This window comes from Chryseobacterium sp. Marseille-Q3244, from assembly GCF_940807095.1.
Taxonomy (GTDB): domain Bacteria; phylum Bacteroidota; class Bacteroidia; order Flavobacteriales; family Weeksellaceae; genus Chryseobacterium.
Window position 1 is genome coordinate 230686 of sequence record NZ_CALNWX010000007.1, and the last position, 57671, is coordinate 288356.

A 57671-nucleotide genomic window follows, 5' to 3' on the forward strand; every position below is an offset into this window, starting at 1 on the left:
GATAAGGTATGGTTTATTGCCCTATTTACAGGAAAAAGGCCCAAAAGGAATGTCAATACTAACTTGATGAAGGAATGGGCATTGGAAATTACAGAACTTCCTTTCTGGCTCTTTCAGGAAAGCTATTCCTCAGTCGGAGATCTTGGAGAAACAATTTCTTTGATTCTTCCACCACCGGAAGAAAAGATTGAACGAAGCCTTTCCCAATGGATGAAGGATATTATGGCGTTAAAGGAGAAAAATGAGGCAGAAAAGAAAGAATTTGTGCTCCATTCATGGAATGGTCTGGATTATACAGAACGTTTGATTTTCAATAAATTAATAGGCGGAAGTTTTAGAATCGGTGTATCAGATAAGACGCTGATTAATGCATTGAGTAAATTTTCAGGTCAGGAATCCAGTACATTGACCCACAGTTTAATGGGGAAATGGCAGCCTGATGAAGTTTCATTTAAAGAATTAATTTCCGCTGAAAATATAAATCCTGATAATTCCAAACCTTATCCTTTTTGTCTGGCTTATCCACTTGAAAAGCAATTGCAAGAATTAGGAAAACCTGATGAATGGCTGGTAGAATATAAATGGGACGGCATCCGTGGACAGATCATCCGGAGAAATGATGAAGTGTTTATATGGTCCAGAGGTGAAGAATTAGTCACTGAACAGTTTCCTGAAATTGCGGAAGTTGTAAAAGCAATGAAAGGTAATTTTGTTTTAGATGGAGAAATACTTGCGGTGAAGGAAGGTAAAGTTTTAAATTTTAATGAATTACAAAAAAGATTAAACAGAAAAACTTTAACTAAAAAAATGCTCTCGGAAATTCCAATTGAAGTATTTGCTTATGACTTATTGGAACTTGAAAATCACGATGTAAGAGATAAGCCAGTGTCAGCCAGAAGAGCTATGCTGGAAGAATTACTGTTGAATGAAAAGCCTGAAAACATCCTACTTTCCCAGAGCATAGATTTTGAAAAATGGGATGAATTGAATGAGATCAGGGAAAATTCAAGAAGTGTGAACAGTGAAGGGCTCATGTTAAAACAAAAAAACTCACCTTACCATGCAGGCCGGAAAAAAGGCGATTGGTGGAAATGGAAAATCAACCCTTTTACCATTGATGCCGTTCTGATCTATGCTCAAAAAGGCAGTGGAAGGCGAAGTGCTTATTATACAGATTATACTTTTGCTGTAAAAAATGAAGACAAATTGGTAACTATTGCCAAAGCTTATTCAGGATTAACAGACAAGGAAATTATGGAGGTCAGCAAATTTGTAACAAAGAATGCCATTGAGAAATTTGGTCCAGTACGAACTGTAAAAGCAGAGCTGGTTTTTGAAATTGCCTTTGAAGGCATCGGTTTCAGTAACCGGCACAAAAGTGGTGTAGCACTTCGGTTTCCAAGAATTGTAAGATGGCGGAAAGATAAGACGGTAGATGAAATTGATAACCTGGAAGAAATTAAAAAATTAATACAATAACGTGACAGCTTTTGAACATACCAACGGATTTACCATCATTCAGCAATGGATGAAGGATAAGGGCATCTCCCCTTTTAAATTTCAGACTGATACATGGCGGAAATTTGGAAGTGGGTATAGCGGTATGGTGGTAGCTCCTACAGGATTCGGAAAAACTTTTTCTGTTTTTTTAGCATTAATCTCGGACTTTTTAAACCATCCTGACAACTATAAAAAAGGATTGAAAATGATCTGGATCACTCCCCTTCGATCTTTATCCAAAGATATTGCTAAAGCAATGCAGGAAGCGATGGATGAGATTGGCATTGATTGGGTAGTTGGAGTAAGAAATGGAGATACAGATCCTAAAGTAAGACAGCAACAGGTCAGAAAAATGCCTGAAATTCTTGTTGTAACGCCTGAAAGCCTGCACCTTCTGTTGGCTCAGAAAAATCATGAAACTTTTTTCAGGGAGATGAAATGCATTGTTGTAGATGAATGGCATGAATTGTTAGGTTCAAAACGCGGGGTTATGGTAGAATTAGGAATATCACAACTCAGAAATTACGTACCGAAAATGCAGATTTGGGGAATTACGGCTACCATTGGAAACCTGGAGGAAGCAATGGACGTGTTGATTCCTTATGATATAAAAAAAACAAAAATAACGGCCAAAGAACAAAAAAAGATTGATATTATTCCTGTTTTTCCGGATGAAATTGAAATACTACCGTGGGCCGGGCATCTTGGACACAAGCTTGCAGATAAAGTAGTGCCTATTATTCTTGATTCAAAATCCACCATTGTTTTTACCAATACCAGAAGCCAGAGTGAGATGTGGTATCAGTTGCTTTTAGATGCTTATCCGGATTTTGCGGGTCAAATTGCCATTCATCACAGTTCCATCGATGCTCATTTAAGAATCTGGATTGAAGAAAATCTAAGTTCCGGAAAATTAAAAGCGGTTGTTTCCACTTCTTCATTAGATTTAGGAATAGATTTTAAACCCGTTGACACCGTCATTCAAGTTGGCTCAGCAAAAGGAGTCGCCAGGTTTCTTCAACGGGCAGGCCGTAGTGGTCACTCCCCTTTTGAAACCTCCAAAATATATTGTGTACCCACCCACTCTTTAGAATTAATCGAAGTTTCTGCTTTAAAAGAAGCCGTCAAACAAAAAGTAGTAGAACCCAGAGATCCACAGGTGCTGTGTTTTGATGTGCTGGTTCAGTTTCTCATGACTTTGGCCGTAGGAAATGGTTTTTATCCTGATGAGCTATATGAAAGGATTAAAAAAGTATATGCCTTTCAGGAAATAATGGATGAAGAATGGAAAAGTATTCTTGAATTTCTCACCACCGGTGGCAGTGTTTTAAAAAACTATGAAGAATTCCATAAAATTGAGATTATGGAAGATGGATTATATAAAGTGACCTCCCGAAAAATAGCCATGCTTCACCGGATGAATATGGGAGTGATTGTAAGTGATGCCATGCTCAAAGTTAAGTTTATTTCCGGTGGCTATATTGGAATGGTTGAAGAATATTTTATATCCAAACTGAAAAAAGAAGAGAAATTCATTCTGGCAGGAAGAACTCTTGAAGTGGCGATGATTAAAGACATGACTGTTTATGTGAGATCAGCTAAAGGAAAAGCTTTGGTTCCGAGTTATCTTGGTGGAAGGCTGCCTTTAAGTTCCGATCTTGGGCATTTTTTGAGAGAGAAACTTTCGCATGCTTTAAATCCAAAAGCTTCAGAAAAAGAATTAAAGTTCCTGCATCCGCTGCTGGTGAATCAGGAGGAGAATTCTCATATTCCAAAGGATGATGAATTTTTGGTCGAAATGATTAAAAACCGCGAAGGCTATCATCTGTTTATGTATCCTTTTGAAGGTCGTCTGGTCCATGAGGTAATGGCAGCTTTGATTGCCTTTCGAATCTCAAAACTGGTTCCTATTTCCTTTTCAATGGCGATGAATGATTACGGATTTGAATTATTCAGTGATAAGGAAATTCCGTTGAATGAAGAAAATATTCAGCAAATAGTAACCAGAGATAATCTCATGAATGATGTGATTGCCAGTATCAATTCTGCAGAAATGGCAAGGAGAAAATTCAGAGATATTGCCGTGATTTCAGGAATGGTGATTCAAAATTATGCAGGTAAGCAACGATCCAATAAATCATTACAGAGTTCGGCAGGGTTGATTTTTAAAGTGCTGGAAGATTACGATTCCAGTCATTTTTTAATCAAACAGGCCTATACAGAAGTTTTTAATATGCAACTTCAGGAACAGAGGCTCGTGGAAGCTTTTAAAAGAATTGAAAAATCCAGAATTATTTTAAAACATTCCCGTTCCTTTACCCCTTTAAGTTTCCCAATCAAGGTTGACAGTCTTAGACAGACCCTTTCCAGTGAAGGTTTGGATGCAAGAATTAAAAGAATGCTGAAGCTTTGAAACGAATTAATACATGATGATTATCAGGTCTCAACGATAAAAAAATGTCCTTTTTATAACTAAAAGCTTTTAATAAGTTCGTAACTTAGAGTATCTCTTATAAGAGTAAAATATTAAAATAATGGCAAAATTGTTTTTGGTCCGTCACGGACAGTCACTTTGGAATCTTGAAAACAGATTCACAGGTTGGCAGGATATCGATATTACAGAAACGGGAATTGAAGAAGCAAAAAATGCAGGAATTGCCTTAAAAAAAGAAAAAATAGACATTGCCTTCACCTCAGTCTTACTCAGAGCCAAACATACTCTTTCTATTATCCTGGATGAAATAGGAAAACCCAATATCCCTATTGTCATGGATAAAGCTTTGAATGAACGTTCTTATGGAAATCTTGAAGGGCTTAATAAAGCAGAAACCGCATTGAAATACGGAGAAGAGCAGGTTCATACCTGGCGTCGGTCTTTTGATGTAGTTCCACCAGGTGGCGAAAGCCTTAAAGATACTTATAACAGGGTGATTCCTTATTTTGAAAAAGAAATTACCCCTTTGTTGAAACAAGGTGAAAATGTATTGATTGTTGCCCACGGCAATAGCCTCCGCGCACTCATCATGTACCTGGAACACTTATCTCCTGACGAAATTCTGGAAAGAGAAATTGCAACGGGAGTTCCAATCACTTATATTTTTGATGAAAAATTTCATGTAAGCAGAAGAGAGAATAATTATTATTAGAGCAATCTTTTGTAAGAAAACTTAAACTTTAACCCCAACCTTTACTTGATTCACCGTGTTTATAGCCATTAAAGAAATTATCATTCAAAATGATATCTTTATCCTTACTAATCAGCGTGCTGTATTTTGGAAAAAAGAAAAAGCCTTAATTCTTTCTGATCTTCATATTGGTAAGACAGCCCATTTTCGTAAAAATGGTATTGCGGTGGCCAATCATATTATGAAAAGTGATCTGGAAAGATTATCTGCATTGATTGAATATTTCAATCCGGAAAAGTTTATCGTGGTAGGAGATTTGCTTCATGCCGGTGACAATTCTGATGTGGATGAGTTTTGCCGATGGAGAAATCAATATCCCAGCTTGCAATTTTTTCTTATTGAGGGAAATCATGACCGTCTTTCAAAATCTTTAGAGAAAAAACTCTGTCTGCATTTTAAAGCATCTTTATTAGAATTGAGCGTATTTACATTGATTCATGATTTTGATAAAGAAAGAACCGGCTTTCAGATTACAGGTCATATTCACCCTGGAATTGTTTTAAACTCGGCGGTAAAAAGGATCAGGCTTCCCTGCTTTGCACTGAGTGAAAACCAGTTATTACTTCCTGCGTTTAGTGAATTTACAGGCCTGGATACTAAAAATCTGCCTAAGAAAAGTAAGTTTTTTGTGTTTACAGATGCTGAGATCTATGAAGTTTGATTTTTCTTACAGTCAAAGAATTATCCGTTCATAAAAACGTAAAATAAATAGCAAAATATCATATAGTAATTAGTATTTTTACCCCTTAATATAAAACAATTACCATGAAAAAACTAGTTATTTTAGCGGCAAGTACTGCTATTATATTTACACTTAATTCCTGCACTTCTGAACGAGATGAAAATATTACTCCGAAAGAAGCAACCATGAAAACTGATGCTTTAAATCGACAAGGGATGAAAATAGAATCATCCACTTCTAAAACTACACCCCCCATCCAAGGTGATAATCCAGACGATACCATCGATCCAACAAAACCAGACAGACCTAGATAATAGAATCCTATCATTAGCTTAGTCAAATCAACTTGTTAATTTCTTCTTTGCCTCCGTAATATGAAATTATAAGATTAAGATTTTGCGTCTGATTACAATAAATCAGGGTAGATTTTCGATCTACTCTGATTCCTTTATTACATCTTTATTTTTCTATTATAAAATGATTGTTTAACTGTCTTTCTCATCTAGCCATACTACTTTTTGTACAGAAGAATGTTCTTTCCCTATAATATCCTTGTAAAGTTCCGGTCTTCTTGCTTTCAAATACCTGTATCCTCCTGCCTGGGTAAGTTTTTCAGGAGTAATGACAGCTGATTCAAAACTATCTTCAAATGAATGGCATTCCGCAATAATATCACCAAAAGGATCAATAATCACAGAACATCCATTTTTAAGCTGGTCATCATCCATCCCAATTGGATTTGAAAAAATGATATAAGCTCCATTATCGTAAGCCCGTGCCGGCAACCATTTCATAAGCCAATCTCTTCCTTTCATCCCCTTGAATTCAAGTCGTAAAGAAGTAGGATCTTCTACCCTGTTTTCCCAAAGCTGAGGATCTACAAAACCAGCTCCGGGTCTTGTTGAAGGAGTGCACATAGTAACATGAGGCATAAAAATAATATCGGCACCCAGAAGCTTGGTTGCTCTTACATTTTCAATAATATTGTTATCATAGCAAATCAGAATACCGCATTTCCATCCCAGAATTTCAAATACACAGTATTCATTACCTGGAGTAAGATGAGGATTGATAAACGGATGAAGTTTTCTGTATTTGGCTTTCAGTCCGGTTTGATCTACGCATACATAAGCTTTGAAGAGATTGTTATCCACATCTTTTTCAAAAAGCCCGGCTAGAATGACAATATTATATTTTTCAGCAATCTGCTGTAGCCTTTTAATGCTTTCTCCCTCAGGAATAAGTTCGGCAATATCCAGCAGCTGCTCTTTGGAAAGATTTCGGGCAAAAGTATATCCTGTAATGGAGCATTCGTGAAAAGCAATCACGTCAGAACCTTCAGCGGAAGCCTGCTGAGCCAGTTTTTCTATGACAGCAAGGTTATATTTTTTATCTCCGCTTTTATTTTCAAATTGGGCAGTTGAAATTTTAATATTCATTGTTTTTTTCAGCAAATCTATTGCAATCTGCCAGAGAGAAATTGTATAAAACCGACATGAGAATTATAACTCAATGAAGTTAACCGCCATTTTATTTTCCGTTTTTATATACTGTCGCGGAGTGAGTCCTATGCTTTTTTTAAATTCCCTGATCAGATGAGACTGATCCGAATAACCGGCATGATAAGAAAGTGAAGTCATATTTTCATCACTGATTCCTTGATTCATAAGGCTTAAAAAGTAATGAAGGCGAATGATATTCGTATATTTTTTGGGTGAAACTCCCATATAGTTTTCAAATTTTCGCTCCAGGTGCCGTTCAGAATATCCTGTAAAATATTCCAGATCTTTTGATGAAACAGACCCTTTATGTTGAAGAATATATTGCTGAATAGCTGCTATAAGTTGATAATCAGTTCCAGTTTCTTTCGATATAAATCGGGTAAAAAAAATATTCAGATCATCAATAATCGTTAATGGATTTATTTTATCAAAAAGTTGGTCCTGGAATCGGATGAGCTTATCTTTCAATACATCTTCAACAGAAACAATCTGATTCTTAACTTCTTTTGCAGAAGTATTCAGGATCATATTTAGAAAATAAGGTTGAAAAACCACTGCTATAAAAGAAAATTTACCTTTTGAGGAAAAATCTTTATAGCTGTTCAATGTTCCATAAAAAAATGAAGCAGGTATATGCTCCTCTGAAAAATCAGAATACAGATTCATATTAGCAGACAAGATCAATCCGGTACTTCCATCAGTAAATAATCTGACATTTTTTATATCTTTTTCATGGTTTTCCAGAAAGATATAATGTCGGATAAAAGGAGCCAGATGTTTTGGTGGGGAAATCTGCATATTCAAATGTACGCAAAATTTCATCACGCATGATTTTAACTGATGTTATTGCTTGCTATGAATGTATGAACCCTTTTTATTAGTGACGTTCATGGTGATAATTTGTGCCGGAATATTTTTCTTATTCTTAATAAATCTCACACCGAAAAAATACGGGCACTTTTACAACGGCCAATAAGTAAAAAAACTATAAAATTTAAAAAACTTAAGTAAAGATACCACACTTTTCTTTCATTTGGTCAGGTATTTGAATGTTTTAATAAATACAAAAGATTCTATTTTCTGTAATAGAATTTTCTTTTGATATTCAACCAATCACTTAAAATATAATATAATGTCAACACAAAATCTTACCCACCTCGAAGCGATCAAAAAAATCAAAGAACTGTCGGAAAATGCAAGAATATGTATGTTCTGTACAGAATTGGAAACGATACCTGTCAATTCAAGGCCTATGACCTTACAGGAAACAGATGACAGCGGGAACTTATGGTTTATCAGCAGCGGAACCAGTAATAAGAATTTTGAAATAAAAGATGACCGGAGAGTACAGTTATTTTTCATGAATAATAAAGATTCCCAATATCTTTCGGTGTATGGAACGGCTTCTGTTTATAAAGACAAAGCCACTATAGAAGAAAAATGGTCACCTCTTGCAAAAGCCTGGTTTGACGGAAAAGATGATCCCAATGTGACAATTATCCGTGTGGAACCTAAAGAAACCTATTATTGGGATACCAAAGCTGGGAAACTGGTCAGTCTCTTTAGTTTTGTTGCATCAGCAATAACAGGTCATAAAACTAATAATGCTGATGGTGTAGAAGGAAATGCTATCATTTAAAAGATAAAAAAACGGCTCAAGAAATTGAGCCGTTGATATAATATTAATAATCTAATTTTTCACATCTTCTATAGATGCTCCAAAGTTAATATGAAGAACGTTCCCGCCAGGTGTTACTAAAGCTGGTACAGACCTTACCCCTGCTTTTTCAGCTTCTTCAATTTTCTTTTTTTCATTACCCAAATGGATAATTTCAACGTTTTCTAACCCGATAAGGCTGACAATATCATGTTCTGCACTGATGCATACAGGGCATCCTGCATGATAAAAAATGGATTTTTTCATAAGATGGTATTAATGAATAAGGGTTTGAATAATATTTCTTAATTCTTCGGTTTCTTTTTCATGCAAAGGCTTTAAAGGACTTCTCAAATTTCCACCATCTTCACCCAGAATATTCAGACCTGATTTCACAGCTCTTGGTAATCCTTTGTTGACAATGAATTTTAAAAGATCAAACTGTTGATAGAAAATAGTTTTTGCTTTCTCAAGATCCCCTTTTTCAACCGCATTATAAAGACTGATATTGAGCTCAGGGATAAGATTGGGGGCAGCTGTACACCATCCTCTTGCTCCGGCAGAAAATGCAGCCAGAGCCAAAGGGTTTGAGCCGTTATAAAAAGCCACCTCTTCTCCCAGTTCTCGTCTCAAATAATGCATCCTCTGAATATCTCCCGTGCTTTCTTTAATCATGGTTACATTAGGAATTTCAAGCAGCCTTTTCAACAGAGATGGTGACATATCTACTCCACTCGTTGCCGGATTATTGTAAGCCATAATCGGTATAGAAATTTTACGGGCTACAGCATCATAGTGCGCAACAATTTCGTCATCTGTGAGTTTCCAGTAGCTCATCGGAATAATCATCACGGCATCTGCTCCTGCTTTCTCTGCAAATTGAGCATGGTGAATCGTTTTCTCTGTGGTCAGGTTGGAAACCCCTACAAGAGTTGGAATTCTTCCTTTTACCTGTTGTAATGTAGCTTCTGTAACGGCTTCCTTTTCTTCATCAGACAGATAAGGCATTACCCCTGTACTTCCCAATGGAGCGATACCATGATTTCCTGAAATGATAAGCCTTTCTACCAAGTATTTGAAAAGCGGAATATCTACTTTTTCATTTTCATCAAAAGGTGTTATGGGATAAGCTATAATCCCTTTAAATGGCACATTTTTCATGTTTTATTCATTTAAAAATTTAAAATAATTTTTAGCAAAAAAGTTTTAACCCCTAAGAGAGATTTCATTTTAAGTAAAATTTCATTTTGAAAAAGAAAATCATATCCATGATCAATAAAATCAACCAAAATCGTCTCTTAATGGTTAAAAGCATAGGTATTAAAGGTCTCTGCCCTCTTCTTCTCTCAGAGCAACACCTAAGTTTTGTAATTGAGGAGCATTTTCACAGGCAATGTATTTTGCAGGCTCGGTATCACTTAAGTTTTGGTGCTTATGCCATGCCCATGAAGGAATATATACTGCATCTCCTGCTTCCCAGTGTACTCTTTCATCCTCTACTTCCGTCCAGCCTTTTCCTTCAATGACAAATAATACGGTTTCATAAGTATGACGATGTCTGTTCGTTTGTTGTCCAGGAGTTAATCCTCCAATGGTCATACTGACATTCTTACTCGGAAGATCGACAAAGAAAACAGGATGTTTCCTTTCTGTTGAAAACTGATTGTGCTCTCCTGCATTTTCTACATTTTTATGAATTAAATGGCTTGGTTTTACATACTTTGGTCTTGCAAACGTTTCGTGAAAGTCTTTTGAACTGAACTGTTTTTTGTCCATAATTTCTAAAATTTTAAAGTTTTGTGCTTTATTGCATGACAAAATTATTTTATATTTGGACTGTTTAAATGATTCAGTTTTTATATAAATAGATAGTCCAGATGTTAAGGCCTTGGAAATTAGAATTTGAAATCGATAAAAAGCTTGATAAAGCCGTGTATTTACAAATAGCAGATACCATTATTGCTGATATCCGTTCAGGAAGGCTGAAGCCCGGGGATACCCTTCCGGGAAGCCGGAATCTGGCAAACATATTGAAAATCAATAGAAATACAGTCGTAGAAGCTTATCAGGTTTTAATCAATGAAGAATGGGTAATTTCTAAAGAAAGAAAAGGGATTTTTGTCTCAGATCAGCTTCCTGCTTTACATGAAAATAGAACAGAAAAAAGGTTTGCTGCGTTGGAGAACCCCACAATGGCTCATGGGGCTATCATCAATTTTGATGATGGTCATCCGGACAGTAAAATTGCTCCTGTCACTGAATTGGCAAGAGCTTATCGGCAGATTTTTGGAATAAAAGCAAAATGGCAGATGATGGGATATGGAAATGAACATGGAGATATAGAATTCCGGAAAATGATCTCTCAAATGTTGAATCATCAGCGCGGTATGCAAATTAATGAATATGAAATATCCATTACAAGAGGAAGCCAAATGGCGATGTTTCTGACTGCTCAAAGTCTTTTAAGTCCAGGAGACTGTGTCATTGTTGAAGATCCTGGCTACCAACCGGCATGGCAGGCATTTGAATATGCAGGAGCCGAGCTTTTCCCTGTTTCTGTAGATGAAGAAGGAATCAATGTACAGGCTATTGAAAAGCTTTTATCTCAACATAAGAATATTAAAGCCATCTATATTACTCCTCATAGACAATACCCAACAATGGTTACTTTAAGCTTATCAAGGCGTTTAAAATTGATAGAGCTAGCCAATCAACATACTATCACCATCATTGAAGATGATTACGATAATGAATTTCATTTTGGTTACCGTCCTATTCTGCCTATTTCCAGCTTTCCTGAACTCAACCATTATGTATATATCGGAACTTTAAGCAAAGTAGTAGCTCCAGCATTAAGGATTGGATATCTGGCAACGAAAAACCAGGAATTATTACAAAAGATTGGAAGTTTAAGAAAGATTATTGATGTACATGGAGATGTTATTATGGAACAGGCCGTTTTACAGCTTATTAAAGAAGGAGCAGTGAAAAAACATATCAGAAAAGCCACAGCACACTATAAACATAAAAGAGATTTTGTCTACAGCCTTTTGAATAAGTATATGAAAGATGTTGCTGATTTTGTTTTGCCTGAAGGAGGATTAGCTTTCTGGATTGTTCCAAAATTCACATTAGATTGGGACAAGGTGGCGTCAATACTCCTAGAGAAAAACATTAAGATCATTCATCCAAAACAATACAGTAGAAATCACATTAATGGATTCAGATTAAGCTATGGTTCAGTCTCAGAAGAGCAATTGGAACAAAGCATACAGATTATTGCAGGTGTCTTTTCTCAGCTTTCTCAATAGAAGGTATCGCAGGTTACAAATAATACAGATTTATATCCTATCCACAATCACCTGTGTCCATCTGCGAAAATCTGTGGTTGAAAAACCGTAAAAATTAAAAATAAGTTCCCACAGATCTCACAAATAACACAGATCTTTATCTGTTTTCCCTTCTGCAAAAATTGGTGATTAAAAAACTACTACATCCATAATATAGGCAAGAGATTAAATATCATTTCTAAAATTATACAAATAGCGCAAACAGGTGAATGTTTGCGCTATAATTTATCTGCTAATGATCCACATCGCCTGTGAATCAGTAAGATCTGCGAAAAAAGAACTATTCTACTTCAAAAACAGCCTGAATCTCAACAGAAGAATTCACAGGAATAGAAGAAGCTCCGAACGTTGCTCTTGCGTGCTTCCCTTTATCCCCAAAAACCTCAGCCGTAAGATCAGAAGCGATGTTCATCAGATCAGCATGCTTGGTATAATCATCTTTTGTGTTGAAAATTCCCGTAAGCTGTACACACTGTTTGACTCTGCCGAGGTCGCCGCCTACAGCTTCATTAAGAACAGACAAAACATTCAGCATCGTAACTTTGGTAGCTTCTTTTACCTGTTGCTCATTAAGATCCACTCCTAATTTTCCCGGATTAAAGATCTTTCCGTCTTTTAAGGCAACCTGATTGATGAAAACAAGGTTCCCTGAACGAACAAACGGCTGATAATTTCCTGCAGGTTTCGGAACTTGTGGAAGTACAATATTTTTCTGTTTTAAAACTTCATTAAAATTTTGATGGTTTTCAACGATGGAAGCAACTTTTTTCGGGTGTGTATCTTTTAGAGCCAATGATACTTTTGCAAAATTTCTCCCTTGAAGTTCTGCCAAAGATCTTTCTCCTTTCGTAGGACGTTCAACATCTTTCAGAGAGGCCATAGTAGTAATTCCTAGTACTGTATTTCCTTGTGGGATTGCTTTATTCAGTCCTTCGGTTCCGCGGATTCCATTAGATACCAGAACCATTCCGTGCACAGCAAGACTGTTCCAGAATGCCTGAAGAGCCAGTTCTTTTCCTGCTCCGCTTCCTGCAGACATAAAAACAGTTGCCGGAACTCCTTCCAGAGCATGATTGGTCCAAAGCTGAACAGTTTTAGATAAAAATTCACTCATTCCGGTACTGATATTTCCGAAATAAACAGGTGACCCGAAAGCAATTCCATCATAGCCGGAAAGCTCATCCACTGTTGCAACAGGAAGATTTTTCAAATTGGGATTCTCTGATGGTTTAACCAATTTGATATAAGAAGTAGCATTATTCTCACTCTCAATACCTTTAGCAATTTCCTTGGCCAATTCATAGGTTCCACCATTATCTGAATGTATAAGAACCAGTATTTTAGCTTTATTCTGTGCCATAATCTGTGTGGTGTTAAATAGTAAAATTAAAATAAAAAAAGAACATATTTTTTTCATTCTGAACAGGGTATAAATTAATAATACAAAATTAATAATGGCGTTTTTATTAAATTTGCCAAAAAATATATACAAAACGACAGCATGAAATGTGGACTGATTGAAAAAACAGAAAGCCAGTTTGTAGATACCATTGAAAAAGAAGCATACGTATGGTGCGAAAAAGACTGGAAACATGATGACTATGAGCATGTTCATAACCGTGCTCAGTTAACTTTTGTGGAAGACGGGTATCAGTATTTCCATATTGACCAGAAGATCTATCTTGTGCCACAGCATCATGTGATCTGGGTTCCCTCTGGAAAAGCACATAAAATTACTTCCGAAGCTCAAACGGTTAATCTCATGGTTTTCCTATTCAAATCTGTATTTGAAGAAGAGTTTTATCAGAATATTCAAGTATTTGCAGTTCCACCTGTTTTGAAGGAAATGTTATTATACGCGGCAAAATGGAATCAATCTCTGGATGAAAACGAAGAACAGGATATTTTCTTTAAAGCGATTTTAAAAAGTCTTCCTAATTTCTGCAAAGAAAGTAATGGCCTTGAAATACCTATCCCCAAAGACACAAGATTAATTCCGGTTTGTAATGATATCAATTCCAATTTTAAATATAATCTGGATATTGATGCATTGGCTGCTAAGGCACAAATGTCTGTACGAAGTTTACAACGGATTTTTAAAAATGAGACAGGCATTACCTTACAGAAATACCTTCAACTGACCAGAATTTTAAAAAGTATAGAATTTATAGATACAAAGCAATTCACTTTAAGCGAAGTGGCTTACAAAGTAGGATATCAAAGTTTATCCGCCTTTACCTCATCCTATTTTGCAGTGATGAAGGCAAAACCTAAAGTGTATAAAAATTAAAGACTTTTTGTTTGACTGTATTATTAATATCCTCTATTTAAATGATTATTTTAAAATTAACAGCCTATTGAGCTCGCTTTTAAAACATCCCAAAATGAATTCTGTATAATAGAGCTGAGCATCCAGTGCTTGTGTTTTTGGGTGCAATTCCAATTTTTTAGTAAGAACGATCTCTCCTTTGTATGAAAATGAGAAAAAAATAAATATTCTATAGGATGAATTACGGATTGGAGTAGAATAACCTGTTACAGCAATAGACCAATCGGACTCAAAAAGATGAGCTACTTGTAATGCCATGGTTTCTGCAATATTTTCCGAAACACAATCATTCTCTTCTGCTTCTTTTTTGTTTACTTTTAATAATCTTACTTTTTCCGTCAAGGTATAAGTAGTTATTCCTCCCTTGTATAGTAAAGAGGCGTTGGGCATCTGTGAAAAAGCCAATTGTAAACAACCTGATGTTACGCTTTCAGCAATAGAAATTGTTTCATCAGCTGTTATCAGACAATGACTGATATATTCGAGAAGGTTTTTTTGAAATTCCATAACATTATTATTTAAGAAATTTTGATTAGAATTCCTGCACATTCATTTTTAAAAGCCGTAGATGTGAATTCCTTTGGTTAATTATCATCAATAAATTTCAGGAGCTTTGAGGGTAAAAAAAGTGTGTTTTCATATAATATATCGAATATAGTGGGTATGAAGGTGTTTTTTATAGTAAACAAACATTATTTATTTTTACCATGCTCCAACATATTAAGCAGCTTATTGATTGATTCTTCTTCTTTCAATACTTTATAATAAGCCGTTTTGGCATATAAAGTAAAGGATGGTGGCTCAACTCTTATCTCTGTAACCCTTTCGGAAATATCCATTACATTTCTGGTATGAAATTCATGAATGTGCAGGAGGTATTCTTTAATATAGTTGTCAATAATCTTTTTTAAAATCTCACATTTTGCATTGTTTTTAATCTTTTCTAAAGACTTAATCAGAAAGGCTGTTACTCCGTATGAATTGATAATACTTGGAAATAAAGACTCATTTTCAATCGCATTATTTTTATCATTCAGCCCGGAATGTTGTAAGGTGTCATTTTCAAATACCATATATAAAAAGTTATTAGTTGTTAGCATTCGCTATTGATTCTGATTTTTGTGATGTCATCGTACCTCCGGAGCTTTAGAAAACTAATCAATCAAATGTACGTCCGAATAACTCACTTTTTTATGACTTGAATCATGTTTGAGAATATTAATTTAGAGTTTTGTATTTAAACATGATATCCCAACCATGTTCTATCTTTTTTAAGGTATAGATCATATTTTCTACCCAAGATCCCATGAAATTGGACTCTTCCTCAAATGTATGCAGCTTATTGTTTCATATTACCCTACAAATTTTAGTAAAAATGACAAAACTCTCTATTGTTAATACAAGATTTTACGATTTTCAATTTTCAGGATCTTATCTCTTTCCATGTGTTTGATCGTTCTTATAGCCGTCTCTACACAAAGGCCTGTAAGGCTTGCCATCTGTTGCCTCGTTAATGGGATCATAAAAGAATAAGGGCTTTCATCATCCTGAAAACTCTTAAGGTAATCCATCAGTCCTTTCAATCTGATAGTTGGATTTTGTGAGGAAATATTGAGCATCATAACGAATTTATAATAAATACGTTGTGATAAAAAACGGGTAACTTCCATACATAACTTGGGAGAAGTACTTAATAAATTGAAGAATGCAGATTTATCAAGCCGTAAAACACTACATTCAGTAATGGCTTCTGCATTCATAGGATAAGGCTTATTGATAAATAGAATAGATTCTCCGCAACTCTGCCCATCTGATAAAAAATTTTGTATAAATTCTTTCCCTTCTTCATTATAGTTGTTAAGTTTTACTTCTCCTGTAATAATTTGATAATAATAATGAGGAATATCTCCTTCCAGGAATATACTTTCTGTGGATTTGTATTCTCTTACTTCTGCTCCTGCTAATCTTAAAATATTTTCGTCAATAACCATAATAATAGTTTTTTTAATGTTGTTTTTTCCTTTCTAGTCTTAGTAAAAATATCATTAGGAATTGAAGATAGATATATACAAAAATCAAACCTTAACTATTATTATACATGTTAAATAAAGTTAAAAACACCACGCCATGTTCAATTAATATATTTTATTAATAATTATTTGATATTTAATTACTTCTTTTTTTATCAATTTAAAATATCACATTTATATATAAGATAAAAAACCGCTTTCAAAAATGTGAAAGCGGTCTTTATCTAAATCCGTTTAAATCAGAATGTATTCTTCTTACTTTATTTATTTCGCAAACTTTTTAGTTCCTGCCACACACAAAATAACTCCAACAGTAATGCCCAGCATTCCTATACTTACCTGCTCATGAAGCAAATATGCCGCTAAAGCAAGTCCAAAAAACGGCTGTAATAGCTGAAGCTGCCCTACTGTGGTAATTCCACCCTGTGCCAGTCCTTTATACCAGAATATAAACCCAATAAACATACTGAACAGAGAAATATAACCTAAGCCAAACCACCCTCTAAAGCTTATGGATGCTACATTGGATGGAAAATAAATAAAAAATAAAGGAAGCATAACAGGCAGAGATAAAACAAGTGCCCATGAAATAACCTGCCATCCTCCTAATGTTTTAGAAAGCTTAGCACCTTCTGCATACCCCATTCCACATAGAATAATGGCAAGAAGCATCAGAATATCGCCGATCGGAGAAGCTGAAATTCCCTGCGAAAACGCATAGCCAATTACTAAAAGACTTCCGATTACAGAAAAAATCCAGAATACAGGATGTGGCTTTTCTCCACCACGAAAAACCCCAAAAATAGCAGTAGCTAATGGGAGCATTCCCAAAAACACAATAGAATGCGCAGAGGTAAGATATTGCAATGCCAATGAGGAAAGCAATGGAAATCCTATCACACAGCCTATAGCCACAAGAGCTAGAGGAAATAACTGATTTTTTGCAGGTCGTTTTTCTTTATAGATCAACAATACTGAAAGGGCCAGTACTCCGGCAATTACTGCACGTGCAATTGTTGCGAATATAGGATTCATTTCCATGACTGCAAGCTTAGTAGCTGGCATAGAACCACTAAAAAGCAATACCCCTATAAAACCATTGATCCAACCGCTTACAGCTTGGTCTTTTGAAATTGTATCTGTCATCATTTTGATAAGCTTTAATTATTTAGGTCAAAATTAAAAAGGATAATTCGACAAACACAGTATCAGTTTTGTATATTTGCATGAGCACAGTTAAAAAATATGAGTAAAGAATTCTTATACACAGAAATTGCAGACGGTATTGCCTATCAGATTCGAAATGGAGTACTAAAAGCAGGAGATAAACTTCCTTCCGTACGAATGCTATGCAATGAACATAAGGTAAGTATGAACACCGCAAAACGTGTTTTCCTTGAACTTGAATCTCAATCCCTCGTAGAATCGAAACCACAATCCGGATATTTTGTAAGCCAATTATTATCTGTAAAGCTTCCATTGCCAGCAGTAAGCCGCCCTTCTTTGATTGCCAATAATGATGAACCTGATGAATTGATCAGTAAGGTTTATGAAAATATGGGCAAAAAAGACATTACCTTCTTTTCTATTGGAATTCCTTCCGGAGATCTTCTTCCCCAGGCAAAACTGAAAAAAGAGATTGTACATGCCATAAGAGAATTAAAAGAAGGTGGAACAGAATATGAAGAACTGCAGGGAAATCTGAAACTCAGAAGAATGATTGCTGTACGCTCATTACAATGGAGCGGAAATCTTAATGAAAATGATCTGGTAACTACAAATGGCGGGATGAATGCTTTATCCTTCTGTTTAATGGCTCTGGGAAAGCCAGGTGATACCATTGCTATTGAAAGTCCGTGTTATCCGGGAATTTTACAATTGGCAAATGGATTAGGATTAAAAGTCCTTGAACTTCCTACTCATCCTACTACAGGAATAGAAATTGATGCTCTAAAGAAATTAATTCCAAAAATTGATTTGTGTCTTTTAATTCCCAATTTTAATTCTCCCTTGGGAAGCTGTATGCCTGACGGAAATAAGAAAGAGATTGTAAAAATTCTGTCAGAAAATAATATTCCATTAATTGAGGATGATGTGTATGGAGATCTATATTTTGGCTCCAGCCGTCCGAAATGCTGTAAATCTTTTGATAAAGATGGAAATGTACTGTATTGCAGCTCCATTTCAAAAACATTGGCTCCAGGATACCGTGTAGGTTGGATTGCTCCTGGAAAATATAAAGATAAAATACTAAAACTTAAGCTTTTACATTCTACCTCCTCCATTTCGATTGTGAATGAAGCGGTAGCCAATTTCATGAAATCCGGAAGGTACGAAAAGCATCTTCAGCAGCTTAGAAAAACGTTACAGAGTAATTATCAGAATTATGTACAAACCATCGCTGACTCTTTTCCGGAAGGCACCAAAACCAGCCGTCCACAGGGAGGATTATCTTTATGGGTAGAATTTGATAAGAAAATCCGAACCACAGAACTTTATGATCTTGCCATCAAACAGAATATCAGTATTGCACCCGGAAGAATGTTTACTTTCCAGGAGCAATTTGAAAATTGTTTAAGACTTTGTATCGGGCTTCCATGGTCAGAAGATACGCAGGCAAAACTAAAACAGGTCGGACAACTGGCCAAAAGGATTTATTTAAGATAAGAAACACAGAAATTGAAGTTTTAAGAATATCTTAAGTTAGTCTTATTGACATTGCAATGATGAAGAATAATTTAACAATGCAGTTAAAGTTATTTTGTACTCAATAGAACTTCCTGCCTCCAGCCTTTTTTTATTTATTGTCAGGTACGAAATTCTTTCTTGCCAGTTCTTTCCTTACACGGCTTAAGCTTTCAGGAGTAATACCAAGATAAGAAGCAATCATCCATTGAGGAACTCTAAGAAGCAGATCCGGGTACATTTTAATAAACTTCATATACCTTTCCTCTGCAGTCTCTCCCAGCAAGGAATTAATCCTGTTCTGAAGACTTCTGATATGTTTCTGAAGCAGAAAATCACTACGTTCAATGCTGTTAGGGAATTATTCTACCAGTTTATTGAAGAAATCAGGATGTAAAAATAAAACTTCCGAATCTTCTACCGCTTCTATATAGTAATTGGATTTTTCATTAAAATAAAGACTGCTTCGGTCAGAAATCAGCCAACTTTCAGGAGCAAACTGTATAATATGCTCCTTTCCATTCTTATCAATGGAGTACATTTTCAAAAGACCTTTTTCTACAAAGAATATATGCCTGCATATTTCGCCGTACTGAAGAAGAAATTGATTTTTAGGAATCTTTTTTACTTCATAATGCAGGCTGCAGGTATTCACACTTTGAAGGGGAACGTTTAAAACTTTGGCTAAATAATTATTAATATTCTTCATTATATGATTTGGCTTAAAGAAATGTCCTGGTGCGAAGCGCTGTTAACGGGCTTTCCGTTTTCTATAACAATCAGCTGCGGACTTTCATGTCTTATCCCAAAATCCTCAGCAATTTTATTTGAAAGAGGGCGGTAAGCCAATAGATCAAGGTAATATACTTCTACCTTATCTTCTGAATTTTCAATCTCCTTTTCAAAGTTTCTCAATACAGTCTTGCTGATAAAACAGCTAGTTGAATGTTTGAATATAGCTATTTTATGCTGATAAGAACTCTCAATGGCTTTTGTCAGGTCTTCTTCAGACGTTATATTCTTCCAGAAAGATTTTTGATCAGAGGGTTGATTATTTCCACCGAATATTTTATCAAAAAAACTCATACATTAAATTGTTTTAAGTGATGATCAAGATGTTTATATTCTAAAAATTCCCAGTCTTTTTCAGTCATGTTACCGAATAATCTGTGGCTGTCCGGAAGTTTTTTGTTTTCACAGGCTTCCCGGAATTCTTCCAGCGTTTTCAGCAGATTGGTTTTTGATTCATCAAAATCACACTCAAAATTAACGATTAGTTTTTGAAAAGTAGGCATGTTTCTGGGAATTCCGTTATTGAAAACATACATTTCTATTTTTGTAACGATTCCTATTGTCTCAAACAGAAGATTAATGCGTGGAAGTTCTATTTTCTTCAGAGCTACCTGAAGAACTAGATCACAGTGCATTAGCATTTGACAAACATCCATTTTTCCCCATTTTCTTTGGCTGTCTGTAGATAATCTGGAAATTCTGTCTGTAATTTCCTTAAAGTATATGGGATGAGCTAAATATTTTTTTACCAACCTTTTTCTTTCTTCAGATTTTCAATATGGGCGAAATGATGGTCACAATGCCAGACATATAATGCAAGATTATCCCTTAAATTGTAATTTCTGTTGTGTTCAGGATGATGAAAAGTTCTTTCAAACTGTTTATTGGTAAGACTTTTAAGAAGCACAGTCCATCGTTGGTGCGTTCCCTTTATCATTCTCATAGCCGGTTTTAAAGGCATCTCAATACTATCCTGAAGTTCAGCCCACTTGGCTTCATCATAAGGTTTAATCGTTGGGTTATCTTCAGTAAGAGCTAGCTTAAAGCGGATAAAGCTGTTCATATGGCTGTCAGCAATATGATTAACAAGCTGTCTTACGGTCCATCCCCCTTCTCTGTAAGGCGTATCAAGTTGTTCATCTGTAAAATGTTCAATGAGATTCTTAAGTTTTCCGGGAAAGTCTTTAATTGCTTTAATATAAATATCTAAAGTGGTATCACAGATATTTTCAGGGGCTTCAAACTGTCCTATAGGAAATTTTTTGTTTGAGAGATCACTCATTGCTCAGGTTTTAATTTTTAATTAGTATCGATTGGTCTATTCCTTCAATTTAAGGCAAACCTTTATCTGATTCTGTAAATTTATTAAAATTCAAGAAATTTGAATATGAAAAAAATGTTAATTGTAATGATTATATATGAAATACAAAAAAGCTCCAATTATATACAATTGGAGCTTTTATTTTAATTTATATTTTAGTAACCATGTAAATCAATTCCCTCTGTTCTCTCTAAGGTTACTTTTTTACCCATTTTCTTTTGAATGACCCTGAAATGCTGCAATTCATCATCCGTCAAAATATTAATAGCAACACCCTTTTCATTGGCACGACCTGTTCTACCAATACGGTGAATGTAATCCAAAGGTGAGCGTGGCAATTCATAATTGATAACACAAGGTAAATAATCGATATGGATTCCACGACCTATTAAATCTGTAGCCACCAATATTTGCGCTCCATTGGATTTAAATTCTTCTAAATTATTTTTTCGGGCACCCTGAGATTTCTGGCTGTGAATAGCAACCGCTTTAATTTTATTCTTTTTAAGTTTTTCCACTAAATTATCCGCAGATCTCGTGGACGAAACAAATATCAAGGCTTTTTCAACTTTCTTTTCTTTAATTAAATACCTTAAAAAAGGACCCTTGTTTTCCGGAGAAACATGATAAGCAAATTGCTCGATATTGTCAATTTCAACTTCTTCTTTTTTAATTTCAATAATCGTAGGGTGAATAGATAAACGTTCTTTCATTTCAGAAACTTTATCATTTAAAGTCGCTGAGAATAAAGTAGTTTGTTTCACTACAGGCATTAAAGCAAAAAGCTTATTCATTTCTTCGCCAAAGCCTAACTGAAACATCTTATCCGCTTCATCAATGACTAAATGCTGAATTTCTGAAATACTCAATGCATTATGGTCAATCAAATCCAGTAAACGTCCGGGAGTTGCGATAAGAACTTCAACCCCAAACATTCCTTTCATCTGAGGATTGATAGAAACTCCTCCATAAACAGCCATAGTACGGATTTCACGTTTCAGATTTTCCGTAAATGCTCTGAAAACCTCATCAATCTGAATGGCTAATTCACGGGTAGGCACCAATATTAACACCTGAATATTTCGTCCTTTTTTAGCTTCTGTATTTTGTAATTTTTCTAAAATCGGCATCACAAAACAAGCTGTTTTCCCGGAACCTGTCTGTGCAATTCCCATCAGATCTTTCCCTTGTAAAATAACAGGTACGGCTTGTTCCTGGATTGGGAAAGGTTTTAAATACCCAAGTTTTTTAACGGAACGAATAATATTGTGTGATAATCCTAACGATTCAAATGACATAAAACTATTTATTTGCTGCAAAGATACGCTAAAAGGCTGGAAGCTGGGTGATGGAAAAAGGAAGTAATGATGATATAAAAACAATAATACTCCTTATTAAAGGAACAGTTAGTAATTGCAAAACAAAAGTAACTTCCAGCTTCCCTCCTTTTAACTTTTTTATTGCCGATTTGTCCGATAATTTGGTTTTGGACAAATTTTTGCCAATTAGTTTTGTAAATTTATCAAAAATTCGAGAAATCAAAATATGAAAAAAGCATTAATAATAGTCGATGTACAGAATGATTTTTGTGAAGGCGGAGCATTAGCAGTACCGGGAGCCAATGAGATTATTCCTTATATCAACCTTCTGATGGATGAAAATGAATATGACCAGATTATTTTAACTCAAGACTGGCATCCCATAGGACATAAAAGCTTTGCAAGCAGTAACGGACGTAAAGTAGGAGAAAGTATTATTCTAAATGGTGTACCCCAGTTTATGTGGCCGGATCATTGTGTACAGGGAACTTTCGGTGCTGAATTCCATAAAGACTTAAACCAAAGCAAGGTTACCCATATCATACAAAAAGGAAAAAACCTTGAAATTGATAGCTATAGTGGCTTTCAGGACAACAATCATTTCATGAAAACCGGATTGGATGATTTCTTGAAATACCATGATATTCAGTTAGTGGAAATTGCAGGACTGGCGATGGATTATTGTGTAAAATTCACAGCTCAGGATGCTGTAGCCAATGGATATATCACTTGTCTTCATTTTAATGGAACCAAAGCTGTCAATGTAAAGCCTGATAATGGCAGAGATGCAATCTATGAAATGATTGAAAAAGGAGTAACCGTACTTGGATAAAATAATAATGTGATCTTTGAAAGGATCAAAAAACAGCACCATCATTGGTGCTGTTTTTTTTAAAATAAATATATTACGTCCCACTCAGGATAGCTAATTCTGACAGAAAATCTTTAGATTCAATATTTCCAACTGCAAATTCATGCTCCAATAGTTTGATTTTTTCGGTTTGGGTATAAGGACGGTTATAGATTGTTGTTAATCTGTTTTCTTCATCATTATGAGGTTCAAGAAGATGTTTTAAATCACGAAAAGCACTGTAATATCTGACCCCCAATATTCTTTGTGACAAAGCATTAAAATGAATATTGTCAGCATTGGCCGTAAGTCCTTTCGCCGTAACAAAATAACTGTTGGCATGTGTTTTTGCAAAGTCTTCCAATTCGTGATTAATTAAAGCGTATGAAGCAAAATATTTCCCAAAGATCCCATTAGGTAGAAAGTCTCCTAAACCACCTATCATAAGAGGAATTTCCGGAACATTTAATTCCTGACGTAATGTCTTAATTATTACAGCAAATTTTTCACTATATATATAAGCTTTTTCCGGAGAACAATCATTTTCACCCTGATGCCATAAGATTCCGGAAAGCTGACTTGTTCGTTGTGCAAGTTTAGCCTGTGATATCGCATTTTCAAATAAAGCATTCCCTACAGCCCAGTCATCAAGGCTGGTTCCACCATCAGCGCATGGAATTAATCCAATCTCATCTTCCGGGTTATCGAGCCTCCAGGATGCAGCAAATGAAGCGGCAAGTCCCACACCGGAACTGGGACGGTCAAAATTAATAGGTTCGGACATGATTTGCCATAATCCGTTTCTTTGCATTTTAATATGCTCATCATAAATAGACGGGACTTCTTTAAAATAGCCGCGACCAGCCATATTCGACTGACCTATCATTAAAAAGGAATGTATCATTTTTTATTTATTTGTATACCAATACTTCTGCTGAATGAATACCAGGCCAGTTTTTTTACTTCATTTTGGGCAATATCTCCAGATCTGAACGCCATAATCGTTGCCGTGATCACACTGGTAAAAAGAATTCTTATCCAGGGTAAAGGAAACCGGTCATCTATCACCTTCTGTTTTTGTAATTTCTGAATAGCATCAAACAACTGATCTCTTCTTTTAAAATAAGCTGCACTTTGCTCACTTTCGTATCGTGTTGAAGAGGATGTACCATTATCATTCAGTTTAATGAGAAAAGCATACTTTGTTCCGCTGTCAATTCCGGCATATAATAGATGTTCAAGTTGTACTAAGGGATCTTCAGAGCTGTTACAAGCTTTAATAGCCGCCACCTGCCATGCCTCCATCATATTTTTATTGCATGCTTCCAGTAATTCATTTCGGCTTTTAAAATATCGGTGAAGTGTTCTTCTATTCAGACTGCAATGTATTGCTATATCCTCCAATGTTGCCGAAAAATCATCGTTTAAAACTGATATCGCTGCTTCAATAATTTTCTGCTGAGTATTCATAAATTCTTTATTGACCCAAAATTACGACAAATGTCTCAAAAATGAGACATTTTATTTTAAATAAGACAAAAGTTCAAATAAGTGGAGCATTTTATTCGATTAATAATACAAAAAAGCGCAGAGATAAATCTCTGCGCTTTTTATTTACAATACCTTAAAATTATTTTAAAGCATTTTAAGATTGTTTACTTCCAGATCTGAAAGAATTCTCCAGTGTCCTCTCTTAATGTTTTTCTTCGTTAATCCGGCAAACATTACTCTGTCTAAAGATTCTACCTCGTATCCTAATCTTTGGAAAATTCTTCTGATAACACGGTTCCATCCAATGTGGATCTCAATACCGATTTCATTTTTAGGCTTACCATCAATGTACGAAATCTGATCTACTACGGCTACTCCTTCATCAAGACGAATTCCTTCTGCAATAAGACGTAAATCTTCACCAGTCAGTTTCTTATCCAACGTTACATGATAGATTTTCTTAGCATCAAAAGATGGATGCGTCAGTTTCTTAGTCATGTGTCCGTCATTAGTCAATAAGATAACTCCTGTAGTAGAACGGTCTAATCTCCCCACTGGGAAAAGTCTGTAAGGAGAAGCATTCGCTACAAGATCCATTACTGTTTTTCTTGCTTTATCGTCCTTAGTGGTAGAAATATACCCTTTTGGTTTGTTCAGAAGTACATATACTGGTTTTTCCGGTGTAATACTTTGTCCGTCAAAAACTACTCTGTCAGTTTTCTGTACCTGATATCCCATTTCAGTTACTACTTTTCCGTTTACCTCTACAAGCCCTTGAGTGATAAGCTCATCAGCTTCTCTTCTGCTGCATATTCCGGAATTAGCAATATACTTATTAAGACGGATGCTGTCTTTATAAATGTCTTTATCAATCTTGTTCAGCCTTCTTTTCTGTACAAAAGATCTTGTTTTATCATCATTTCTATCCTCTCCATTAGCAGAAGGTCTTCTACCATATTTCAGGCTTCCTCTTTCATACTTATCTCTTGTGTCAAAGCTTTTCCCCCCTCTTTTAGGTCTTCCAAAAGATTTCTTTTCGTAGCTTTCACTTTTATTCGTGATATAAGCTCTACTTTCAGATTTTGATTCAGAATCATCACTTGAGCTATTAAATCTCTCAGTATTTTTCTTAAACGGTTTCTTTTCAAATCTTGAGTTGGATCCTGAATGTTCGGGACCTTTTCTTCCTCCGTCTTTAGAGAAAGGTTTTTTAAAAGGTTTTGATCCTGAAGAATTTCCAGATCTGGAAGCACGAGAATCATCAGAACTTTTCTTGGTTGAAATTCTTGGTCTCTTTGGTCTGTCTGAATTATTATTATCTCTGCTCATTCTAAAAATTTCTGCAAAGATAGTAATTTAGTTACGAGTTAAAAATTAAGAATCATAACTTTGCAGAATAGTTTACATTTTAACCATACATATTTTCGAAGATGATAACAATATTAAACGATAATTTTTCTCAACTCAACGATTTTCTTCATGAGAAAACATTCAGTAAAATTTTTATTTTGGTGGATGAAAATACTCATGAATACTGCCTTCCCGTTCTGTTAGGTAATATGGAAACAGATCTTGGGTTTGAAATTCTGGAGATTGAAGCTGGAGAAGAAATGAAGAATATCCAGACGGCCAATCAGCTTTGGGAAATTCTTACAGAAATGCAGGCAGACCGAAAAGCATTAGTTATTAATTTGGGTGGCGGTGTTATAACAGATATGGGAGGTTTTGTAGCATCTACCTATAAAAGAGGAATCCAGTTCATCAATATCCCCACTACCCTTTTATCTATGTGTGATGCCTCTATTGGTGGGAAAACAGGAATTGATCTGATGCATTATAAAAATATGGTGGGAACATTTGCTTTCCCGGAGCAAATTTTTATTTATCCTAAATTTTTGGAAACATTACCTTTTAAAGAATTAAGAAGTGGATTTGCAGAAATGCTTAAACACGGTCTGATTGCAGACAAAGCTCATTGGAATCAGCTGATCCAGATTAACAAACTTGATGTAGAGGCCGTTTCTCCTTATATACAGAATTCCATGGATATCAAACAGGATGTTGTAGAAAAAGATTTCCATGAAAGTAATATCAGAAAAACGTTGAATTTCGGACATACAATAGGGCATGCTGTAGAAAGCCTTTGTTTACAACAAGGAAATCCTATTCTTCATGGAGAGGCTGTTGCCATGGGAATGATTAGTGAAGCTCACCTGGCATTTCTTGAAAACCTTATTTCAGAAGAAGATTCAACAATGATCATTGAAAACATCCAGCGTTACTATCCTTATTTAGATATCAGTGATTTTAAAGATGAAGATATTACAGCTTTATTATTAAATGATAAAAAGAACGTGGACAGTAAAATTAATTTTTCTCTGCTTACAGGAATCGGATCATGTAATTATGATCACCAGTGCAGTCAAAAAAACATCCTGAAAGCTATTCATTTTTACAGAAAATTGAATGATCTTTAAATCATCCTTTCTTTGGTTTAACGAATAATGATGGATAATAGACCTTAAAACACAAAAAGCCTGATTGTAAATGGTCAGGCTTTTTTTATTAATGATGGTCAGGATGATTTATTTCAACAAGGAAGATTCCAGATGTTTTAAACGCTCTTCAAAAACAGACTGTTTATGCTGCATTTCTATATTCGAATTTCTCAATGCTTCATTTTCATTTTCTAATGTTTCAATCTTTTTTGCGAGTTCCTGAGTTGCAGAGATATTCAACATAGACAAAGCATCATAGTCTACAGTTCTCACATCAGATACTTCAGTTCCGTAAACAAATAGTTTTCCTTTAAGGTTTTTATTTGCTAACTTCACTGTGATACTATTAGGAGTACTGTCCTGTATTTCTAAAATAATTTCTCCGGTTTCATCATATATTTTAAGAAATTTGTCCTCTTTATCAATAACAATAGGCTTTTCAAAAATAAAAACTCCGCCATTTTGTTTTGCCAACTGATAAATATTAGGAATAAAAGTTTTTAAGCCACTTCTGCTGACTGCTTGCGGATATACATTCTCTACCTCCTGAGCAATCACCTTTTTAAACTTCTGTTTACCATAGACCAATTCATCTTTCATGAAATAATTGGTAATACTAAGCTTTTTTAAGAGTTCCAAATCCTCTGCACCCTCTGACTTTCCGATGATATTTTTAATTCTTTTATCTGAAAAAAGAGAGGTTTGTGCTACACTCAATTTTCCTACCGATATAATGTTTCCATCCGCATAAATAGAAGTGTTGGAATTGAAAGTACCTATATCATTGGTGTAATTAGAATAAGTAGTTAACGTTCCGTCGAAAGAGCCTGAATCCGGACTTATTCCATAATAAGTAAGGCTTGATGCCGCCAAAGGCCATACAGTAGTTTTTAACCTAATGTCCAATGGAAATTTTGGAGTATTTGTTCCAATGCCGATATTCCCATTCTGGTCAATATTGATTCTTCTGTTGCCGTCACCATCTGCAATGATGATGTTATTCGAAAGTGAAGCCGGTAACCCGCTGACATTAGCTCCGATAATGGTATTTGATTTTCCGGAAACAAGTCCGGCTGCCGCCCGGAAGCCAATAAAAGTATTATAATTATTTACAGAATTTAAATTATATCCAGCTGATCCACCAATCGCTGTATTTCCTCTTCCACCAGGCATCATTCGGAAAGAGTCTCCTCCAATTCCTATATTATCGTCTCCTGAAATAAGCTCACGAAGAGAACTAGCTCCAATACCAACATTGCCTATCGTACTTTTAGCAGAAAAGAGTGAAAAATAGCCGTTGGCAACATTATTATTTCCATCCAGATTCGAATATAAAGCTCGGTATCCATACCCGGTATTTTGTATCCCCGATTTGTTACTACTCAATACATCTGATCCTATGGCAGTATTCATGCTGCCTATGGTATTTGAAATTAAATTATTCACACCTACCGCAGTATTGTTAAGTCCTGTTGTATTAGCTGTCAGGCTATTAACTCCAAAGATGGTATTCGTGGTATTTAAGACCCCGGATACAATATTATTTCTTTTAAAAATAACATCTACATTATCAGAAGTCCCTATAAAATTAATTCCGTTTACCATACCCGAGTTCCCCGTCAGGCTCCATCCTGTCATCACAATGGGAGTTAAGTCATCCAACACTTTCGTCCATCGTCCAGCACTGGCACTCCAATAATAATATCCTGGAAGAACACCGTTTACAGCAGCTGTATTATAAATCATTAAAGAATTGGCAGGTGATGGTATTGTAGTAGTATCTGAGTTTCCAGTTAATGCGATCCTCGGGATTAATATTCCTTTATTAGAACCCACGACATCTAATACAGAGGATGGATTAGGTGTTACCGTATTGATCCCAATCTGAGCTTGTAAGTTATTTTCAAAAAAAAGAAGTAACAGCAGCAATGTGCATTTTTTCATGTTGTAAAGGTTAATGAGTTCTTACAAAATTCTATGAGATGTTTTGTAAGAGTATCAGGTTATCATTGTAAAAGAAATACAAAATTAGTAAAGCAAAATGGTTTGGTAATGCTCTTTTGCAGAAATTTGGGTTTATATAACTGTCTTCCAATAAGATTGTAATTTGAGAGAAAGTCTCATTTTATCAAATGATGCTAATGCTTAACAAAATAGGGAATCAAAAAACAGCTGGTAAGATCCAAAAGACATCCTTGAATCTATTAATTCTTGTAAAAATTCATATGATTCACCAAAGAATTTTGCTCCTTAAGTCAATTTTTCAACTCTTTTTTTGGTAAGGTTTTTAATTTAGCCTCATTCTAAACAAATGTTTAATTAAATATTTAAAACACTATTAATCAATCATTTAAATTAAAACAAAATATGGAAAACAACTGTTTTTTTATTGATTTTAACCAGTGAAAATATTTTTTGGCAAGCAATTTGAAAGATCTCCAGCGTTCAACAGAAATGTGAACAAGTAGTAAAATTTAAAATTAAGAAAGAGTAAAATTAAAAATTTAAAGTTATGAAAAAGTTAATTTTAGGATTAGCAGTAACTGCAGGAACATTAGCGTTCGCTCAACAAACAACTTCTTCTAATCCGGTAACATTTGGGGTAAAAGGAGGAATGAACGTTTCTTCACTTTCAAAAGACAATGGGTTAGATGACCAAAAATCTAAAATCGGATTCAATGCTGGTGTATTTGCCAACATTCCGGTAGCAAGCTCATTCAGCGTACAACCAGAGGTATTATACTCGCAGTATGGTGATAAAATCGACTATACTTTAGCAGGTACAAAATATTCATCTTCAAGAAAGCTAGATTATATTACAGTACCGGTAATGTTCCAGTATAATGCACTTCCTAACCTTTATTTAGAAGCAGGACCAGAATTTGGTTTCATGGTAAGCGCTAAAAACAAATTCAAGAACGAATCTAACGGGAACTCCTCTACATCAGACAACTACAAAGATAATTTTAATACATTCAACTTTGGTATTGGCTTAGGTGCAGGATATTATTTCACTCCTAATCTGGGAATCACTGCAAGATATGTTGCAGGTTTAACAGATATTGCTAAAAACAGACCTAGTGGATCTGATGCAACAAGAAATAATGTATTCCAGGTAGGATTAGCTTATAAATTTAAATAAGCTTCTTAAACATTCAGTAACAAATTTTATATTCAATAAAAGATCAGATTAAATTTTAATCTGGTCTTTTTTTATTACAATCTTAAATTGTGTTAATGAAATATAGTTTTTTTATTAGTGTAATTCTTTAAAATTTAATGGCAATACTCTATTATAAAGACAAATAAAGGGAATTTGTATTTTTGGCACGCAATTTGAAGATAAAGAAATTGTTAAACAAAACTTAAAAACTATTAAATAAAAACTTATGAAAAAGATTCTTTTTGGTCTTGCATTAGTAGCAGGTACTTTCTCTTTCGCACAAAAAACTTCAAGCAATACAGCTTCATCTTCTCCAGTTAGATTCGGGATTAAAGCTGGTCTTAACGTTTCAACTGTTTCTAACTATAATGCTAATTCAAAAGCTGGATTTTATGGAGGTTTATTCGCTACTATTCCAGTAGCTCAGGATTTCTCTGTACAACCGGAAGTATTATATAGTGGTATGGGTGCTAAATCTAAATATGATAGCAGCGATAAAATTAATCTAGATTATATCGCAGTACCGGTAATGTTCCAATATAACGCACTACCTAATCTATATTTAGAAGCTGGTCCTCAATTTGGATTCCTAGTAAGCGCTAAAGCAAAAGATAATAACGGTTCTTTAGATATTAAAGACGGATTGAAAACTTTTGATTTCGGACTTGGTCTTGGTGCAGGATATTACTTCACTCCTAACATCGGAGTTAACGTAAGATATGTTGCTGGATTAACTGATATCGTTAAAGACAGAATCGGTGGTGATTCTGCTAAAAACGGAGCATTCCAAGTTGGTTTAGCTTATAAATTCTAAGCTTTATCACTTAGCTTTAATAACAAACTTATAACCGGATTATGTATTTAATCCGGTTTTTTTATATCTCAGTCTAAAATTTATTTTTTTGGCAAGGAATTTGCGTATAGAGTATTAATTGTATCTGTTTTGAAAGTTTATTTAAACTCTATTTTTTTACTTTATGGTTTTAAAATCAGAAGATAATTTAAAAATAAATTAAAATATTTTATCACATATTGATTTAAAGCTAAAAAACAGATAATGAAAGTATACATTTATATTTTCGCAATAAATAGAATACATTTTGATTTCAATAGAAAAAGTCAGGTTTACTTGTTAAATCTGACTTTTTCGCTTTTATATGATTTTTATCATTTTTGTCTCTTTGGCGGGACTTTTGATGCAGCCTGATAGAAAATTTAAATTTTATAACCATGAAAAAAATATTCATAGGATTGGCATTTGCAGGAAGCCTTTTTATTAATGCGCAGGAAAAAACCAAATCATCTTCTCCTTCTCCTATTACTTTTGGAGTGAAAGGAGGATTAAATCTCTCTACTGTTTCTGAAAACAATAAATATAGTGAGTATCATGATGATGAAAATAAAATAAAAGCTGGTTTTCATGCTGGAGTCTTTGTTAATATTCCAGTGGCAGAAAAATTCAGTATTCAACCAGAGCTTCTTTTCAGCCAATTAGGGGCAAAAATAGAAGAGAGAGAAAGGTACCTTGTAGCTGATTATAGCTATAAAAGGGATTCGGATTATAAAGCAAACTTTAATTACCTTGTTCTTCCGGTGATGGTTCAATATAATATTCTTCCACAGCTTTATGTTGAAGCAGGTCCTGAGTTTGGATATTTGATGGGCGGAAGATTTAAAGGTGATGATGTAACTACAATCAGAAAGTCGGCAGGGAGCTCAACAGTTATCACTAAAGAGAGCATTTCTGAAAAATTAGACACTGATCTTTATAACAGATTCCAATTTGGATTAGGGATTGGTGCAGGATATTATTTTACTCAAAACTTTGGAGTAACAGCAAGATTTACTGCAGGACTTACCAATATTTTAAAGGATACTGAAGGGGATTACAAAATAAGAAACAATGCTTTTCAAGTAGGTGTAGCTTATAAATTCAAATAGATATTTATTATTTTTCGATGTAGACCAGGTATTTTTTAATACCTGGTTTTTTGTTTTTGATGTAGAGATCTGGAAATTAAAAATTCTCAGCATTAAAGAAATAAAATTATTGCCAATTAAGATATATTATCCAAATAGAATAAATTTAACATAAAATTTATCATAAATACTCCTTATATATTGAAATATTTTATATAAAACAGGATATAATGATTCTTTATTTAATTGGAAAAACCCGTTGAAACAGCCTGTATATCTATGTTTTTTGAGTTTGGCAAGCATTTTGCAAAATAAACTGCGAATGGTTGAAAGACCATCAAGTAGTAAAAATTAAAAAATAAAAATTATGAAGAAGTTATTTTTAGGACTGGCATTAACTGCTGGAACTTTAGCCTTTGCTCAGGAATCAACAACTGTAAATACATCACCTCTTAAAAAAGATGCTCAACCTGTAAGATTTGGTATTAAAGCCGGAGGTAACTCAGCGTATTTCAGTGAGCAAAAATTCGGAATGAACAGCCAGAAATTAGGTTTCCACGCCGGAGCTTTTGTAAACATTCCTATCTCTAAACAATTCAGCTTCCAGCCAGAGGTATTATACAACCAAATGGGAGCAAGAGATGTAGCCTATTCAACAGAAGTAACTACAGGAGCAACTACTGTAAAAACTAAAGGAGAAAGTAAAGTAACAATGAACTATATTTCAGTTCCTTTAATGGTTCAGATGAGACCTATGGATAAATTCTATGTTGAAGCAGGTCCTGAATTCAGTTACTTTATCAACGGTAAAACTAAAGGAGAAGCTACTGTAGCATCTACCACAGGAGGAATAACTACAACTACAACACAATCTCAGTCTGATGATCTTAATAAAGATGATATCAACAAATTTAACTTCGGTTTAGGTCTTGGTTTAGGATATGATATCACCAATAACATTGGGATCAGCGCAAGATATGTTAACAGTTTAACAAAGATCGATAAGAGCAGACCAGCTGCTGAAAACAACAACAGAGTTTTCCAATTAGGTCTGAACTATAAGTTCTAATAAAAAATAAACCAATTTTTTAACTTCAGATGCAGATTTCTGCATCGCATAAAATAGCCGGAAGAATTTCTTCCGGCTATTTATATTTTGATGAAATACCTGTTGCAATATTGATGCATAATTTTATGTGCGGTGTCATTCTGAGTGAAATGAAGAATCTCTTTCAACCCCTTGAGAACTCTTATTCAAATATTCTTGGGTCATCACTGATCACACCATCAATTCCCATGCTTTTTAACTCGTTTAATCTTTCTTTAGTATTCACGGTCCACGGGATCACTTTCATGCCTAATGCATGACATTCTTGTACGAGTTTAGAGGTAACCAGTCTATGATCCGGACTATAAATAGTTGGGGTAAAGCTTAAAAATTTCATATCACCTGCTACTCCATTCAGATGATCCGGATATAATTTAAATTTTTCAACCGGAATATTTTTGAAATTCGCCCGTTGTTGTGCTAATTTTCTATCATTCACTTCTTCTACAAGTAAAGCGGTCATCATTTTAGGATATTCTTTATGGATGATCTCAAGGGTTCTGGGATCAAATGACTGAATAATTACTCTATCCTGAATTCCTTTTTCTATAATAATCTTCATCATCAGATTCACAAATTCTTTTGGCTCAGGATGAAAAATATGATCCGAGAAAGGACGTGTTTTTGTTTCAATATTATAATATGGTAGTGGCCTTTTCAACTCACGGGAATAACTTTCCACAGCATCTATTACCTCAGAAAAAAGAGGTTTCTGAACTTTCACTTTCTTTTGATCAGGATAATTTTCGAGTTTCTTCAATCCTACATCAAATGTCTGAATCTTTGCGTAGGGCATTTCGTAAATCTTATAGTAAAAACCTGAGTCTTTCGGAATATAGGTTCCATCTGGTTTGGTAATTAACTCCGGTGATAGAAATGAATCATGGGAAAGGATCACTTTTTTATCTTTTGTAATTGCCAGATCCATTTCGAGGGTTGTAACATTCATTTGTAAGGCATTTTTCATCGCCGGGATTGTATTCTCCGGATATAAAGATTTTCCGCCGCGATGTGCCTGGTTATCGAAAGACTGTGCTGAATACAGTTGAGTGGCAATAATAAATATACCTGATAAAAATGCGTTCTTCATATTACTGAAATTTTAATCTGATAAAATTAAAACTTACTGGTGTATTTTATAATACCGGAACATTAAGGTTATGCTACATTTTATGGCGTTTTGGAGTAAAAAAAGCAGACTGAATGGAGCCAAATATAATGAGAAGAGAGATGAATATTCTTGAGATTTCCCCGGAATGACATAATACAACAAAAAGAGCCAGATAGTAAATACCTGGCTCTCTATTATATGTAAGAAATATTTTAATTAAATAGTTCTACCTCCTCTCCTTTTCCTACTGGATATTCTTCTGTAAAGCATCCAAAGCAGTGATTAGAAGATCCTAAAATATCTTTTAGGTTGTCTATGCTTAAAAACTCTAAAGAATCTACTCCTAAATAGTTTCTAAGTTCTTCTGTAGACATATTTGCTGAGATCAGATCATCTTTTGACGGAGTATCAATTCCCAGATAACATGGAGCAATAATAGGTGGAGAAACACTTCTGAAGTGAATCTCTTTTACGCCTGCATCTTTTAAAATTTTAACCAACCTCTTAGATGTTGTTCCACGAACAATAGAGTCATCAATAATAACGACCCTCTTATCTTTCATTTCTGAAATAATAGGGTTTAGCTTAAGATTTACTACCCTTTCTCTCATTTCCTGTGTAGGAACAATGAAACTTCTTCCAATATATCTGTTTTTAATCAAAACAGGACGGAAAGGTATTCCTGAGGCTTTTGAGAACCCAATAGCTGCAGGAACTCCGGAATCCGGAACTCCAATTACCAAATCAGCTTCTACAGGAGCCTGGTCCCAGATCTTTTCACCGGATTTTTCTCTGATCTCATAAACATTGATGTTTTCTAAGGTAGAGTCAGGTCTGGCGAAATAAATGTATTCAAAAGAACAGATTCTCTGTTTTCCTTTGGCTTCATCCATCATATAAGAATGAAGTTTTCCAGGTTCATTTTCGTTAGTGTAAATGATTTCTCCAGGAAGAATATCGCGTACATACTGAGCTCCTACAGCATCTAATGCTACAGATTCAGAAGCCACTACATAAGAATTTTCATTAATCGCTCCTAAAACTAATGGACGAATACCATTAAAATCCCTGAAAGCAAAAAATTTATTTCTCGTCATTCCTACTACGGAATAGGCACCTTCAATTTTCTCCATAGTAGCTTTAATGGCTCCACGAAGTCCAAGATCAAGGTTTTTCTGAATTAATCTTAAGATCACCTCAGAATCGGAAGTTGCTCTGAAAACGACACCTTCAGCTTCTAATTCCTTTTTTAATTCTTTCGCATTGGTAAGGTTACCGTTGTGTGCTATAGAAAGTATAATCTGGTCATATTCGTTTTTGGCGAAAAATGGCTGGAAGTTATATTTCTTTTTATCTCCTGCAGTGGTATAACGGGTATGGCCAATTGCAGAATTTCCCATAAAAGTTTCAGGTTCCTGAATGTCTTTATAAACGTCTAAAACCAATCCTTCATCTTTCATGTTGGTGATTCTTCCATCTTTTAAAACGGAAATACCACAAGCTTCCTGACCTCTGTGCTGTAATGCAAAAAGTCCGAATTGTGAAAGAGAAAACGTATCCAGATCTTCATCTGAATAAAGTCCGAAGATTCCACATTCTTCATTAGGAGCATCTAATCTTTCCTCTTCCTGAGTTCTGAAGAGATTTCTCCCATAGACCTGGTTTTCAAACTGTTTTAAATATTCACTTTTATGAATGTCTAAACTTTTCATTTCTATTTTTTCTAATTATAGATCTTAGAAGTCAGATTTCAGATCTCAGACCAAAAGCTAACTTCAAATTTTAATTTTGTTTTAACTAACCAAGTATTTTCAGTACCAACATCTGAAATCTGGTATCTGAAATCTTATTTCTTTAAAAGATTTTTAAGACGGTTGTAGATCTCAACATATGCCTCTGTTACTTCTCCTAAATCTCTTCTGAATCTGTCTTTGTCCAGTTTCTTCATGGTATCTTTATCCCAAAGTCTGCAAGTATCAGGAGAAATTTCGTCAGCCAAGATGATTTCACCGTCAGAAGTTTTCCCTAATTCGATTTTGAAATCTACCAGGATGATATTGATTTTGTCAAACAGGTCGATAAGGATTTCATTAATGTCTGACGTTAATTCATACATTTCGTCAAGTTCCTCGTAAGTAGCAGCCCCTAAAAATACGGCGTGGTGATCGTTAATAAGCGGATCTCCCAATTCGTCTTTTTTATAGCAGATATCGAAGATAGTTACCGGCGATTTAATTCCTTCCTCTACTCCTAATCTTTGTGCCATACTTCCTGCAGAGTAGTTTCTTACCACCATTTCCAAAGGAATGATAGATACTTTTCTTACCAACTGCTCTCTTTCGTCTAATTGTTTAATGAAATGAGTTTTGATTCCTTTTTCATTTAAATATTCAAAAATAAGGGTTGTGATGGCGTTATTCATCTCTCCTTTAAGGTCAACCTGGCCTTTCTTTTGAGCATTAAATGCTGTAGCATCGTCTTTGAAACGTACTACTACTTCATCAGGATTATCGGTAGCAAATACCTGTTTTGCTTTCCCCTCGTACAACATTTCTTTCTTTTGACTCATAATTTTACTTTCTAAATTGTAGTTAGATTTATTGATTTACTTTATTATTATTCCTGTTAAGACAGCCAGTCCAAAACTTAACAATGTACCAATTAATACATATTCCGTAAGTTTTCTCTGTTTTGCCTGTGCAAGGTCGCTGAATCTGAAAACAGATTTGGCAGCCACCATGAAACCTACGCCTTCCCAGTGATTCACCATAATAAAGGTAAATACCAGCAGACGTTCTAAAATTCCGATATATTTTCCGGCACTTGATAAAGATTCGGTTTGGATCGTATTGGGGCCATCTGGAGCAGGTGTCCAGGATGATAGCAGGATTTTGATAAAAATAGAAGCTGGTGTTGTCAGAAACAAAGCTGCCATGAGTATCTTTAAAAATTCCTGATTTTGTAAAAAGGTGAAATTATATTCAGCGAAATAGAATGACACTCCCGCAATCACTAAGACATGGAGCATCTGATCGATGAAAAACCATCTTTTTTTTGTTTTTATAGTTTGGAAACTAAGTTTAGCAGCATCAATGATAAAGTGAGTAACTCCCACTAAAACTGCCACCCACCAAAGCTGCAGATCCCAAAGAAGAATGAGGCTTAAAACAATGTGAATCAGAACATGAAAGTATAAATACTTACTTTTTAGTTTATAGTTCTCCTTATCAGCAACCCATGCATTTGGCTGAAGTATAAAATCTCCGAGTAGATGTGCCAATATGAGTTTGATAAAGATCATGCCTATAGTTCTGATATTTTCTTTCTGAAATACTGATTGGTTTCCACGATGAGCTCATAGTTGGCTCGTTTCAGTCTCTGGCTGATAGAGGACTGTGAAATAGCAAATCTTTTAGCAAGATCTTCCTGGGTAATATCCTGATTCATAATCATTTCATGAATAATTTCAGAGGTAGCCATAGTCCAGTTGTCAAAATCCTTGGATGACCATTTCAATAAAATATTGAGATCCCTGTCTACAGAATCGTTTGATGTTTTTATAGCCACCGTATGCCCATCATTCTTCAAGTCATTCAGAAGTCGTCCGGAATTCACATAAGCAGTACCGTTGGATTCGGTGATCTTTTCAGAAGAAAAGCTTTCTTCTCCAATCCCTATGGCCATTCTTACATCCAGATTTTCCTGACTCTTAATAAGTGATTTTATGGCTAGAAAATGCCAGAAAACAGAGTCAATACTGCATTTGAACTGAAACTCATCCCCTCTGTAGATCTCCCATGTGCCGGGAGCGCTTCCCCAGGTTTCGAGAAGATTTTTAAGCTTGGTAATCCAAACTTCAGTGTCTGCATGTTGTGAATTTATAATATCACCGGTAATGACCGCTATCATACTGCAAATATAAGCATAATTACTTATAAATAAAAAATATAAGCCGAAACACTTATAGATATTGATTATTAGTGAATCTGCTTATATCGATTATGTAGTAAACATAAGGTTTTTAAAGCTTTAGATAAAACTAAAAAATAATAAAAAGACAAAGTAAAATGAAATAAATTCATGTAGAATTGAATATTAACTCAAATTTTCTACTCCTTTTTTATTTAAGAAGCTGTTTCCTGCTATCCGCTCATACTCCTTTCCCCTGTCTTTTCCTGCTGCCTGCTGTGGGGTAACCGCTGCTATCAGGGCTAATTAACCTTGCCAGGGTTTGAAACTCTGGCAAGGTTAAGACTACAGTCTCAAAAAAATAAAACCTAACAGGTTTCAAAAACCTATTAGGTTGGGTATCATTAAAACATTAGTTACTATTTCTTAATAAACTGCTGCACCTGATCATCCAGTCTTAGAATATAAATTCCTGTAGGAATCCCCTGTACAGAAATATTTTTCTTACTTCTGAACGGTTCTTTCTCTGTATAGATTACTTTCCCTGAAAGATCGATGATCTGAGCTGTTTTTATCTTTTCAGTTTCCCCATTTACAAAAAGGTTGTCATACACCGGATTCGGGTATATCTTTAATGTTTTGTCTACAGAAGTGATAAGCTCTGAAGTTGATAAAGTTCCCAGGTTCTGACAATAGTTGGCTGCGTAAGAATCCCATTCACTGATCGTAAATGTACTATTGGGTTGATTGACCGCATTTTTCCTGTACAATGAAACATTTCCATTGCTATTCGAGGTATATTTTATTCCAATCGCATCTATAGTAACGGTTTTGTTATAGGCAAGTTCTACATAATTTTCTCCTCTGAAGGTCATAGCATCGGAAGCTGTTACAAATTTAGCCTGATCATTGGAATAACAGGATAAAGCGGCTTTGGGATTCAGGATGACAAAAGTTTCATTATTTCCTATTTTACCTTCCAGTTCATAAGTATCTGCATGATAAAATGTACCTGTAGGGTTTTTAAGGTGTACATTGATCCTGTAATTGTTCAGGTTTACCTCATGTCCGGTTTTATTGACAATTTCCAGCGCATTATTGCTGACTGTATTATTATTAGTTCCGGAGATATATTTTGTAATTATCAGATCTTTAGCATAAGAATCCGAGGGCATTGTACTAGCGGTCACCGTATTACTAAATGGAGACTCAAGATATCCTTTATCAAAAGCTTTTACCGTAAAGGTATAAGTGGTAGAGGGATCAAGGTGATCTATACTGATTGAACTTCCTTTGGTAGTTGCAACAGGTACTTCAGCACCATTCATATATATTTTATACCCTAATACATCAGTATCTGGAGAAGGGGTCCAACTCAAGTTAATAAAATAGGCATTTTGCTGAGGAGAATTCAGTGCTCCCGGAGCTGTAGGTGCAATAGCATCCGGAGTTTCAGACCAGATCATATCAATCCATTCTGGATGATCAATGAACGGGTTCCTGTTTTTCTGTATGGCATATACAGCATTATTTCTATCAATTTCTCTCTGCGAGACTGGGTCCATTGCACTCCATTGTTTTAGCATGGCAACATAAGGAAGATCAATTGCTCTCTCTTCGGTCCCATCTAGCGGACATTGGTCTGTAGTTGGATTTATGGTTGCGGAGGTACTGTATGCTGTATTAAACGAACCTAATTTACCTTCATATCTTACAGCGAAATACAGTAAAGTTCTCGCTACATCTCCTTTGAACTCATCAATAGGCTCATACACTCGTCCTGCATAAGGATAATTAGGGATTGCTGCTTTGGATATCTTCGAAGTGTTAGTGAAGGTATAATAATTGGTAGTACCTGCTATACCATAAGGATAGTTATTTCTTAACTGATTGATTCTTGCGTCTGCAGGAATAATAAAGTTCAAATCTGAATACATGGGATAATCACTGATCTTTGAACTTGTACTGAAAGTACTCTGCGGCATCATATGCTCTCTGTTATACCCCATTCCTTCCTGACCAGCTGTTCCGATCAATTGGTCTACCGTATATTCATAAGCATCGGGCCCTGAAGGTATTTCTGAGTAGATATCCAACAGGTAGGTAGTGTTGGTAGCAGTATGATCGTAATATTTATCAAGATCAGTCTGTCCATACAAAGCTGGGAGGTCTCCATAATGCCAGTTCACATTGTTCGCTGAAATAATATCATGAATCTTAGATTTCAGGGCATAACCGGTTAATCCGGCAGTACCATTATAATATCCGGCAGGAGCCTGCGCCGATATATAAGATGAAATCAAAATAATAGGAAGTAGAACTTTTTTCATGCCTTAAAATTGGGCAACTAAATTAGTAAAATAAAATACGTAAAACTTTGAATATTTTATTAAGAAAACATTAATTCTTGAAATATAAAAAATTGAAAATTAAAATATTGACATGATATATATTATGGATGTGATAATTTTTTTTAGCATTCCGTCAATTTGGTTATCTTTGGGAACTAACTATTATCAATATGAATACAGAGACAATTGACAACATCAAAATGATAGCGGAGACAGCTAGAGAATTTGCAGAGAAGAATATCCGACCGAATATTATGGAGTGGGATGAAAGCCAGACTTTTCCAAAAGACTTATTTCACCAGTTGGGAGAAATGGGCTTTATGGGAATTGTAGTTCCTGAGCAGTACGGAGGTTCCGGTTTAGGCTATCACGAATATGTTACTATCCTGGATGAAATTTCTCAGGTAGACCCGTCTATTGGTCTTTCTGTAGCAGCGCACAACTCTCTTTGTACAAATCATATTTATGAGTTTGGAAATGAAGAACAGAGAAATAAATGGCTTCCTCAGTTAGCTTCCGGAAAAGTAATCGGAGCTTGGGGATTAACGGAGCATAACACTGGTTCAGACTCAGGAGGAATGTCTACCACTGCAGTGAAAGATGGTGATGACTGGATCATCAGCGGAGCCAAAAACTTTATTACTCACGCTATTTCAGGTGATATCGCCGTAGTAATGACCAGAACAGGTGAAAAAGGGGCTAAAAATAATTCTACCGCTTTTGTTTTAGAAAAAGGAATGCCTGGATTTACTTCCGGTAAAAAAGAAAATAAATTAGGAATGCGTGCTTCTGAAACCGCAGAATTAATTTTTGATAACGTACGTGTGCCGGATTCTCATCGTTTAGGTGAAGTAGGTGAAGGTTTCAAACAGGCTATGAAAATTCTTGACGGAGGTAGAATTTCGATCGCTGCATTAAGTTTAGGAACAGCAAGAGGTGCTTACAAAGCGGCTTTAAAATATGCTAAAGAAAGACATCAGTTTGGAAAATCAATTTCTGAATTCCAGGCCATCAATTTTATGTTGGCTGATATGGCTACGGAAATTGATGCTGCAGAACTTTTGATCCAAAGAGCAGCAACATTGAAAAATGCTAAACAGAAAATGACAAAAGAAGGAGCTATGGCAAAATTATATGCTTCTGAAGCTTGTGTAAGAATTGCTAATAATGGTGTTCAGATTTTTGGAGGGTACGGATATACAAAGGACTTCCCTGCTGAAAAATTCTACAGAGACTCTAAGCTTTGTACCATTGGTGAAGGAACTTCTGAAATCCAGAGATTGGTCATCGGAAGAGATATTACAAAATAATTTTAACCCTCATACAAATGATTAAACAGGCACTTTTAGGTGAGTTTCTGCACGAAGCTGAAAACACCAGAAAAATTTTGAAAGCAATCCCTGACAGCGCTTTAGACTGGAAACCATCTGAAAAAAACTGGACAACCGGTCAGCTGGCCTCTCATATTGCAGAAGTTTACAACTGGTACGACCCAACCTTTAATCAGGATGTCTTTGACATGGGTAAATATCAGTATGATAAAGGTGATATTTCCAAAGCTGAAAATATTGTAGCAAAATTTGAAGAAAATGTAGCTAAAGCACAAAAGGTTTTGGAAAACTCTGATGAAAGCACTTATTTTAATGATTGGAAAATGGAAGTGAACGGAAACGCAATTTTTCCCGCTTCTCCAAGAGTTCAGGTAGTAAGAGGTTTTCTTTATAATCATTTGTACCATCACAGAGGTGAGTTGGTTGTTTATTTAAGGTCAACCGGAAATAAAGTTCCTGGACTTTATGGTCCCACTGCTGATGATGTGAGATAACCGATAATTATTATAATTAATAAAAAATGACATGCATAATTGATGCATGTCATTTTTTCATTTTGAGACATTATTGTTTTACGTATATTCAATGTATCGCATAATATATTGAACGAATGTTCTAAAATTTTCTTAAAAATTTTTGTTTTTCGTAATATAATTTTTATTAATTTCGATATACCATAATAAAAACAAATATTTAATATGAAAAGACAATTAACCCTACTTGGGATGCTTCTCATTACAGGAGTTTCATTCGCACAGACTGACCGCCTTTGGTCTCAAGAAGTTTCAAAAACATCCTCAGGGATTTTTGAAAACAAATCCGGAATCCGAAGTCCTAAATTATTCAGCTTGAATATTAATGGATTGAAAAATGCTTTAGCAAAAGCTCCGAAGAGATTGGCTGTCGGCGAAAAATCAGAAGTCATCATTTCATTTCCGAATTCTGATGGAAGAATGGAAAACTTTAAAGTAAAAGAAAATTCCAACTTCACTCCCGAATTAGCAGCCAAATACCCAGACATTAAATCTTATGTAGGCCAGGGACTTGAAGATCCTAACTCAACAGTGTATTTCAGTGTTTCTTCATTAGGACTATCATCCATGGAAATCTATGGTGATAAATCAGCAGTCTTCATTGAGCCTTATGCTAAAGATCTTTCTACGTACGTTGTTTACAAAAAAACTGACAAAAATGATGATCTTAGTAAATTTGAATGTACGGTAATAGATGTTGCTAAAAAAGGAGTATCCAATGCAAGTGTTGCAGCAAGACCTAACGCTGACGACGCAAAATTAAGAACATTCAGATTAGCGTTATCTTGTACAGGAGAATACACTGCTTATTTTGGCGGAACAAAAGCTCAGGCTTTAGCAGCTATGAATAACACAATGACTCGTGTAAACGGTGTTTTTGAAAAAGATTTCGCAGCAAGAATGGTTCTTATTGCAAACAATGATGCTGTAATTTATACCAATGCTTCTACAGATCCTTATTCTGCAGCATCCGGAATGAGCAGCTGGAACTCCCAACTACAAAGTACCCTGACATCTGTTATTGGAGAAGCCAATTATGATATCGGCCACTTATTCGGAGCTACCGGTGGTGGTGGAAACGCAGGATGCATAGGATGTATCTGTACCAATGGTTCAAAAGGAAGCGGTTATACTTCCCCTGCAGATGCCATTCCATCGGGAGACAACTTTGATATCGATTATGTAGCTCATGAAATGGGGCATCAGTTCGGTGGAAATCATACTTTCTCAATGAGCAATGAAGGAACGGGTGCTAATATGGAGCCAGGATCAGGGTCAACAATCATGGGATATGCCGGAATTACCAGCCAGGATGTTCAGCCTCACTCTGACGCATTTTTCCACGCGATAAGCATTCAACAGATCACCAATAATATTAAAGCTAAAACCTGTTCAGTCAATACAAATACAGGAAACTCTATTCCAACAGCCAATGCAGGTTTAGATTATACCATTCCAAAAGGAACTCCATTTGTACTGACCGGAACCGGAACTGATGCAGATGGAGATTCGTTAACCTATATCTGGGAACAAATGGATAATGCATCCTCTTCTCAAACCGGAGCTAGCTCTGCAGCCAGTGCAACAAAAGCATCAGGACCTAATTTCAGATCATGGGCACCTACAACCGTTCCTACTAGATATTTCCCAAGAATGGCCTCTATTCTAACTGGAGCTACAACTACTGCAGGTACCGAAATTACCGTGGAAGCACTTTCTTCTGTAGCCAGAACATTAAATTTCAGGTTTACTGTTCGTGACAACAAGGCCGGAGGTGCTGGAAACAATTCAGATGATGCTGTAATTACAGTGAACAGTACTGCAGGACCTTTTGCTGTTACTTCTCAGAATTCAGCAATTACTTATACAGGGGGAAGCTCACAAACCGTAACATGGGATGTAGCAGGAACTACAGCAAATGGAGTAAACACTGCCAATGTGGATATTCTTTGGTCTACAGATAGTGGAAATACGTGGACTACCCTATTATCTGCAACGCCTAATGATGGTTCACAAGCTGTAACCATTCCTAATGCATCTACTACTACAGGAAGACTTATGGTAAAAGGCTCCAATCACATTTTCTTTGATGTAAATAATGCCAATATTACTGTAAATGCAGGATCAGGAACACCTGATACGATTGCTCCTACGGCACCAACCCTTGCAGCTTCAGGAACTACTTCTACAAGTACAAATCTTTCTTGGTCAGGAGCTACCGACAATGTAGGAGTGACAGGATACGATGTGTATTTGGGAGCTTCGTTAATCGGTTCTACAGCTTCCACTACTTATACTGTGACAAGTTTAACTCCATCTACTACTTATAGTTTCTCTGTGAAAGCAAAAGATGCAGCAGGTAATGCATCATCTTCAAGTAATACAGTGAACGTTACAACACTTGCTGGTGGAGGAAATGTAACTTACTGTTCAGCTTCAGCATCCAATACCGCTGATGAAAGAATCGGTAAAGTACAATTCGGGACTATCAACAATACTTCAACGGGAACAGCAGGATATGAAGACTTTACCTCTATCTCTACCAATGTAACGAGAGGAACTGCCTATACGCTTTCTATCACTCCGTTTTGGGCTTCTACTAAGTACAATGAAGCTTATGCTGTTTATATTGATTATAACGGAAACGGAAGTTTTGCAGACAGTGGCGAACTTGTTTGGTCTAAAGCAGGTTCTACAACAAGTCCGGTTACAGGATCAGTAACTATCCCTTCAACAGCAACTCTTGGTTCTACAAGAATGAGAGTGATGATGAAATATAGTTCAATTCCTACTTCATCTTGTGAGGCTTATACCTACGGACAAGTTGAAGATTATACAGTTAATATTGTTTCTTCAGGAAGAGGAGAGCTTTCCAATACGAAAGATCTGATTACAGATATTAAATTATACCCTAACCCGGTAAAAGATATCATGTATATCTCCAATACAACTTCTGAAGATTACAAAATCTTTGACATGGGTGGAAAAGTAGTTGACTCAGGAAAACTTCAGAGAGGATCTGTGAATGTAAGCAATTTGATTAAAGGAGCTTATATGATCCAAATTGGAGAAATTTCTAAACGATTTGTTAAAAACTAATCACCACAAAAATTTTAAACGATGTGAAACTGCTCTACTATAGAGCAGTTTTTTTTATTTACTTACATTCAGAGAGTTGTATTTTTTATTCAATTATTATTTTAAATTATTCTAAAGAAAAATAATATTTTAATAATATTTTCAGTAGTTTTGAATGATATAAAAGAATTCACGGCAACATGAAAAAACAATTATTAATGATGGGGATGCTGGCATTATCTGGCGTTTCTTTTGCACAAACGGATCGTTTATGGTCCAGAAAAGCTCAACAAAGCTCGTCTTCAGTCTTAGAAAATATGAAAAGTATTGATGATCCAAGAATTTTTCATCTGGACATTAATGGATTGAAAAGTGCGTTGACAAGAACACCCAAAAGAGCAACGGAAAAATCATCGGTTATTATTTCTCTTCCCAATTCATCGGGAAAGATGGAGCGCTTTACAGTAAAAGAAAATTCAAATCTTGATCCTGAACTGGCTGCTCAATACCCGGATATTAAGTCTTATATCGGCCAGGGAGTAGAAGATAAAACTTCAACAGTTTATTTCAGTATTTCTCCTTTAGGTTTGTCTTCTATGGAAATTTATGGTGATAAATCAGCTGTTTTTATTGAGCCTTATACCAAAGACATTTCTACTTATGCTGTTTATAAACGATCTGACAGAAAGAATGATCTGAATGATTTTGAATGTAAAGTACTGGAATCAGCTCAAAAAGGAACTTCTCATGTGAACACCGCTAAAAATGCTGATGATGCTGTTCTAAGAACATATAGGCTTGCATTATCCTGTACGGGAGAATATGCAACTTATTTTGGGGGAACAAAAGCTCAGGCGCTGGCAGCCATGAATAATACATTAACTCGTGTGAATGGTATTTTTGAAAATGACTTTGCCGCAAGAATGGTCTTGATTCCTAATAATGATTCTATAATTTATACTGATGCGAATACTGATCCTTTTTCACCATCCGATAAAATGAACAAATGGAATTTTGAACTTATGAATGATTTAAGCTCAAAAATAGGGAATGCTAATTTTGATATTGGTCATTTATTTGGTGCTACTGGTGGAGGTGGAAATGCAGGATGTATTGGCTGTATATGCAGTGATGATATGTCTACCTATAATTATATGGGAACTACTTATCCTGAAAATTATAAAGGAAGTGGCTACACCTCTCCTTCTAACGGTATTCCTTCAGGTGATACTTTTGACATTGATTTTGTAGCTCATGAAATGGGACACCAGTTTGGGGGGAACCATACATTTTCATATACTACACAGGTTGGGCTACAGCCTGTAGAACCAGGTTCAGGATCTACTATTATGGGATATGCGGGAGTTTCACCCTATAATGTACAACAAAATTCAAATCCTTTTTTCCATGCCCGAAGTATTGAACAGATAACCAATACCATTAAAGCAACAACCTGCTCTGTGAATACTCCTACAGGAAATTCAATTCCTACGGCCAATGCAGGAGCAGACTATACCATTCCTAAAAGTACACCATTTGTACTGACAGGTTCAGGAACTGATGTTGATGGAGATTCACTTACCTATATCTGGGAACAGATGGACAATGGAACCTCTTCCCAAACAGGAAGTAATTCTGTAGCTACAGCTACTAAAACTGCCGGACCGACATTCAGATCATGGGTACCTACAGCTTCACCAATAAGATATTTTCCTAAAATGGCTAGTATTCTAAAAGGATCAACAGAAACCCGAGGAGAAGAAATAAGAGTTGAAGCTCTATCTTCAGTTTCAAGAGATCTAAACTTCAGATTTACAGTTAGGGATAATAAATTAGGTGGTGCAGGAAACAATTCTGATGATGCTAAAATAACGGTTAATGCTCTTGCTGGACCATTCCTTATTACGTCTCAGAATGATGCTGTATCTTATGTAGGAGGAACTTCCCAAACAGTGACTTGGGATGTAGCTGGAACAACTTCCAATAATATCAATACTGCCAACGTGGATATTCTTTGGTCTACCGATAACGGAGATACCTGGACTACTCTATTAGCGGCTACTCCTAATGATGGTTCGGAAGCTGTCCTGATTCCTGATGTTGCTACCAATTCAGGAAGAATTATGGTAAAAGGAAGCAACCATATCTTCTTTGATGTGAATAATGCTAATATTTCTGTAACTACTAGTGAGCTGTCTACATCGGAAACTCAATTGAAAGGCTCTACAGAAATTAAATTGTATCCAAATCCGGTGAAGGATATCTTAACCCTTTCAAACACAGGATCAGAAAGATTTAAAATCTATGATATGTCCGGAAAGCTTGTTATTGAAGGCTCTCTTCAAAACGGAACGGTGAATGTAAGCAGGCTGGTAAAAGGAAATTATGTAATCCAGATTGAAAAATTCTCCAAAATGTTCATTAAAAACTAAATCCAATTCAAATATAAATTGAAAAGACTGCTCTAAGAGTAGTCTTTTTCATTTGATCCCTGTACCAATTTTCAATACATTATCATTTAAAAGACTAATATTCATTGAATTAATTACAATAATCATGTTTTATTAAAAATAATATTACATATAATTATATTTTTAGTTAAATTTATCACTCAATATTATTCTTTTATTGTACCGTTATCCGTTTGTATTTAGGGGAAGCTTTTCAAGGGCTTTTTTAACAATGGATCTTGCTCTATTCTTTGAGTTCTTTTTTCAATGTGAGAAACTTATTCATCCTATTGAAAGTCAAACATTTTTATGTTTAAGAAAAACTGTACAGATGTAAAAGATAATCTTCTATACCTAAGCTTGGCATTGGTCTGCATCCCTGAAAATACCTATTTAATTTTCACATAATTTAATTTTTTTTATATGAAACATTTATTTAAGTACTTCTTTTTTCTGGCCATTGCCACATTTTCAATAGCTTGTAGCTCTGATGACAGAGAAGAAGAAATCGTTATCCAACCGAGCCCGGTTAAAATTGTATTTTACAAAAGTGCTGATGATTTTGCCACCAGTTATGATCCTGATAACAAAGTAAGTCAAACCGTCAGAATTCAGGCATTTGACCTATACAAACAGGGAAATTGGAAAGAACTGGAAAAACTATTTCAGACAAATAACCTGAACGGCGGTTGGCCACCAGCAAACGGAGGATACAATATTGTAGATGATGTCGCAATACAAGCCGGTCAAAAATATGACAGATACAGCGGTGCTGTCGGGAGTTATAATGGAACCGGAAATCCAACGTTAGGCGGAAACTTTACCAGCCCAATCATTAATGGGTACGTGTATACTTTTGCCGAAAGAGCTTTGAACCAACCGGAAAACAAATATGATTTCTATTACCAGATCGACGTTCTTAATGCATTACCTTTTAAATCTCAGACGGCAGATATCATTCCTTGGTTTAACCAGGTTGGAAACGGGAAACAGACCATGTGGAAAATTCCTATTGATATTAATACCGGATTTCCGAAAACTTGGAATAAATTAGCATCAGAAGGGTATATAAAAATTACCATTAAAAAAAGCCCTAGTGGAAAATATCCTAACCTGGAAGGAACCGTTATTCAAAACTAAATTAGATTCAGATGCATTCAATATCAAAAAAGATAAAGATTGGTAGAAAAGCTTTAATCCAAAAAGACAGATTCATTAATGATGAGGCCATTCCGGCAGCAGTCACCCAATTTAGCTGCTGTGAATGTGGTCACGAAAATCGCATTGAAATATCACCTTATCAATCGGGATTTCCAATTCTTCAAATCTACCATGAAGACAAAGTACTATCAAAATCTGAGTTATTAAAGAATCAAATGATTACTGAAACATCACCGAGAATGCAGCATTACGGAGAATTAACGGTAAATGATTTGCCTACACTATATTTTGGAACTAGTTGTACATCCTGTAACACAAATTATATTTGCCTATTTAGCTATGGAGAAAAACAGCCGAGTTTAGAAATTTTAAATATCTCAGGGATCTGGGAGTATCAGGAAGTTGAATAATTGAATACCATCAGCATATCTAAAATCAAAACCACAATTCATCGTTGTGGTTTTTTTGTATTGTTATATTTAGTCACAGATTTTTACAGATTAGCACGGATGATTACACATAAGAATACTTTATGGACTATTACTCAATAGAAATTTAAAATTCAAAGATCTGTATTCATCTGTGGTAAAAAAATTAATGATTCTTATTTTACCTCCTATATTTCCCAATTAGCAAATGGTTTTCTATCTTTGTCATAAATAAAAAATTTCATGGATAAAATTGATAGTTTGAACCAAGTAGCAGAATTCCATACTACTTTTAAAGCCCCTATTCTAGACACCCCACAAATTCCATCCCCGGAAAGATGTAACCTTAGAGTAGAGCTTCTACAGGAAGAACTTAATGAATTAAAACAAGCCATTGCAGACAACGATATTGTAGAAATTGCTGATGCTCTTTGTGATCTACAGTATGTTTTAAGTGGTGCTGTACTGGAATTCGGACTTGGCAACAAATTTGTAGAGCTATTCAACGAAGTTCAGCGTTCTAATATGTCGAAAGCATGTGATAACGAAGAACAGGCTAATGAAACCGTTGAATTCTATAAAGAAAAAGACGTTGAATCTTTTTATGAGAAATCTGGTGAAAAGTTCAATGTATACAGAAAAGCAGATCATAAAGTATTAAAAAACAAATACTACTCTCCTGCTGATCTAAAGTCAATCATTGAGAAATAAAATATGAAAAAATTTATTACCCGTATTGTTGCCGCTTCAAGTTTATTTTTAGCTACTCAGCAGCTTAGTGCTCAAAAAGTAGTGGTTAACCGTGAAGTTACTACCGAGAAAGACGGTAAAATGCTTCTGGGGCATCAATTGAAAGAACAGTTTTTGAAAGCGCCTTATGCTGATTGGTATGTAAAGGAACATGATGAATATGCTCTGGATCAGAAAGCGATCAGTGAACTGAAAAAGAAAAAAATAGGCACTTATGATATTGTCGTTTTTATGGGAACATGGTGTGAAGACAGTCACAGAGATTTTCCAAGACTGATGAAGATATTGGATGAAGTAGGTTATCCGGAAGGAAAACTGACTATTATTGCTGTTAACCGTAAAAAAGAATCTCCAAGTGGAGATGAATCCCTTTACAACATCCAAAAAGTTCCAACTATTATTGTAAAACAATATGGAAAAGAACTGGGCAGAATTATAGAAATGCCTACCACTGGATATATTGAAAGAGATTTAGTTGAAATTCTGAAAAAGGATAACTCATCTGTAATTAAAGAAATTTTTAAATAGATTTGAGAAATTATAAACCAATTATATCGTTTGTAGCCGGTGCCGGTGTTATGGTCCTTCTGTTTTTTGGGCTTAAATCTTGTCTGAATCTTGGGAAGAAAACGGAAAAGTCGGATTATTATATCCTAACTAATCAGATCTCCAAAATGAACAAGATGGTGGTGATAGAACAGAACAATTCTAGCATGCAGAAAACCAAAATGGGCTATGAATTTATGGGCAAGGAAGTTTCAAGTAACAGCATCATTACCTTTACCAAAACCAGCGCACAGGTTTCTTATGATCTGAATAAAATGAAGATTGAAGTAGATTCCATCAACAAAAAACTAGTCATCACTGAACTTCCTGATGCAGACATAAAAATCATACCTAGCGTTGAGATTCAGTCTATGGATGATTCTTTTTTTAATAGAATTTCTGAAAAAGATATTAAAAACGTTACTGCAAAAGCTAAGGAAACAGCGATTAAATCTATTGATCAGAATCAACTGAGAACTGAAGGGCGCAAGCAATTAATGGAAAACCTTGATAATATTTTTGTTTTGGCAAAGGCTTTGAATTATACTATAGAAGATAAGACCGGAAAGATCGGTATTCTTGGACTCTAAAAATTCAGACAATGGACTCAAAAGGAAATAACAAGAAAAAGGAATCTGCCAACACTGCAGAAACTCAAAAGCAAAATCAGGATTTCCAGAATATTCCTGCTTCGTCGAAAAAGGTTAATCCCCCAGACATTGATAAAGAAGACATTCAAAAGGCTTCCAAAAATAAATCGGGAAAAACGGATAATACAAAAGAGTAAAATGAATCATTGAAATTCATTTTTCCTATTGATTTAAAATATTTCAGAAAATAAAATCGAAAGGATCTGTCTCTTATGAGGCAGATCCTTTCTTCTAACTATCTATCTAAGTGAACTATAAATCTATACAATGGTGGATTTTCCAATTTTCACATTCTCGAAATTATAATATGATTTCTCGGAATATTTAATATGGTCTGCAATAAAGCTTCCTACTTCGCTCGTAGAATAATATTGCTTTGTATTAAGGTCTATTGTAACATATTTGTTTTCAATAGCATGTTCTACAGACTGTCTCAGCTTGTTGGCTGCAGGCTGCAATCCAAGATGATCCAGCATCATTGCCACGCTTAAAATAGAAGCGATAGGATTAGCGATTCCTTTTCCTTTTGCCTGAGGATAGGAACCATGAATTGGTTCAAACAAAGCATTCTTCTCTCCTACTGATGCTGAAGGAAGTAATCCGATAGACCCTCCAATCACACTCGCTTCATCAGAAATAATATCCCCGAACATATTTTCCGTCAAAATGACATCAAACTGTTTAGGATTAAGGATCAACTGCATGGCTGCATTATCTACAAACATATAGTCTAACTGTACATCGGGATATCCAGAAGCGATTTCCTGACAAATCTTTCTCCATAATCTGGAAGTATCCAGCACATTTGCTTTATCAATTAATGTCAGCTTTTTATTTCTTTTCTGCGCTTCCTGAAATGCCATGTGAGCAATTGGAAGAATATCTTCTTTGCTGTATTTACATACATCATAAGCATACACACCTTCCGGATCTGTAAATTTCTCACCAAAATAAATTCCGCTTACCAATTCTCTGAAAATCTGAATATCAGCTCCCTCAATGATTTCTCTTTTAAGCGGACTTTTCTCAATCAGGGAAGCATACGTTTTTAAAGGACGGATATTGGCAAATAAGCCTAATTCTTTACGAAGTTTCAAAAGCCCTTGTTCAGGTCTTACTTTCGCGTCAGGATTATTGTCAAACGCAGGATCTCCAATCGCTCCGAAAAGTACAGCATCTGATTCCTTACAAATCTTTAGCGTTTCTTCAGGTAACGGATTTCCTGTTTTAAAAATGGCTTCCGCACCAATCAGCCCATAATCGAATTGGAATTTGTACTGAAAAGCTTCCGCAATCACGTCTAAAATCTTGATGCTTTCGCTGATAATTTCCGGTCCGATTCCATCTCCTGGAAGGACTGCGATTTTAAAATAATTGTTGTTCATTTTTTTTCTGTGTTTTTAGTTCAAATTCTTTGATCGCCTGTTTCTTGCTGATTAAAAAATCAATATCGTCATAGCCGTTCAAAAGGCATATTTTTTTATAAGAATCCAACTCAAAAGTTTCGGTAGTATCTTTGAAACTGATAGATTGTAATTCTACATCAATCGCAATTTCATTGTCCGGATTTTCATTAATTCCTTCTAATATTTCCTTTAAAAATTCTTCAGAAACTTTTACCGGAAGAAGACCGTTATTTAAAGCATTCCCTTTAAAAATATCGGCAAAATAACTGGAAACAATTACTTTGAACCCATAATCAGTCAATGCCCATGCCGCATGCTCACGGCTGCTTCCACATCCAAAATTATTTCCTGCCACTAAAATTTCGCCAGTGAATTTGGGATTGTTCAGAACAAAATCAGGATTAGGTTCATGAGTATGAATATTAAACCTCCAGTCTCTGAACAGGTTCTCTCCAAACCCCTTTCTGTCAATACTTTTTAAGAATCTTGCAGGAATAATCTGATCCGTATCTATATTTTCTGCCGGCAATGGAACGGCACTAGATTTTATAATAACTAATTTTTGCATGTACTGTTTTAATTTAAACTTTCAAAAGCTGATATTCTGCCTTCTATGGCTGCTTTAGCTGCTGTAAGCGGACTTGCGAGGATTGTTCTTGAGCCTTGTCCCTGTCTTCCTTCAAAATTTCTGTTTGAAGTAGAAACACAATATTCTCCCTCCGGAATTTTATCATCGTTCATTGCCAGACAAGCAGAACAACCGGGCTGACGGATCTGGAATCCTGCTTCGTTAAAGATCTTATCCAGTCCTTCTTCATAGATTTGTTTTACAACCTGCTGAGAACCGGGAACAATTAAAGCTTTGACTGCTTCAGATTTACTTTTTCCTTTAATATATTGGGCAGCAGAACGGAAATCTTCAATTCTAGCATTCGTACAACTTCCTATAAATACGTAATTGATTTTTATGCTGGATGGAGTTTGTCCCGCTTCCAGTCCCATATATTGTAAAGCTTTCGCTTCAGATTCATTTTGAGGGGCAGGAATGGTTTCGTGAATAGAAATTCCCATTCCAGGATTGGTTCCGTAAGTAATCATTGGATAAATATCTGCTGCATCAAAAGTAAGTTCCTTATCAAAAACTGCATCTTCATCCGTCTTCAAGGTATTCCAATAGGCAACCTTTTCACTCCACTCTTCTCCTTTTGGTGCAAATTCTCTACCTTTTACGTATTCAAAAGTGGTTTCATCCGGAGCAATCATTCCTCCTCTTGCTCCCATCTCAATACTCATATTGCAAACGGTCATTCTCCCTTCCATTGACATTTCTTCAAAAACATTTCCGGCATACTCACAGAAATAGCCTGTTCCGCCATCTGTTCCTATTTTTGAAATGATGTAAAGGATAACATCTTTAGACTGAACATTTTCATTGAGCTTCCCATTAACGGTAATTCTCATTGATTTAGGTTTATTAAGCAGCAGACACTGACTGGCAAAAACCTGGGCAACCTGGCTGGTTCCGATTCCAAAGGCAATGGCTCCAAAAGCGCCATGGGTAGAAGTATGGCTGTCACCACAGACAATACTCATTCCCGGTTGCGTAATCCCAAGTTCGGGAGCAATAATATGTACAATTCCCTGATATTGATGTCCCAATCCGAACAGTTCAATATCATTTTTCTGACAATTTTCAGTCAATTGCTGAACCTGATTCCTTGATAATTCATCACGGATGGGTTCTTCCTGGTGAAGGGTTGGAACATTATGATCCGCTGTAGCTACAATCTGTTCAGGTCTGAAAATGTCCAGATTTCTGGATTCAAGTTCTGAAAAAGCCTGTGGACTGGTTACTTCATGGATCAGGTGTTTATCAATATAGATGATCTGTGGTCCATCAGGAACGGTATCTACAACATGAGCGTCCCAAACTTTATCAAAAAGTGTCTTTTTATTGTTATTCATTTTTACTTTATCTTGAATTAAATCAAACCCTATCCTATTTTTCTGCTGCATGTTTCCATGATCAATGCCAGGTCTTCATTGCCTATCTCCTTCTTAAGGTCTGCTATTTTTAGGAATTCCTGGTACAGATAATCCAATTCATCTTTGGTGACATCATGACCAATGTGTTTAAAACGGTAAGCTAATGCTGACCGCCCGCTTCTGGCGGTAAGAATGATGGAAGAAGCATTTACCCCTACTTCAGCAGGATCAATGATTTCATACGTTTCTCTATTTTTGATGACACCATCCTGATGAATTCCTGAACTGTGAGCAAAGGCATTAGCCCCTACAATCGCCTTATTCGGCTGTACAGACATTCCCATCAGGTCAGAAACCATAGTACTCATCTCATTCAGCATTATAGAATTGACATTGGTATGCAGATTTAAATGTTTATGTTGCTTCAGAATCATGACGACTTCTTCTAATGCCGTATTACCAGCTCTTTCACCCAATCCGTTGATGGTACATTCAATCTGACGGGCTCCATTGATCGCTCCGGAAATAGAATTGGCTGTTGCTAACCCTAAATCATTGTGACAATGGCATGATAGAACTGCTTTTTCAATCCCCTTTACATTTTCTCTCAGATATTTAATTTTCTGTCCGTATTCTTCTGGCAAACAATACCCTGTAGTATCAGGGATGTTGAGTACAGTAGCACCTGCTTTAATGACAGCCTCACAAACTTGTGCCAGATAAGCATTATCTGTTCTTCCTGCATCTTCTGCATAAAATTCTACATCTTCTACATATCTTTTAGCATATCTTACTGCTTCTGCAGCACGTTCTATAATATTTTCTCTTGTTGAGTTGAACTTATATTTGATATGTGAATCAGAAGTTCCGATCCCTGTATGTATTCTAGGTTTTTTCGCATATATCAAAGCTTCGGCAGCCGTATCAATGTCTTTTTTGTTGGCTCTTGTCAATCCGCAAACTTTTGCATTTCTTACGAGTTTTGAAATTTCAGAAACCGATTCAAAATCTCCTGGGCTGGAAATCGGGAATCCTGCTTCAATGATATCAACTCCCAGTTCATCAAGCTTTTCAGCAATAATCAGTTTCTGTTTTGTATTCAATTTACATCCAGGAACCTGCTCTCCATCGCGCAACGTGGTATCAAAAATTTCAATTTTTTCAGAGTTCATAAATAAAAGTTTTTTACTTAATTTTGGCTCAAAACTACAGCTTGCTATATTTTTTCATTTTCATTTTTCCAGAAAATTACAATATTCAACTGTTGAAGAATTAAGCGTATATCATTGATATTTAATTATTTAAATTTTAAAAATTTACAATGGCAGAATTGCAGAAAGATTTCTTGTTCGTACTGGTAAAGTCATTGACCACTTCCGAAAAACGACAGTTTAAACTGTATGTTAACCGTCTCGGAATTAATGTAGATGCCAAATTTTTACTCCTTTTTTCCGAAATGGATAAAATGAAGGAATATGATGAAAGCATCATTATTGAAAAAAAAATATCTACCAAGCAGCAGCTTTCTAATCTTAAAGCCCACCTTTACAAACAAATTCTAATAAGCTTACGGATGAACCCGAGTCATCAGAATTACAGAATCCAGCTTCGGGAACAATTGGATTTTGCTAATATTTTATACCAAAAAGGGCTTTACAAACAAGCTTTAAAAATACTGGACAAAACAAAGCAGTCTGCTCTGGAATTAGATGAAAAGAGCATTGCTTCCGAGGTAATAGACCTGGAAAAAGTAATTGAATCTCAATTTATTACCCGAAGTATTGAAGGACGTGCCGAAGAGCTGATTAGACAATCCCAGGAATTAAGTAAACAAAACCGATATACCACAAAACTATCCAATCTTTCATTGAAGTTATACAGTGAAATGCTAACTCACGGGTATGTAAAAAATGATGCAGACCGTGAAGAAGTTTTGGAAGTTTTCAATGCTCAAATTAAAAACATAAGATTTGATAAGCTGAATTTTACTGAAAAACTATGGTATTTTAAGGCCCATGTCTGGAAAAACCAGTTGCTTCAGGATTATAAATACACCCTGAAATATGCCTATCAATGGGTAGACCTATTTCATAAAAATCCGGAAATGATTTTCAGTCATCCGGTTTGGTATATTAAAGGAAATACATATTTGTTGAAAATCCTGTTCCTGTATGGAAATATTGATATTCTGGAAGAGAATTTTAAGGAATTTAATATAAGAGTGAATGCTGAAAATTTTTCTCAGAATGAGAACCTTCAGTCGCTTATTTTCCTTACCCATTACAATACATTGATGAATATTCACTTTGTAAAAGGTGAATTTTTCACAGGAACAAAACTTATCCCGGAAATTGAGTTGAAAATGGAAAAGCTTCGGGAACGAATTGATGAACACCACTTTATGATTCTTTATCTTAAAATGGCCGCCATGTTTTTTGGAAGTAAGATGTACAAAAAAGCCATTGAATACTCTATGCGGGTAATAGAATCTAAGGGAAATGTACAGGAAGATCTACTCTTTCATACAAGGATACTGATTTTAATGTCCAAATATGAATCCGGAAATGATGAAGACTATGATGAATTCATTACTTCTACC

Annotated in this window: 54 protein-coding genes and 1 pseudogene (2 of these 55 only partly in view); 26 read left to right on the top strand and 29 right to left on the bottom strand. The window is 35.4% G+C overall.

The window, feature by feature from the left end; genetic code table 11:
* The 5 genes from NBX25_RS14600 to NBX25_RS14620 all read left to right on the top strand — a co-directional run.
* On the top strand, positions 1-1479 hold the 3' portion of the coding sequence (locus tag NBX25_RS14600) for an ATP-dependent DNA ligase (RefSeq protein ID WP_250254171.1). It extends 102 nt beyond the left edge of the window; 1479 of the gene's 1581 nt are visible here — the last part of the coding sequence; the start codon falls outside the window, past its left edge; its stop codon occupies positions 1477-1479.
* Position 1480: 1 nt separating this feature from the next.
* On the top strand, positions 1481-3913 hold the full coding sequence (locus NBX25_RS14605; RefSeq protein WP_284346234.1) for a ligase-associated DNA damage response DEXH box helicase: 2433 nt from the start codon (positions 1481-1483) through the stop codon (positions 3911-3913).
* A gap of 121 nt (positions 3914-4034) precedes the next feature.
* Positions 4035-4646 carry a 2,3-bisphosphoglycerate-dependent phosphoglycerate mutase gene (locus tag NBX25_RS14610; protein WP_123911494.1) on the top strand — a complete coding sequence of 204 codons (612 nt, stop codon included), beginning with the start codon at positions 4035-4037 and terminating at the stop codon, positions 4644-4646.
* 55 nt (positions 4647-4701) lie between these two features.
* Complete coding sequence (gene pdeM / locus NBX25_RS14615; RefSeq protein ID WP_250254172.1) at positions 4702-5346, top strand: ligase-associated DNA damage response endonuclease PdeM; 645 nt, start codon at positions 4702-4704, stop codon at positions 5344-5346.
* A gap of 104 nt (positions 5347-5450) precedes the next feature.
* Positions 5451-5681, top strand: a complete 231-nt coding sequence (locus NBX25_RS14620; RefSeq protein ID WP_250254173.1) for a hypothetical protein — start codon at positions 5451-5453, stop codon at positions 5679-5681.
* A gap of 171 nt (positions 5682-5852) precedes the next feature.
* On the opposite strand, the gene NBX25_RS14625 is transcribed toward NBX25_RS14620, so the two are convergent.
* The gene (locus tag NBX25_RS14625; RefSeq protein ID WP_250254174.1) at positions 5853-6806 is read right to left on the bottom strand and encodes a nitrilase family protein; all 954 of its coding nucleotides are present in this window, start codon (positions 6804-6806) and stop codon (positions 5853-5855) included.
* Positions 6807-6869: 63 nt separating this feature from the next.
* On the bottom strand, positions 6870-7691 hold the full coding sequence (locus tag NBX25_RS14630; protein WP_250254175.1) for a helix-turn-helix domain-containing protein: 822 nt from the start codon (positions 7689-7691) through the stop codon (positions 6870-6872).
* A gap of 310 nt (positions 7692-8001) precedes the next feature.
* Here NBX25_RS14630 and NBX25_RS14635 point away from each other — a divergent pair, with 310 nt between their 5' ends.
* Positions 8002-8508, top strand: a complete 507-nt coding sequence (locus tag NBX25_RS14635; RefSeq protein WP_250254176.1) for a pyridoxamine 5'-phosphate oxidase family protein — start codon at positions 8002-8004, stop codon at positions 8506-8508.
* Between the two features lie 51 nt (positions 8509-8559).
* Here NBX25_RS14635 and NBX25_RS14640 read toward each other — a convergent pair whose 3' ends face one another.
* The 3 genes from NBX25_RS14640 to NBX25_RS14650 form a co-directional block, all read right to left on the bottom strand.
* Positions 8560-8793 (bottom strand): thioredoxin family protein, encoded by a 234-nt coding sequence (locus NBX25_RS14640; protein ID WP_123911500.1) that lies wholly within the window; start codon positions 8791-8793, stop codon positions 8560-8562.
* A 9-nt stretch (positions 8794-8802) separates the two neighbouring features.
* Entirely contained in the window at positions 8803-9687 is an 885-nt protein-coding gene (locus tag NBX25_RS14645; RefSeq protein ID WP_250254177.1) for a dihydrodipicolinate synthase family protein, read from the bottom strand.
* Between the two features lie 159 nt (positions 9688-9846).
* The gene (locus NBX25_RS14650; RefSeq protein ID WP_034698222.1) at positions 9847-10302 is read right to left on the bottom strand and encodes a cupin domain-containing protein; all 456 of its coding nucleotides are present in this window, start codon (positions 10300-10302) and stop codon (positions 9847-9849) included.
* A 101-nt stretch (positions 10303-10403) separates the two neighbouring features.
* On the opposite strand from NBX25_RS14650, the gene pdxR reads away from it, so the two are divergent.
* A complete protein-coding gene (gene pdxR, locus NBX25_RS14655) occupies positions 10404-11837 on the top strand; it encodes a MocR-like pyridoxine biosynthesis transcription factor PdxR (RefSeq protein WP_250254178.1) in 1434 nt (477 codons plus the stop codon).
* A 319-nt stretch (positions 11838-12156) separates the two neighbouring features.
* Here pdxR and NBX25_RS14660 read toward each other — a convergent pair whose 3' ends face one another.
* On the bottom strand, positions 12157-13236 hold the full coding sequence (locus NBX25_RS14660; RefSeq protein ID WP_502799761.1) for an Atu1372/SO_1960 family protein: 1080 nt from the start codon (positions 13234-13236) through the stop codon (positions 12157-12159).
* Positions 13237-13377: 141 nt separating this feature from the next.
* Here NBX25_RS14660 and NBX25_RS14665 point away from each other — a divergent pair, with 141 nt between their 5' ends.
* On the top strand, positions 13378-14166 hold the full coding sequence (locus NBX25_RS14665) for an AraC family transcriptional regulator (RefSeq protein ID WP_250254180.1): 789 nt from the start codon (positions 13378-13380) through the stop codon (positions 14164-14166).
* Positions 14167-14211: 45 nt separating this feature from the next.
* On the opposite strand, the gene NBX25_RS14670 is transcribed toward NBX25_RS14665, so the two are convergent.
* From NBX25_RS14670 to NBX25_RS14685, 4 genes are all read right to left on the bottom strand, one after another.
* The gene (locus NBX25_RS14670) at positions 14212-14712 is read right to left on the bottom strand and encodes a CinA family protein (protein WP_250254181.1); all 501 of its coding nucleotides are present in this window, start codon (positions 14710-14712) and stop codon (positions 14212-14214) included.
* A gap of 185 nt (positions 14713-14897) precedes the next feature.
* A complete protein-coding gene (locus NBX25_RS14675) occupies positions 14898-15278 on the bottom strand; it encodes a hypothetical protein (RefSeq protein WP_250254182.1) in 381 nt (126 codons plus the stop codon).
* 321 nt (positions 15279-15599) lie between these two features.
* Positions 15600-16196: a Crp/Fnr family transcriptional regulator gene (locus NBX25_RS14680; RefSeq protein ID WP_250254183.1), complete on the bottom strand. Its 597-nt coding sequence runs from the start codon at positions 16194-16196 to the stop codon at positions 15600-15602.
* Between the two features lie 303 nt (positions 16197-16499).
* Positions 16500-17384: a DMT family transporter gene (locus tag NBX25_RS14685; protein ID WP_123911517.1), complete on the bottom strand. Its 885-nt coding sequence runs from the start codon at positions 17382-17384 to the stop codon at positions 16500-16502.
* 96 nt (positions 17385-17480) lie between these two features.
* On the opposite strand from NBX25_RS14685, the gene NBX25_RS14690 reads away from it, so the two are divergent.
* A complete protein-coding gene (locus tag NBX25_RS14690; RefSeq protein WP_250254184.1) occupies positions 17481-18902 on the top strand; it encodes an aminotransferase-like domain-containing protein in 1422 nt (473 codons plus the stop codon).
* A 130-nt stretch (positions 18903-19032) separates the two neighbouring features.
* Here NBX25_RS14690 and NBX25_RS24900 read toward each other — a convergent pair.
* The 5 genes and pseudogenes from NBX25_RS24900 to NBX25_RS14720 all read right to left on the bottom strand — a co-directional run bounded on the left by NBX25_RS24900 (position 19033) and on the right by NBX25_RS14720 (position 22331).
* Positions 19033-19629 (bottom strand): annotated as a pseudogene (locus tag NBX25_RS24900) (Crp/Fnr family transcriptional regulator).
* Positions 19629-20006, bottom strand: a complete 378-nt coding sequence (ytxJ, locus tag NBX25_RS14705) for a bacillithiol system redox-active protein YtxJ (protein ID WP_250254186.1) — start codon at positions 20004-20006, stop codon at positions 19629-19631. The pseudogene NBX25_RS24900 and the gene ytxJ overlap by 1 nt, the downstream one beginning before the upstream one ends.
* On the bottom strand, positions 20003-20464 hold the full coding sequence (locus NBX25_RS14710; RefSeq protein WP_228412802.1) for a DUF1569 domain-containing protein: 462 nt from the start codon (positions 20462-20464) through the stop codon (positions 20003-20005). Before NBX25_RS14710 ends, ytxJ begins: the two co-directional genes overlap by 4 nt.
* Positions 20458-20994, bottom strand: coding sequence for a YfiT family bacillithiol transferase (locus NBX25_RS14715; protein WP_250254187.1), 537 nt, complete (start codon positions 20992-20994; stop codon positions 20458-20460). The genes NBX25_RS14710 and NBX25_RS14715 overlap by 7 nt, the downstream gene beginning before the upstream one ends.
* Before the next feature lie 194 nt (positions 20995-21188).
* Positions 21189-22331, bottom strand: a complete 1143-nt coding sequence (locus tag NBX25_RS14720) for a DEAD/DEAH box helicase (RefSeq protein ID WP_123911521.1) — start codon at positions 22329-22331, stop codon at positions 21189-21191.
* A gap of 247 nt (positions 22332-22578) precedes the next feature.
* On the opposite strand from NBX25_RS14720, the gene pncA reads away from it, so the two are divergent.
* Complete coding sequence (gene pncA, locus NBX25_RS14725) at positions 22579-23184, top strand: bifunctional nicotinamidase/pyrazinamidase (protein ID WP_250254188.1); 606 nt, start codon at positions 22579-22581, stop codon at positions 23182-23184.
* A gap of 73 nt (positions 23185-23257) precedes the next feature.
* Here the strand turns inward: pncA and NBX25_RS14730 are convergent, their stop codons facing one another.
* The 3 genes from NBX25_RS14730 to NBX25_RS14740 form a co-directional block, all read right to left on the bottom strand.
* Positions 23258-24106: a sialate O-acetylesterase gene (locus NBX25_RS14730; protein WP_250254189.1), complete on the bottom strand. Its 849-nt coding sequence runs from the start codon at positions 24104-24106 to the stop codon at positions 23258-23260.
* On the bottom strand, positions 24103-24672 hold the full coding sequence (locus tag NBX25_RS14735) for a TetR/AcrR family transcriptional regulator (protein WP_250254190.1): 570 nt from the start codon (positions 24670-24672) through the stop codon (positions 24103-24105). Before NBX25_RS14735 ends, NBX25_RS14730 begins: the two co-directional genes overlap by 4 nt.
* Positions 24673-24837: 165 nt before the next feature.
* Positions 24838-26022 (bottom strand): pseudouridine synthase, encoded by a 1185-nt coding sequence (locus NBX25_RS14740; RefSeq protein ID WP_250254191.1) that lies wholly within the window; start codon positions 26020-26022, stop codon positions 24838-24840.
* 101 nt (positions 26023-26123) lie between these two features.
* Between NBX25_RS14740 and aroB the strand changes: the two genes are divergently transcribed.
* Positions 26124-27170, top strand: a complete 1047-nt coding sequence (aroB, locus tag NBX25_RS14745) for a 3-dehydroquinate synthase (RefSeq protein ID WP_123911526.1) — start codon at positions 26124-26126, stop codon at positions 27168-27170.
* A gap of 108 nt (positions 27171-27278) precedes the next feature.
* Here aroB and NBX25_RS14750 read toward each other — a convergent pair whose 3' ends face one another.
* On the bottom strand, positions 27279-29135 hold the full coding sequence (locus NBX25_RS14750; protein WP_250254192.1) for a phage tail-like protein: 1857 nt from the start codon (positions 29133-29135) through the stop codon (positions 27279-27281).
* Between the two features lie 568 nt (positions 29136-29703).
* Here NBX25_RS14750 and NBX25_RS14755 point away from each other — a divergent pair.
* The 4 genes from NBX25_RS14755 (at position 29704) to NBX25_RS14770 (ending at position 33343) form a co-directional block, all read left to right on the top strand.
* On the top strand, positions 29704-30333 hold the full coding sequence (locus tag NBX25_RS14755) for a porin family protein (RefSeq protein ID WP_123855822.1): 630 nt from the start codon (positions 29704-29706) through the stop codon (positions 30331-30333).
* A 247-nt stretch (positions 30334-30580) separates the two neighbouring features.
* Positions 30581-31168: a porin family protein gene (locus tag NBX25_RS14760; RefSeq protein WP_123855821.1), complete on the top strand. Its 588-nt coding sequence runs from the start codon at positions 30581-30583 to the stop codon at positions 31166-31168.
* 416 nt (positions 31169-31584) lie between these two features.
* Positions 31585-32295, top strand: coding sequence for a porin family protein (locus NBX25_RS14765; RefSeq protein WP_123911528.1), 711 nt, complete (start codon positions 31585-31587; stop codon positions 32293-32295).
* 346 nt (positions 32296-32641) lie between these two features.
* The gene (locus NBX25_RS14770) at positions 32642-33343 is read left to right on the top strand and encodes a porin family protein (RefSeq protein WP_123911529.1); all 702 of its coding nucleotides are present in this window, start codon (positions 32642-32644) and stop codon (positions 33341-33343) included.
* Positions 33344-33524: 181 nt separating this feature from the next.
* Here NBX25_RS14770 and NBX25_RS14775 read toward each other — a convergent pair whose 3' ends face one another.
* The 6 genes from NBX25_RS14775 to NBX25_RS14800 form a co-directional block, all read right to left on the bottom strand.
* Entirely contained in the window at positions 33525-34472 is a 948-nt protein-coding gene (locus NBX25_RS14775; RefSeq protein ID WP_123911530.1) for a glycerophosphodiester phosphodiesterase family protein, read from the bottom strand.
* 233 nt (positions 34473-34705) lie between these two features.
* A complete protein-coding gene (gene purF / locus NBX25_RS14780; protein WP_123911531.1) occupies positions 34706-36205 on the bottom strand; it encodes an amidophosphoribosyltransferase in 1500 nt (499 codons plus the stop codon).
* A 134-nt stretch (positions 36206-36339) separates the two neighbouring features.
* Entirely contained in the window at positions 36340-37062 is a 723-nt protein-coding gene (gene purC / locus NBX25_RS14785) for a phosphoribosylaminoimidazolesuccinocarboxamide synthase (protein ID WP_068943250.1), read from the bottom strand.
* A 36-nt stretch (positions 37063-37098) separates the two neighbouring features.
* Positions 37099-37794: a DUF3307 domain-containing protein gene (locus tag NBX25_RS14790; protein WP_250254193.1), complete on the bottom strand. Its 696-nt coding sequence runs from the start codon at positions 37792-37794 to the stop codon at positions 37099-37101.
* A 2-nt stretch (positions 37795-37796) separates the two neighbouring features.
* The gene (locus NBX25_RS14795; RefSeq protein WP_066692550.1) at positions 37797-38402 is read right to left on the bottom strand and encodes a SatD family protein; all 606 of its coding nucleotides are present in this window, start codon (positions 38400-38402) and stop codon (positions 37797-37799) included.
* A 419-nt stretch (positions 38403-38821) separates the two neighbouring features.
* Positions 38822-40732, bottom strand: coding sequence for an endonuclease (locus NBX25_RS14800; protein WP_250254194.1), 1911 nt, complete (start codon positions 40730-40732; stop codon positions 38822-38824).
* Between the two features lie 191 nt (positions 40733-40923).
* Here NBX25_RS14800 and NBX25_RS14805 point away from each other — a divergent pair, with 191 nt between their 5' ends.
* The 10 genes from NBX25_RS14805 to NBX25_RS14850 all read left to right on the top strand — a co-directional run bounded on the left by NBX25_RS14805 (position 40924) and on the right by NBX25_RS14850 (position 51817).
* A complete protein-coding gene (locus NBX25_RS14805) occupies positions 40924-42063 on the top strand; it encodes an acyl-CoA dehydrogenase family protein (RefSeq protein ID WP_123911534.1) in 1140 nt (379 codons plus the stop codon).
* 17 nt (positions 42064-42080) lie between these two features.
* On the top strand, positions 42081-42578 hold the full coding sequence (locus NBX25_RS14810; protein WP_123855812.1) for a DinB family protein: 498 nt from the start codon (positions 42081-42083) through the stop codon (positions 42576-42578).
* Positions 42579-42782: 204 nt separating this feature from the next.
* Positions 42783-45716 carry a reprolysin-like metallopeptidase gene (locus tag NBX25_RS14815; protein WP_250254195.1) on the top strand — a complete coding sequence of 978 codons (2934 nt, stop codon included), beginning with the start codon at positions 42783-42785 and terminating at the stop codon, positions 45714-45716.
* 179 nt (positions 45717-45895) lie between these two features.
* Entirely contained in the window at positions 45896-48127 is a 2232-nt protein-coding gene (locus NBX25_RS14820) for a zinc-dependent metalloprotease (RefSeq protein ID WP_250254196.1), read from the top strand.
* A 441-nt stretch (positions 48128-48568) separates the two neighbouring features.
* Positions 48569-49285 (top strand): glycohydrolase toxin TNT-related protein, encoded by a 717-nt coding sequence (locus NBX25_RS14825; RefSeq protein WP_250254197.1) that lies wholly within the window; start codon positions 48569-48571, stop codon positions 49283-49285.
* 11 nt (positions 49286-49296) lie between these two features.
* Complete coding sequence (locus NBX25_RS14830) at positions 49297-49716, top strand: hypothetical protein (protein WP_123911539.1); 420 nt, start codon at positions 49297-49299, stop codon at positions 49714-49716.
* A gap of 261 nt (positions 49717-49977) precedes the next feature.
* The gene (locus NBX25_RS14835) at positions 49978-50445 is read left to right on the top strand and encodes a pyrophosphohydrolase domain-containing protein (RefSeq protein WP_250254198.1); all 468 of its coding nucleotides are present in this window, start codon (positions 49978-49980) and stop codon (positions 50443-50445) included.
* A 3-nt stretch (positions 50446-50448) separates the two neighbouring features.
* The gene (locus NBX25_RS14840) at positions 50449-51012 is read left to right on the top strand and encodes a TlpA family protein disulfide reductase (RefSeq protein WP_250254199.1); all 564 of its coding nucleotides are present in this window, start codon (positions 50449-50451) and stop codon (positions 51010-51012) included.
* A gap of 2 nt (positions 51013-51014) precedes the next feature.
* Complete coding sequence (locus NBX25_RS14845) at positions 51015-51620, top strand: DUF4230 domain-containing protein (RefSeq protein ID WP_123911542.1); 606 nt, start codon at positions 51015-51017, stop codon at positions 51618-51620.
* Between the two features lie 11 nt (positions 51621-51631).
* Positions 51632-51817, top strand: coding sequence for a hypothetical protein (locus NBX25_RS14850; protein ID WP_123855805.1), 186 nt, complete (start codon positions 51632-51634; stop codon positions 51815-51817).
* Between the two features lie 123 nt (positions 51818-51940).
* On the opposite strand, the gene leuB is transcribed toward NBX25_RS14850, so the two are convergent.
* From leuB to NBX25_RS14870, 4 genes are read right to left on the bottom strand one after another with little or no spacing between them, the layout of a single operon-like run.
* Entirely contained in the window at positions 51941-53065 is a 1125-nt protein-coding gene (leuB, locus tag NBX25_RS14855) for a 3-isopropylmalate dehydrogenase (RefSeq protein WP_123911543.1), read from the bottom strand.
* Complete coding sequence (gene leuD / locus NBX25_RS14860; protein ID WP_123911544.1) at positions 53046-53654, bottom strand: 3-isopropylmalate dehydratase small subunit; 609 nt, start codon at positions 53652-53654, stop codon at positions 53046-53048. The genes leuB and leuD overlap by 20 nt, the downstream gene beginning before the upstream one ends.
* An 8-nt stretch (positions 53655-53662) precedes the next feature.
* A complete protein-coding gene (gene leuC, locus NBX25_RS14865; RefSeq protein WP_250254200.1) occupies positions 53663-55051 on the bottom strand; it encodes a 3-isopropylmalate dehydratase large subunit in 1389 nt (462 codons plus the stop codon).
* Positions 55052-55080: 29 nt separating this feature from the next.
* Complete coding sequence (locus NBX25_RS14870) at positions 55081-56244, bottom strand: 2-isopropylmalate synthase (RefSeq protein WP_250254201.1); 1164 nt, start codon at positions 56242-56244, stop codon at positions 55081-55083.
* A gap of 149 nt (positions 56245-56393) precedes the next feature.
* Between NBX25_RS14870 and NBX25_RS14875 the strand changes: the two genes are divergently transcribed.
* Positions 56394-57671: the 5' portion of a hypothetical protein gene (locus NBX25_RS14875; protein WP_250254202.1), read on the top strand. 267 nt of this gene lie beyond the right edge of the window; only the first 1278 of its 1545 coding nucleotides appear in the window; its start codon is at positions 56394-56396; its stop codon lies off the right edge, out of view.

Excerpts from the sequence above, each read along its gene's own strand:
- NBX25_RS14610 (WP_123911494.1), top strand. The coding sequence starts at position 4,035 with ATGGCAAAATTGTTTTTGGTCCGTCACGGACAGTCACTTTGGAATCTT.
- NBX25_RS14775 (WP_123911530.1), bottom strand. The coding sequence starts at position 34,472 with ATGAAGAACGCATTTTTATCAGGTATATTTATTATTGCCACTCAACTG.
- NBX25_RS14675 (WP_250254182.1), bottom strand. The coding sequence starts at position 15,278 with ATGGTATTTGAAAATGACACCTTACAACATTCCGGGCTGAATGATAAA.
- NBX25_RS14755 (WP_123855822.1), top strand. The coding sequence starts at position 29,704 with ATGAAAAAGTTAATTTTAGGATTAGCAGTAACTGCAGGAACATTAGCG.
- NBX25_RS14640 (WP_123911500.1), bottom strand. The coding sequence starts at position 8,793 with ATGAAAAAATCCATTTTTTATCATGCAGGATGCCCTGTATGCATCAGT.
- NBX25_RS14805 (WP_123911534.1), top strand. The coding sequence starts at position 40,924 with ATGAATACAGAGACAATTGACAACATCAAAATGATAGCGGAGACAGCT.
- ytxJ (WP_250254186.1), bottom strand. The coding sequence starts at position 20,006 with ATGAGTTTTTTTGATAAAATATTCGGTGGAAATAATCAACCCTCTGAT.
- pdxR (WP_250254178.1), top strand. The coding sequence starts at position 10,404 with ATGTTAAGGCCTTGGAAATTAGAATTTGAAATCGATAAAAAGCTTGAT.
- NBX25_RS14760 (WP_123855821.1), top strand. The coding sequence starts at position 30,581 with ATGAAAAAGATTCTTTTTGGTCTTGCATTAGTAGCAGGTACTTTCTCT.
- NBX25_RS14870 (WP_250254201.1), bottom strand. The coding sequence starts at position 56,244 with ATGAACTCTGAAAAAATTGAAATTTTTGATACCACGTTGCGCGATGGA.
- NBX25_RS14620 (WP_250254173.1), top strand. The coding sequence starts at position 5,451 with ATGAAAAAACTAGTTATTTTAGCGGCAAGTACTGCTATTATATTTACA.
- leuD (WP_123911544.1), bottom strand. The coding sequence starts at position 53,654 with ATGCAAAAATTAGTTATTATAAAATCTAGTGCCGTTCCATTGCCGGCA.
- leuC (WP_250254200.1), bottom strand. The coding sequence starts at position 55,051 with ATGAATAACAATAAAAAGACACTTTTTGATAAAGTTTGGGACGCTCAT.
- NBX25_RS14835 (WP_250254198.1), top strand. The coding sequence starts at position 49,978 with ATGGATAAAATTGATAGTTTGAACCAAGTAGCAGAATTCCATACTACT.
- NBX25_RS14665 (WP_250254180.1), top strand. The coding sequence starts at position 13,378 with ATGAAATGTGGACTGATTGAAAAAACAGAAAGCCAGTTTGTAGATACC.
- NBX25_RS14840 (WP_250254199.1), top strand. The coding sequence starts at position 50,449 with ATGAAAAAATTTATTACCCGTATTGTTGCCGCTTCAAGTTTATTTTTA.
- NBX25_RS14645 (WP_250254177.1), bottom strand. The coding sequence starts at position 9,687 with ATGAAAAATGTGCCATTTAAAGGGATTATAGCTTATCCCATAACACCT.
- NBX25_RS14685 (WP_123911517.1), bottom strand. The coding sequence starts at position 17,384 with ATGATGACAGATACAATTTCAAAAGACCAAGCTGTAAGCGGTTGGATC.
- NBX25_RS14630 (WP_250254175.1), bottom strand. The coding sequence starts at position 7,691 with ATGAAATTTTGCGTACATTTGAATATGCAGATTTCCCCACCAAAACAT.
- NBX25_RS14820 (WP_250254196.1), top strand. The coding sequence starts at position 45,896 with ATGAAAAAACAATTATTAATGATGGGGATGCTGGCATTATCTGGCGTT.
- NBX25_RS14730 (WP_250254189.1), bottom strand. The coding sequence starts at position 24,106 with ATGATACATTCCTTTTTAATGATAGGTCAGTCGAATATGGCTGGTCGC.
- NBX25_RS14815 (WP_250254195.1), top strand. The coding sequence starts at position 42,783 with ATGAAAAGACAATTAACCCTACTTGGGATGCTTCTCATTACAGGAGTT.
- pncA (WP_250254188.1), top strand. The coding sequence starts at position 22,579 with ATGAAAAAAGCATTAATAATAGTCGATGTACAGAATGATTTTTGTGAA.
- NBX25_RS14740 (WP_250254191.1), bottom strand. The coding sequence starts at position 26,022 with ATGAGCAGAGATAATAATAATTCAGACAGACCAAAGAGACCAAGAATT.
- NBX25_RS14680 (WP_250254183.1), bottom strand. The coding sequence starts at position 16,196 with ATGGTTATTGACGAAAATATTTTAAGATTAGCAGGAGCAGAAGTAAGA.
- purF (WP_123911531.1), bottom strand. The coding sequence starts at position 36,205 with ATGAAAAGTTTAGACATTCATAAAAGTGAATATTTAAAACAGTTTGAA.
- NBX25_RS14750 (WP_250254192.1), bottom strand. The coding sequence starts at position 29,135 with ATGAAAAAATGCACATTGCTGCTGTTACTTCTTTTTTTTGAAAATAAC.
- NBX25_RS14795 (WP_066692550.1), bottom strand. The coding sequence starts at position 38,402 with ATGATAGCGGTCATTACCGGTGATATTATAAATTCACAACATGCAGAC.
- NBX25_RS14850 (WP_123855805.1), top strand. The coding sequence starts at position 51,632 with ATGGACTCAAAAGGAAATAACAAGAAAAAGGAATCTGCCAACACTGCA.
- NBX25_RS14670 (WP_250254181.1), bottom strand. The coding sequence starts at position 14,712 with ATGGAATTTCAAAAAAACCTTCTCGAATATATCAGTCATTGTCTGATA.
- NBX25_RS14765 (WP_123911528.1), top strand. The coding sequence starts at position 31,585 with ATGAAAAAAATATTCATAGGATTGGCATTTGCAGGAAGCCTTTTTATT.
- NBX25_RS14625 (WP_250254174.1), bottom strand. The coding sequence starts at position 6,806 with ATGAATATTAAAATTTCAACTGCCCAATTTGAAAATAAAAGCGGAGAT.
- leuB (WP_123911543.1), bottom strand. The coding sequence starts at position 53,065 with ATGAACAACAATTATTTTAAAATCGCAGTCCTTCCAGGAGATGGAATC.
- NBX25_RS14810 (WP_123855812.1), top strand. The coding sequence starts at position 42,081 with ATGATTAAACAGGCACTTTTAGGTGAGTTTCTGCACGAAGCTGAAAAC.
- NBX25_RS14650 (WP_034698222.1), bottom strand. The coding sequence starts at position 10,302 with ATGGACAAAAAACAGTTCAGTTCAAAAGACTTTCACGAAACGTTTGCA.
- NBX25_RS14800 (WP_250254194.1), bottom strand. The coding sequence starts at position 40,732 with ATGAAAAAAGTTCTACTTCCTATTATTTTGATTTCATCTTATATATCG.
- NBX25_RS14660 (WP_502799761.1), bottom strand. The coding sequence starts at position 13,236 with ATGGCACAGAATAAAGCTAAAATACTGGTTCTTATACATTCAGATAAT.
- NBX25_RS14770 (WP_123911529.1), top strand. The coding sequence starts at position 32,642 with ATGAAGAAGTTATTTTTAGGACTGGCATTAACTGCTGGAACTTTAGCC.
- aroB (WP_123911526.1), top strand. The coding sequence starts at position 26,124 with ATGATAACAATATTAAACGATAATTTTTCTCAACTCAACGATTTTCTT.
- NBX25_RS14790 (WP_250254193.1), bottom strand. The coding sequence starts at position 37,794 with ATGATCTTTATCAAACTCATATTGGCACATCTACTCGGAGATTTTATA.
- purC (WP_068943250.1), bottom strand. The coding sequence starts at position 37,062 with ATGAGTCAAAAGAAAGAAATGTTGTACGAGGGGAAAGCAAAACAGGTA.
- NBX25_RS14720 (WP_123911521.1), bottom strand. The coding sequence starts at position 22,331 with ATGTCATTTGAATCGTTAGGATTATCACACAATATTATTCGTTCCGTT.
- NBX25_RS14830 (WP_123911539.1), top strand. The coding sequence starts at position 49,297 with ATGCATTCAATATCAAAAAAGATAAAGATTGGTAGAAAAGCTTTAATC.
- NBX25_RS14690 (WP_250254184.1), top strand. The coding sequence starts at position 17,481 with ATGAGTAAAGAATTCTTATACACAGAAATTGCAGACGGTATTGCCTAT.
- NBX25_RS14735 (WP_250254190.1), bottom strand. The coding sequence starts at position 24,672 with ATGAATACTCAGCAGAAAATTATTGAAGCAGCGATATCAGTTTTAAAC.
- NBX25_RS14825 (WP_250254197.1), top strand. The coding sequence starts at position 48,569 with ATGAAACATTTATTTAAGTACTTCTTTTTTCTGGCCATTGCCACATTT.
- NBX25_RS14635 (WP_250254176.1), top strand. The coding sequence starts at position 8,002 with ATGTCAACACAAAATCTTACCCACCTCGAAGCGATCAAAAAAATCAAA.
- NBX25_RS14715 (WP_250254187.1), bottom strand. The coding sequence starts at position 20,994 with ATGAGTGATCTCTCAAACAAAAAATTTCCTATAGGACAGTTTGAAGCC.